55 protein-coding genes (1 of these 55 only partly in view) are annotated in these 55,215 nt (G+C 68.8%); 34 read left to right on the forward strand and 21 right to left on the reverse strand.

What is annotated here, in order from left to right; translation table 11 throughout:
* The 3 genes from ACXJLU_RS16145 to ACXJLU_RS16155 form a co-directional block, all read left to right on the forward strand.
* Positions 1–911: RHS repeat-associated core domain-containing protein (locus tag ACXJLU_RS16145; protein ID WP_457332612.1), on the forward strand; the 911-nt coding region annotated here is incomplete at its 5' end.
* Positions 908–1,495, forward strand: coding sequence for a hypothetical protein (locus ACXJLU_RS16150; protein ID WP_457332614.1), 588 nt, complete (start codon positions 908–910; stop codon positions 1,493–1,495). The genes ACXJLU_RS16145 and ACXJLU_RS16150, both read left to right, overlap by 4 nt.
* Positions 1,496–2,086: 591 nt before the next feature.
* A complete protein-coding gene (locus ACXJLU_RS16155; protein WP_457332616.1) occupies positions 2,087–2,503 on the forward strand; it encodes a hypothetical protein in 417 nt (138 codons plus the stop codon).
* Here the strand turns inward: ACXJLU_RS16155 and garD are convergent.
* The 7 genes from garD to ACXJLU_RS16190 form a co-directional block, all read right to left on the reverse strand.
* Positions 2,481–4,052: a galactarate dehydratase gene (gene garD / locus ACXJLU_RS16160; protein ID WP_457332618.1), complete on the reverse strand. Its 1,572-nt coding sequence runs from the start codon at positions 4,050–4,052 to the stop codon at positions 2,481–2,483. The two genes, ACXJLU_RS16155 and garD, sit on opposite strands and share 23 nt — an antisense overlap.
* A 22-nt stretch (positions 4,053–4,074) precedes the next feature.
* Entirely contained in the window at positions 4,075–5,046 is a 972-nt protein-coding gene (locus tag ACXJLU_RS16165) for a tripartite tricarboxylate transporter substrate binding protein (protein ID WP_457332620.1), read from the reverse strand.
* 47 nt (positions 5,047–5,093) lie between these two features.
* Entirely contained in the window at positions 5,094–6,377 is a 1,284-nt protein-coding gene (locus ACXJLU_RS16170) for a TRAP transporter large permease (RefSeq protein ID WP_073462111.1), read from the reverse strand.
* A complete protein-coding gene (locus ACXJLU_RS16175; RefSeq protein ID WP_073462112.1) occupies positions 6,368–6,856 on the reverse strand; it encodes a TRAP transporter small permease in 489 nt (162 codons plus the stop codon). The genes ACXJLU_RS16170 and ACXJLU_RS16175 overlap by 10 nt, the downstream gene beginning before the upstream one ends.
* A 69-nt stretch (positions 6,857–6,925) precedes the next feature.
* Positions 6,926–7,894, reverse strand: coding sequence for a TRAP transporter substrate-binding protein (locus ACXJLU_RS16180; RefSeq protein WP_457332622.1), 969 nt, complete (start codon positions 7,892–7,894; stop codon positions 6,926–6,928).
* Positions 7,895–7,931: 37 nt separating this feature from the next.
* Positions 7,932–8,816: an SMP-30/gluconolactonase/LRE family protein gene (locus ACXJLU_RS16185; RefSeq protein ID WP_457332624.1), complete on the reverse strand. Its 885-nt coding sequence runs from the start codon at positions 8,814–8,816 to the stop codon at positions 7,932–7,934.
* Positions 8,813–9,640, reverse strand: coding sequence for an NAD-dependent epimerase/dehydratase family protein (locus ACXJLU_RS16190; RefSeq protein ID WP_457332626.1), 828 nt, complete (start codon positions 9,638–9,640; stop codon positions 8,813–8,815). Before ACXJLU_RS16190 ends, ACXJLU_RS16185 begins: the two co-directional genes overlap by 4 nt.
* Positions 9,641–9,921: 281 nt before the next feature.
* On the opposite strand from ACXJLU_RS16190, the gene ACXJLU_RS16195 reads away from it, so the two are divergent.
* The 4 genes from ACXJLU_RS16195 (at position 9,922) to ACXJLU_RS16210 (ending at position 14,377) form a co-directional block, all read left to right on the forward strand.
* The gene (locus ACXJLU_RS16195; protein WP_457332628.1) at positions 9,922–10,683 is read left to right on the forward strand and encodes a FadR/GntR family transcriptional regulator; all 762 of its coding nucleotides are present in this window, start codon (positions 9,922–9,924) and stop codon (positions 10,681–10,683) included.
* 95 nt (positions 10,684–10,778) lie between these two features.
* A complete protein-coding gene (kdgD, locus tag ACXJLU_RS16200) occupies positions 10,779–11,690 on the forward strand; it encodes a 5-dehydro-4-deoxyglucarate dehydratase (RefSeq protein ID WP_457332630.1) in 912 nt (303 codons plus the stop codon).
* Positions 11,691–11,700: 10 nt separating this feature from the next.
* Positions 11,701–13,137: an aldehyde dehydrogenase family protein gene (locus ACXJLU_RS16205; protein ID WP_457332632.1), complete on the forward strand. Its 1,437-nt coding sequence runs from the start codon at positions 11,701–11,703 to the stop codon at positions 13,135–13,137.
* 121 nt (positions 13,138–13,258) lie between these two features.
* Positions 13,259–14,377, forward strand: coding sequence for an HD-GYP domain-containing protein (locus ACXJLU_RS16210; protein WP_457332634.1), 1,119 nt, complete (start codon positions 13,259–13,261; stop codon positions 14,375–14,377).
* Here the strand turns inward: ACXJLU_RS16210 and gpmA are convergent, their stop codons facing one another.
* Positions 14,378–15,124: a 2,3-diphosphoglycerate-dependent phosphoglycerate mutase gene (gene gpmA, locus ACXJLU_RS16215; RefSeq protein WP_457332636.1), complete on the reverse strand. Its 747-nt coding sequence runs from the start codon at positions 15,122–15,124 to the stop codon at positions 14,378–14,380.
* 98 nt (positions 15,125–15,222) lie between these two features.
* Here gpmA and ACXJLU_RS16220 point away from each other — a divergent pair, with 98 nt between their 5' ends.
* From ACXJLU_RS16220 to ACXJLU_RS16240, 5 genes are all read left to right on the forward strand, one after another.
* On the forward strand, positions 15,223–15,633 hold the full coding sequence (locus tag ACXJLU_RS16220) for a rhodanese-like domain-containing protein (protein ID WP_457332638.1): 411 nt from the start codon (positions 15,223–15,225) through the stop codon (positions 15,631–15,633).
* A gap of 57 nt (positions 15,634–15,690) precedes the next feature.
* Positions 15,691–15,954, forward strand: a complete 264-nt coding sequence (gene grxC / locus ACXJLU_RS16225) for a glutaredoxin 3 (RefSeq protein ID WP_073462119.1) — start codon at positions 15,691–15,693, stop codon at positions 15,952–15,954.
* Between the two features lie 110 nt (positions 15,955–16,064).
* Positions 16,065–16,529 (forward strand): protein-export chaperone SecB, encoded by a 465-nt coding sequence (gene secB, locus ACXJLU_RS16230; RefSeq protein WP_457332640.1) that lies wholly within the window; start codon positions 16,065–16,067, stop codon positions 16,527–16,529.
* Positions 16,530–16,545: 16 nt separating this feature from the next.
* Positions 16,546–17,532, forward strand: a complete 987-nt coding sequence (locus tag ACXJLU_RS16235) for an NAD(P)H-dependent glycerol-3-phosphate dehydrogenase (RefSeq protein ID WP_457332642.1) — start codon at positions 16,546–16,548, stop codon at positions 17,530–17,532.
* A gap of 4 nt (positions 17,533–17,536) precedes the next feature.
* Entirely contained in the window at positions 17,537–18,514 is a 978-nt protein-coding gene (locus ACXJLU_RS16240) for a Bug family tripartite tricarboxylate transporter substrate binding protein (RefSeq protein WP_457332644.1), read from the forward strand.
* Here ACXJLU_RS16240 and trmL read toward each other — a convergent pair whose 3' ends face one another.
* Together trmL and ACXJLU_RS16250 are read right to left on the reverse strand one after the other, a co-directional pair.
* Positions 18,515–18,985, reverse strand: coding sequence for a tRNA (uridine(34)/cytosine(34)/5-carboxymethylaminomethyluridine(34)-2'-O)-methyltransferase TrmL (gene trmL, locus ACXJLU_RS16245; RefSeq protein ID WP_457332646.1), 471 nt, complete (start codon positions 18,983–18,985; stop codon positions 18,515–18,517).
* Positions 18,986–19,005: 20 nt separating this feature from the next.
* Positions 19,006–19,698 (reverse strand): ComF family protein, encoded by a 693-nt coding sequence (locus tag ACXJLU_RS16250; protein WP_457332648.1) that lies wholly within the window; start codon positions 19,696–19,698, stop codon positions 19,006–19,008.
* A gap of 49 nt (positions 19,699–19,747) precedes the next feature.
* Between ACXJLU_RS16250 and ACXJLU_RS16255 the strand changes: the two genes are divergently transcribed.
* From ACXJLU_RS16255 to ACXJLU_RS16290, 8 genes are all read left to right on the forward strand, one after another.
* Positions 19,748–20,662, forward strand: coding sequence for a class I SAM-dependent methyltransferase (locus tag ACXJLU_RS16255; RefSeq protein ID WP_457332650.1), 915 nt, complete (start codon positions 19,748–19,750; stop codon positions 20,660–20,662).
* A gap of 143 nt (positions 20,663–20,805) precedes the next feature.
* The gene (locus ACXJLU_RS16260) at positions 20,806–21,369 is read left to right on the forward strand and encodes a DUF2244 domain-containing protein (RefSeq protein WP_083613774.1); all 564 of its coding nucleotides are present in this window, start codon (positions 20,806–20,808) and stop codon (positions 21,367–21,369) included.
* 39 nt (positions 21,370–21,408) lie between these two features.
* The gene (coxB, locus tag ACXJLU_RS16265; RefSeq protein ID WP_457332702.1) at positions 21,409–22,587 is read left to right on the forward strand and encodes a cytochrome c oxidase subunit II; all 1,179 of its coding nucleotides are present in this window, start codon (positions 21,409–21,411) and stop codon (positions 22,585–22,587) included.
* Positions 22,588–22,626: 39 nt separating this feature from the next.
* Positions 22,627–24,264, forward strand: coding sequence for a cytochrome c oxidase subunit I (gene ctaD / locus ACXJLU_RS16270; protein WP_457332652.1), 1,638 nt, complete (start codon positions 22,627–22,629; stop codon positions 24,262–24,264).
* Positions 24,264–24,374: a cytochrome oxidase small assembly protein gene (locus ACXJLU_RS16275; protein WP_235001999.1), complete on the forward strand. Its 111-nt coding sequence runs from the start codon at positions 24,264–24,266 to the stop codon at positions 24,372–24,374. Before ctaD ends, ACXJLU_RS16275 begins: the two co-directional genes overlap by 1 nt.
* Positions 24,375–24,385: 11 nt before the next feature.
* Positions 24,386–24,976 (forward strand): cytochrome c oxidase assembly protein, encoded by a 591-nt coding sequence (locus ACXJLU_RS16280; protein ID WP_457332654.1) that lies wholly within the window; start codon positions 24,386–24,388, stop codon positions 24,974–24,976.
* Positions 24,973–25,209: a DUF2970 domain-containing protein gene (locus ACXJLU_RS16285; RefSeq protein WP_073462128.1), complete on the forward strand. Its 237-nt coding sequence runs from the start codon at positions 24,973–24,975 to the stop codon at positions 25,207–25,209. The genes ACXJLU_RS16280 and ACXJLU_RS16285 overlap by 4 nt, the downstream gene beginning before the upstream one ends.
* Before the next feature lie 39 nt (positions 25,210–25,248).
* Positions 25,249–26,133, forward strand: a complete 885-nt coding sequence (locus ACXJLU_RS16290; protein WP_457332657.1) for a cytochrome c oxidase subunit 3 — start codon at positions 25,249–25,251, stop codon at positions 26,131–26,133.
* 49 nt (positions 26,134–26,182) lie between these two features.
* On the opposite strand, the gene ACXJLU_RS16295 is transcribed toward ACXJLU_RS16290, so the two are convergent.
* Positions 26,183–26,401, reverse strand: coding sequence for a twin transmembrane helix small protein (locus tag ACXJLU_RS16295; protein ID WP_457332659.1), 219 nt, complete (start codon positions 26,399–26,401; stop codon positions 26,183–26,185).
* 51 nt (positions 26,402–26,452) lie between these two features.
* On the opposite strand from ACXJLU_RS16295, the gene ACXJLU_RS16300 reads away from it, so the two are divergent.
* The 5 genes from ACXJLU_RS16300 to ACXJLU_RS16320 are packed head-to-tail and all read left to right on the forward strand — an operon-like array spanning position 26,453 to position 30,572.
* Entirely contained in the window at positions 26,453–27,184 is a 732-nt protein-coding gene (locus ACXJLU_RS16300) for an SURF1 family protein (RefSeq protein WP_457332661.1), read from the forward strand.
* Positions 27,138–27,854 (forward strand): SCO family protein, encoded by a 717-nt coding sequence (locus ACXJLU_RS16305; RefSeq protein WP_457332663.1) that lies wholly within the window; start codon positions 27,138–27,140, stop codon positions 27,852–27,854. Before ACXJLU_RS16300 ends, ACXJLU_RS16305 begins: the two co-directional genes overlap by 47 nt.
* A gap of 9 nt (positions 27,855–27,863) precedes the next feature.
* Positions 27,864–29,027 carry a COX15/CtaA family protein gene (locus ACXJLU_RS16310; RefSeq protein ID WP_457332665.1) on the forward strand — a complete coding sequence of 388 codons (1,164 nt, stop codon included), beginning with the start codon at positions 27,864–27,866 and terminating at the stop codon, positions 29,025–29,027.
* 19 nt (positions 29,028–29,046) lie between these two features.
* The gene (gene cyoE / locus ACXJLU_RS16315) at positions 29,047–29,973 is read left to right on the forward strand and encodes a heme o synthase (RefSeq protein WP_457332667.1); all 927 of its coding nucleotides are present in this window, start codon (positions 29,047–29,049) and stop codon (positions 29,971–29,973) included.
* Positions 29,970–30,572, forward strand: coding sequence for an SCO family protein (locus ACXJLU_RS16320; protein ID WP_457332669.1), 603 nt, complete (start codon positions 29,970–29,972; stop codon positions 30,570–30,572). The genes cyoE and ACXJLU_RS16320 overlap by 4 nt, the downstream gene beginning before the upstream one ends.
* A gap of 73 nt (positions 30,573–30,645) precedes the next feature.
* Here ACXJLU_RS16320 and rpoH read toward each other — a convergent pair whose 3' ends face one another.
* Positions 30,646–31,599 (reverse strand): RNA polymerase sigma factor RpoH, encoded by a 954-nt coding sequence (gene rpoH / locus ACXJLU_RS16325; RefSeq protein WP_457332671.1) that lies wholly within the window; start codon positions 31,597–31,599, stop codon positions 30,646–30,648.
* A gap of 322 nt (positions 31,600–31,921) precedes the next feature.
* On the opposite strand from rpoH, the gene ggt reads away from it, so the two are divergent.
* On the forward strand, positions 31,922–33,541 hold the full coding sequence (gene ggt / locus ACXJLU_RS16330) for a gamma-glutamyltransferase (RefSeq protein WP_457332704.1): 1,620 nt from the start codon (positions 31,922–31,924) through the stop codon (positions 33,539–33,541).
* Here ggt and ACXJLU_RS16335 read toward each other — a convergent pair.
* Both ACXJLU_RS16335 and ACXJLU_RS16340 read right to left on the reverse strand, forming a co-directional pair.
* Positions 33,538–36,735, reverse strand: a complete 3,198-nt coding sequence (locus ACXJLU_RS16335; RefSeq protein ID WP_457332673.1) for a CHASE domain-containing protein — start codon at positions 36,733–36,735, stop codon at positions 33,538–33,540. The two genes, ggt and ACXJLU_RS16335, sit on opposite strands and share 4 nt — an antisense overlap.
* 86 nt (positions 36,736–36,821) lie before the next feature.
* Positions 36,822–37,712 (reverse strand): aldo/keto reductase, encoded by an 891-nt coding sequence (locus ACXJLU_RS16340; protein WP_457332675.1) that lies wholly within the window; start codon positions 37,710–37,712, stop codon positions 36,822–36,824.
* Between the two features lie 258 nt (positions 37,713–37,970).
* Between ACXJLU_RS16340 and ACXJLU_RS16345 the strand changes: the two genes are divergently transcribed.
* Entirely contained in the window at positions 37,971–39,716 is a 1,746-nt protein-coding gene (locus ACXJLU_RS16345; RefSeq protein WP_457332706.1) for a sensor domain-containing diguanylate cyclase, read from the forward strand.
* Positions 39,717–39,734: 18 nt separating this feature from the next.
* On the opposite strand, the gene ychF is transcribed toward ACXJLU_RS16345, so the two are convergent.
* Positions 39,735–40,829 (reverse strand): redox-regulated ATPase YchF, encoded by a 1,095-nt coding sequence (gene ychF, locus ACXJLU_RS16350; RefSeq protein WP_073462141.1) that lies wholly within the window; start codon positions 40,827–40,829, stop codon positions 39,735–39,737.
* Positions 40,830–40,928: 99 nt separating this feature from the next.
* Between ychF and ACXJLU_RS16355 the strand changes: the two genes are divergently transcribed.
* A complete protein-coding gene (locus ACXJLU_RS16355) occupies positions 40,929–41,801 on the forward strand; it encodes a pirin family protein (RefSeq protein ID WP_457332677.1) in 873 nt (290 codons plus the stop codon).
* Here the strand turns inward: ACXJLU_RS16355 and ACXJLU_RS16360 are convergent.
* The 3 genes from ACXJLU_RS16360 to ACXJLU_RS16370 are packed head-to-tail and all read right to left on the reverse strand — an operon-like array spanning position 41,773 to position 46,044.
* Positions 41,773–42,696 (reverse strand): DMT family transporter, encoded by a 924-nt coding sequence (locus tag ACXJLU_RS16360; protein ID WP_457332679.1) that lies wholly within the window; start codon positions 42,694–42,696, stop codon positions 41,773–41,775. The two genes, ACXJLU_RS16355 and ACXJLU_RS16360, sit on opposite strands and share 29 nt — an antisense overlap.
* Before the next feature lies 1 nt (position 42,697).
* Positions 42,698–43,585, reverse strand: a complete 888-nt coding sequence (locus ACXJLU_RS16365; RefSeq protein ID WP_457332681.1) for an MOSC domain-containing protein — start codon at positions 43,583–43,585, stop codon at positions 42,698–42,700.
* Positions 43,582–46,044 (reverse strand): AsmA family protein, encoded by a 2,463-nt coding sequence (locus tag ACXJLU_RS16370; RefSeq protein WP_457332683.1) that lies wholly within the window; start codon positions 46,042–46,044, stop codon positions 43,582–43,584. The genes ACXJLU_RS16365 and ACXJLU_RS16370 overlap by 4 nt, the downstream gene beginning before the upstream one ends.
* Positions 46,045–46,133: 89 nt before the next feature.
* Between ACXJLU_RS16370 and ACXJLU_RS16375 the strand changes: the two genes are divergently transcribed.
* The 5 genes from ACXJLU_RS16375 to ACXJLU_RS16395 all read left to right on the forward strand — a co-directional run bounded on the left by ACXJLU_RS16375 (position 46,134) and on the right by ACXJLU_RS16395 (position 51,798).
* Positions 46,134–47,258, forward strand: coding sequence for an FAD-dependent monooxygenase (locus ACXJLU_RS16375; RefSeq protein WP_457332685.1), 1,125 nt, complete (start codon positions 46,134–46,136; stop codon positions 47,256–47,258).
* Between the two features lie 10 nt (positions 47,259–47,268).
* Positions 47,269–48,024: a DsbC family protein gene (locus ACXJLU_RS16380; protein ID WP_457332687.1), complete on the forward strand. Its 756-nt coding sequence runs from the start codon at positions 47,269–47,271 to the stop codon at positions 48,022–48,024.
* Positions 48,021–49,826, forward strand: a complete 1,806-nt coding sequence (locus tag ACXJLU_RS16385) for a M61 family metallopeptidase (RefSeq protein WP_457332689.1) — start codon at positions 48,021–48,023, stop codon at positions 49,824–49,826. The genes ACXJLU_RS16380 and ACXJLU_RS16385 overlap by 4 nt, the downstream gene beginning before the upstream one ends.
* Positions 49,811–50,938 (forward strand): DUF3108 domain-containing protein, encoded by a 1,128-nt coding sequence (locus ACXJLU_RS16390; RefSeq protein WP_457332691.1) that lies wholly within the window; start codon positions 49,811–49,813, stop codon positions 50,936–50,938. Before ACXJLU_RS16385 ends, ACXJLU_RS16390 begins: the two co-directional genes overlap by 16 nt.
* A 71-nt stretch (positions 50,939–51,009) precedes the next feature.
* Positions 51,010–51,798: an enoyl-CoA hydratase gene (locus ACXJLU_RS16395; protein WP_457332693.1), complete on the forward strand. Its 789-nt coding sequence runs from the start codon at positions 51,010–51,012 to the stop codon at positions 51,796–51,798.
* A gap of 323 nt (positions 51,799–52,121) precedes the next feature.
* Here the strand turns inward: ACXJLU_RS16395 and ACXJLU_RS16400 are convergent, their stop codons facing one another.
* Genes ACXJLU_RS16400 through lysS form a run of 3 tightly spaced genes read right to left on the reverse strand, consistent with a single transcriptional unit; the run spans position 52,122 to position 54,588 of the window.
* Positions 52,122–52,820 (reverse strand): class I SAM-dependent methyltransferase, encoded by a 699-nt coding sequence (locus tag ACXJLU_RS16400; RefSeq protein WP_457332695.1) that lies wholly within the window; start codon positions 52,818–52,820, stop codon positions 52,122–52,124.
* Between the two features lie 39 nt (positions 52,821–52,859).
* On the reverse strand, positions 52,860–53,075 hold the full coding sequence (locus ACXJLU_RS16405; protein WP_457332697.1) for a hypothetical protein: 216 nt from the start codon (positions 53,073–53,075) through the stop codon (positions 52,860–52,862).
* 7 nt (positions 53,076–53,082) lie between these two features.
* Positions 53,083–54,588, reverse strand: a complete 1,506-nt coding sequence (lysS, locus tag ACXJLU_RS16410; protein WP_073462154.1) for a lysine--tRNA ligase — start codon at positions 54,586–54,588, stop codon at positions 53,083–53,085.
* Positions 54,589–54,709: 121 nt separating this feature from the next.
* Between lysS and ACXJLU_RS16415 the strand changes: the two genes are divergently transcribed.
* Positions 54,710–55,215, forward strand: the beginning of a protein-coding gene (locus ACXJLU_RS16415) for a Gfo/Idh/MocA family protein (RefSeq protein WP_073462155.1). It continues 553 nt past the right edge of the window; only the first 506 of its 1,059 coding nucleotides appear in the window; the start codon lies at positions 54,710–54,712; its stop codon lies off the right edge, out of view.

The raw sequence follows: 55,215 nt of genomic DNA on the forward strand, positions 1-55,215 counted from the left end.
ACCAAGCCGGGCACCTGCTGGGCGAGTACGACCGCAACGGTGCGGCGCTGCGCGAATACGTGTGGCTGCGCGACACGCCGATGGCGATGTTCATGCCCGACCCGGCGAACCCGAGTGGCGAGCCGCTGGTGTACTTCATCCACAGCGACCACCTGAACACGCCGCGGGTGGTGGTGGACCGCAACAACCAGGTGCGCTGGCGCTGGCTGGCCGAGCCGTTCGGCACGAGCGCGCCGGAGACCAACCCGAGCGGGCTGGGGGTCTTTACGCAGAACCTGCGGTTCCCGGGGCAGTATGCGGATCAGGAGTCGGGGCTGTTCTACAACTACCACCGCTACTACGTGGCTGAGGGTGGGCAGTACATGCAAAGCGATCCGATCGGGTTGGCGGGTGGGAGTCTGACGACGTATGGGTATGTCGGGGGGAATCCGCTAAGTTTCGTGGACGCCCAAGGACTTCAACTCGCGCCAAGTCCTTTCGGCCCGGTGCCGATTCCTCTTCCTGGTCTGCCAACGCAAAGTGTTATAGATCCTGGAAGATATGATCCTGTTCAAGATAGATATATTCCTGGCACTGGATCACAGCCGAACACCCAAGAATGTTGCACAGCATACGAAGATGTCTATGAAGCAAACGATGGAAAGCATGGTGATATTCCACGTGGAGATATCTCCGCTGAACCTGCGAATCCAACCCTCGCGTTGACACATTCTGTCGGCGCAGGGCGGTCTCGAATTGGCTACGACGGCTTGGCTGGTCAGATCGTGGTCTTTCGCCTAACAAGAACAGACGAACAAAAGTGCATCAAGTATTGGCACGGATATGTCGTGTACCAACGTGACTTGACTCCGCAACAATGGAAGGCAGGGCGTGATGCAGGCTTTCCCAATTGGCCAAGGAAACCAAAATGACGAATATAGTTTTTTTATATCAAGTATCAATTGCTGACCTGAGGCTGCAGTTCAAGCTCAATGTACAGGAATCGATCAATAAGACGCTTCAGTTCGGGCGAGGAGATCCGAGTTACGTGTTTGCAGTTGTTGAGATTTGGCTGGTACAGGGTGAATCTGCCAATCTGGTTATTCCGGCGACAAATCCTGGAAACTTCATAGAAGATCTGAATGAAATTCAGAAGCGAATCGCTCGGCCACCAGCCCTCCCTGCTTTGATACCTGAAGTTGCTCCAGGCAGGTGGTCCGACTGGATGGCAGGATACTGGTGGAGATTGAAAGAGGATTGCAGCCTCCCAGATGATGAGGTCGAGTATGAGAGGGCAATTGTTTTGTCCCTCTTGGACAGCAGGGTTGGCCAAGTCGCCATCTATTCTTATGGGAGTGAATCAATTATTGAGATATCAACTCAATCTGATGAGGATTCTCACAGGGATGGCGCTTGGGCAGTGTTTGATCCGATCGCGCTTGGTGCGGACATTTCCCATGTTAAGAACAAAATAATTAGTGATGTTCAACTTGCTGCAAAGGTGCGGAAGGGCTAATCCAGCAACTCCCGCGACCGCTCGCCAGCAGCCGGTCGAGTTCTGCGTTCAGCCGATTGCCACCGCTGCCGGCGTGCCAGCCGGCCCGAACACCCCGAATGGCGAGCCCGCGTTGGCCTGCGGATACCCGCTGCGGGACCTGTGCTACGACGAGACGAGCCGCATCGTGCGGCTTCGCGCACCTGAGCGCGGACGGCATGGCGCAGCCTGCGCTGGACCAAGCGCTCAGCTGCGACCAGAACGATCGGATCACCAGCATCACGACGAACGCGGCGAGTGGGTCGATCAAGCACGCCTGGGTGGGTCATCTCAAGCAAAGCCAATGATTCGGCGGTTCGATGTAGCCCGCCAGCCGATTCCTACGCGCTCGGGATTCACGGCATGACAACGATCCCACCTCAGCAGTCTCGCATCTGAATTGGATTTCAAGCCGATCGATGCGACCGCCGACGGTTTCAAAGCTGAGAAGCAGAGCGCCTGTTCATCAAGCGCACGCCCTCGGGGTTTTCGATAGCCGCCGCTCGTCTGCATACTTTCTGCACCATCGATTCAGACACTCGATCTTCTCCACAACCACCAGGGAGCAGAACGATGTCATCGCATGAACCCCCCGAAGAGGAACTCCGCGGACCCTCCGGATTGACGGTGCTGGAACTGGGCGAACTGCTCCCGCTGCTGGAGCCGCTCCCGGTTCGGGATCCCGAGCCCGAACCGCCGCCGACCTTGTGGCTCGTGATTCCCAAGCTGCTGTTCAGCATCGTCTTCGGCGTTCTCGCCGCGATGCATGCCGGCATCTTCTTTTATCGCGATGAGGAACCCTTCAACCAGCTCTACTGCCTGGGCCTCGTCAACAGTTCCGGCATCTTCGCCATCGCGGCGGTGCTCTGCGCACTGGCCGGCGCCGGGCTGCTGTCGAAGCTCAAGCAGGCGTGGCGCGATCGTCGCGAAGGCCGCCTCGACAGCCACCACGACAGCGCCGCGCCGTTCAGGTCACCGGGGCCGGGTTGAACAGCACCAGCGCGTTGTGAAGCTTCCAGCGCTCGGCCCATGTTTTCGTGCGGCCGCTGGCCACGTCGAGCATCAGGCGGAACAGCTCCCAGCCCACGTCCTCGATCGTCGCGTCGCCGTCGGCGATGCGCCCGGCGTTGACGTCCATCAGGTCATGCCAGCGCCGCGCCAGGTCGCTGCGGGTCGCCACCTTGATCACCGGGCACTCCGCCAGCCCATACGGCGTGCCGCGGCCGGTCGTGAAGATGTGCAGGTTCATGCCGGCCGCCAGTTGCAGCGTGCCGCAGATGAAGTCGCTGGCCGGCGTGGCTGCGTAGGTCAGGCCCTTGGTCGCCAGCTTCTCGCCCGGTGACAGCACGCCGGTGATCGGCGCACTGCCGCTCTTGACGATCGAGCCCATCGCCTTCTCGACGATGTTCGACAGCCCGCCCTTCTTGTTGCCCGGCGTCGTGTTCGCGCTGCGATCGACCCGGCCCTTCTGCAGGTAGGCGTCGTACCAGGCCATCTCGCGCACCATCGCCTCGGCGATCTCGGGGGTCGAGGCGCGCGCAGTGAGCTGGGCAATGCCGTCGCGCACCTCGGTGGTCTCCGAAAACATCACGCTGGCGCCGGCGCGCACCAGCAGGTCGGTGGCGAAGCCCACCGCCGGGTTCGCGGTGACGCCGCTGAACGCATCGCTGCCGCCGCACTGCACGCCCACCACCAGCTCGCTGGCCGGGCAGGTCTCGCGGCGGCGGCGGTCCAGCCGCTCCAGGTGCGCGCGCGCGGTTGTCATGATCGAGTCGATCATCGACATGAAGCCGACGTGCGCATCGGCCTGCAGGCACACGACGTCCAGCGCCTCGGGTCCGGTCACGGCCCCGCGCTCGTCGCGGATCGAGATCGTGCCCGGCGGCAGCAGCCGCTCGGGCTGCAGCTTCTCGCAGCCCAGGCTCACCACCATCACCTCGCCACCGAAGTTCGGGTTCAGGCTGATGTTGCGCAGCGTGCGGATCGGGATGATCGCGTCGGGCGCGTCGATCGCCACGCCGCAGCCATAGGTGTGCTCCAGCCCGACCACGTCGTCGACGTTCGGGTAGCGCGGCAGCAGCTCGGCCTTGATGCGCTGCACCGCGAAATCGACGACGCCGGCCACGCACTGCACCGTCGTCGTGATCGCGAGGATGTTGCGCGTGCCGACCGAGCCGTCGGCATTGCGGAAGCCCTCGAAGGTGTAGCCGGCCAGCGGCGGCATCGGCGGCGCGGCCCGCGTGGCCATCGGCAGGCCGGTGAGTTCGCGGGCCTCGGGCATCTGCAGCAGCCGCTCGTGCACCCAGCTGCCGGCCGGGATGTCCTTGGCCGCCAGGCCGATGCTCACGTGGTAGCGCAGCACCGGCGAGCCGGCCGGCAGGTCGACCAGCGCCACCTTGTGGCCCTGCGGCACCGCATCGCGCAGCACCAGGCCGTCGGCCAGCACGGTGCCGGCCGGCAACCCGCCATCGTTGGCGACGATCGCGACGTTGTCGAGATCGTGCATCTTGATCGTCAGGGGTTTCTTCACCTCGGCCATGCTGCTCACCTGTTGCGCAACGTCAGGGCTTGACGTTCCCGTCCTTGACGATCTTCGCCCACTTCACCAGTTCGTTGTGGCCGAAGGTCGCGAACTGTTCCGGCGTGTTGGGGCTGTACTGCAGGCCCAGCCCTTCCATCTTCGCCTTCACGTCGGGCATCGAGATGATCTTCGCGACCTCGGCGTTCATGCGCTTGACGATCGCCGGCGGCGTGCCGGCCGGCGCATAGAAGGCCTGCCAGCTGGCCACGTCGAAGCCCGGCACGCCGGCCTCCTGCAGCGTCGGCACGTCGGGCATCGCGATGCTGCGCTTGGCGGACGTCACCGCCAGCGCGCGCACCTTGCCGCTCTGCACGAAGGGCAGCGCCACCGTCACCGTCTCGAAGCTCATCGGGATCTGGTTGCCGATCACGTCCTGGATGGCCGGCGCGCTGCCCTTGTACGGCACGTGCGTCAGCTCGGCGCCGGTCAGCAGCTTGAAGGTCTCGCCCGACATGTGCTGCGAGCTGCCCTGGCCGGACGACGCGAAGGCGATGTCGCCCGGCTTGGCCTTGGCCGCCGCGATCAGCTCCTTGACGGTCTTGTACGGCGCCTCGGTGCCGACCAGCAGCACGTTGGAGATGCTGCCCAGCAGGATCACCGGCGCGAAGTCCTTGGCCGCGTCGTACGGCATCTTCGGCTGCAGCACCGGGTTGATCGCGTGGCTGGCGATGGTGCCGAGCAGGAAGGTGTAGCCGTCGGGTGCCGACTTGGCGACCGAGTCGGCGCCGATCACGCCGCCGGCACCAGCCTTGTTCTCGACCAGCACCGTCTGCTTCAGCTCGACCTGCAGCTTGTCGGCCAGCAGGCGCGCGAGGATGTCGGAGGTGCCGCCGGCCGCGAACGGCACGACGATGCGCACCGGCTTCTCGGGCCAGGCCGGCGCGGCCTGCACGCCCAGGCTGGTGCCTGCGGCGGCGGCTGCGAGTGCAAGAAGGGTTCGGCGAATGATCATGGAATGTCTCCTGGAATGGTCTCGGAACGAAAGTCTCGTGTCGCCGATCAGCGCAGCACCACGCCCGGCAGCCACAGCGAGAACGCCGGCACGTAGGTGACCAGCATCAGCGCGGCGATCAGCGCGCCGTAGAACGGCCAGATCGTCTTCATCACGGTGCCGACCGACACGCCGCCGATCGCGCAGCCGACGAACTGGGTCGTGCCCACCGGCGGCGTGTTCAGCCCGAGCGCGCAGTTGATCAGGATCACCATGCCGAACTGGATCTCGCTCATGCCGTAGTGCTGGCAGATCGGCAGGAAGATCGGCGTGCACACCAGGATGGTGGCGGCCATGTCGAGGAAGGTGCCCAGCAGGAACAGGATGATGTTGACCAGCAGGAAGATCACCCACGGGCTGGACGTCACCGCCGACAGCGCCTGGCCGGTCAGCGCGGGCACCTCGTACAGGCTGATGATGTAGCCGAACGAGGCCGAGATGCCGATCAGCAGCAGCACGACGCCGGTCGTCTTCACCGCCTTCGCGGCCGCCTTCAGGAACTGCTCCCACTTCAGCGAGCGGTACACCACCACGCTGAGGATCAGCGAGTACAGCACCGCCACCGCCGCCGATTCGGTCGCGGTGAACACGCCCGACAGGATGCCGCCGAGGATCAGCACGACGACGAACAGCCCCGGCAGCGAGGCCGCGAAGGTGCGCGCCACGATGCTCCAGCCGGGGAAGGTGCCGGCCGGGTAGCCGCGCTTCACCGCCACCAGGTAGGCCGCGGCCAGGTTGCACAAGGTGAGCACCAGCGCCGGGATCAGGCCCGCGAGGATCAGCTTGGCGATCGACACCTTGCCGCCGGCGGCCAGCGTGTAGATGATCATGTTGTGGCTGGTCGGCATCAGCGCGCCGACCAGTGCCGCATGGGTCGTCACGTTGACCGCGTAGTCGGCGTGATAGCCCTGCTTCTTCATCATCGGGATCATCACCGCGCCCATCGCCGACACGTCGGCCACCGGCGAGCCGGAGACGCCGCCGAACAGCGTGCAGGCCACCACGTTCGACATGCCCAGCCCGCCGCGGATGTGGCCGACCGCCGCGTTCGCGAAGTTGACGATCTTGTCGGCGATGCCGCCGTACAGCATCAGCTCGCCGGCGAAGATGAAGAACGGGATCGCGAGGAACGAGAACACGTTCATGCCCGAGGTCATCTGCTGGAAGATGACCGCCATCGGCAGCCCTTCGTACAGGATGGTCGCGAGCGCCGACAGCCCGATCGAGAACGCCACCGGGACGCCGAGGATCAGCAGCCCGAAGAACGTGATGCAGAGAATGGTCAGTGCCATGCGGGTTCAACCTCGGTGCCACGCAGCAGTGCCACGATGTGTTCGATGGAGAAAAGAATGATCAGCACGCCGGCCGCGATGAAGGGCACGTAGCGCCAGGCTTCGGAGATGCCGAGCGTCGGGATCTTGTAGTCGCCCACCGAGTCGAACATCAGCGCGCAGTTCCAGGCCATCAGGGCCCCGAACAGCAGGGTCAGCAGGTGGATCAGGATCTCGGTCGGCAGCTTCGCCTTCTCGGGCAGCAGGAAGCCGAGCAGCTCCATGCCGATGTGGCCGGCGTCGCGCACGCCGACGGCGCAGCCGAGCATGGTCACGTAGAGCACCAGCACCAGCGCCAGGCTCTCGGCCCAGGTGGGCGTGCTGTTGAGCACATAGCGGCCGAACACCTGGTAGAGCACCGCCGCGAGCAGCAGCACCAGGCCGGCCACGCCGAGCCGCAGGCAGGCCTTGGCGACGGCTGCGCAGAATTTCGTGTACATCGGGGATTCCTTCACCGCGGCGGCACGGGCCGCCGCGGTGGGTTCAGTGGAGAACGATCGTCGGCGGAATTACTTCGTGTCCTGGATGCGCTTGACCAGGTCGCGCAGCTTCGGGTCGGCCAGGAACTTGTCGTACACCGGCTTCATCGCGGCCTGGAACGAGGTCTTGTCGACCTCGATGATTTGCGCGCCGGCGGCCTTCACGGTGGCCAGCGACTTCTCTTCGCGCTCGTCCCACAGCTTGCGCATGAACGGCACCGATTCCTTCGCGGCCTGGCGGATCGCCTTCTGGTCGTCCGGGCTCAGCGCGTCGAACACGCGCTTCGAGAACAGCAGCACCTCGGGCGCCATCGAATGCTCGGTCTTCGAGTAGTACTTGGCCACCTCGAACTGGCGCGAGCTCTCGTACGACGGGAAGTTGTTCTCGGCGCCGTCGACCAGGCCGGTCTTCAGCGCGGTGTAGACCTCGCCGAAGGGCATCGGCGTCGCGTTCGCGCCCATCGCCTCGAGCAACGCGACCCACAGGTCGGATTGCTGCACGCGGATCTTCAGGCCCTTGGCATCGGCCAGCGTCTTGATCGGCTTCTTCACCGTGTACATCGAGCGCGCGCCGCTGTCGTAGTAGGCCAGGCCGATGAAGCCCTGCGCTTCGCAGCTCTTCAGGATCTCCTCGCCGATCGGGCCGTCGAGCACCGCGCGCATGTGTTCCTTCGAGCGGAACAGGAAGGGCATCGTCGGCACCACGGTGGCCGGGCAGATGTTGTTCATCGGCGCGATGTTGACGCGCGTCATCGGGATCGCGCCGATCTTGGTCTGCTCGATGGTGTCCTTCTCGGCGCCGAGCGAGCCGTTGTTGAACACCTTGATGCTGTGCTTGCCGTTGGTCAGCTTCGACAGCGTCTCGCCCATGTGCTTGACGGCCAGCACGGTCGGGTAGTCGTCGGGGTGGATGTCGGTCGAGCGGAACTCGGTGGCCTGCGCCGTGCCGAGCGCGGCCAGCGCCATCACGGCGGCCAGGGTGCGGATCTTGTGGGTCATGGTCTTGTCTCCGGGGTGGATGGGTCTAGCGAAATCGTCAGGAAGCGAAGGCAGTCTCGGGCAGGCCGGCCACGCCGGGCTCGGCGACGAATACCGAACCGTCGAGGGCGTCGTCGGCTGCGGTCGGCAGCCGGATCGACGTGATGAACAGCTGGCGCAGCTGCGGGCCGCCGAAGGCGCACATCGACGGCTTGGGCACCGGCACGGTCAGCGAGCGGTCGAGCCGGCCGTCGGGCGTGAAGCGGTGCACCAGGCCGGCGTCGTTGGCGCAGATCCAGTAGCCGCCGTCGGCATCGACCGCGGCGCCGTCCGGGCGGCCCGGGTGGCGGTTCATGTCGACGAACTCGCGGCGGTCGGTGGGCGTGCCGTCGGCGTCCAGGTCGAAGGCCCAGATGCGGCGCACGCTCGGGTGCGAGTCCGACAGGTACATCACCTCGCCGCGCGGGCTGAACGCGAGGCCGTTTCCGGTGATCAGGCCCGATACCAGCGGTGCCGACAGGCCGTTGCCGTCGAGCCGGAACAGCGCGCCGAACGGCGACGCGAGCGACATGTCGCGCACCATCGTGCTGGACCAGAAGCGGCCCTGGCGGTCGCAGCGGCCGTCGTTGAAGCGCATGCCGTCGCGCGGGTGCGTGATGCTGCACAGGCGCGTCGAGGTGAGCCCTGCCGCAGACAGGCGCAGGTGGAACACGCCGCTCTCCATCGCCGCCACCAGCCCGCCCTGCGCATGCAGCGCGATGCAGGCCACGCGCTCGGCGCAGGCCCAGCTCTCGACGCGGCGCGTGGCGTGGTCGAAGCGGCGCACCTGGCGGCCTTCGATGTCGACCCAGTACAGCGCCTGCTCGGCCACCGACCACAGCGGGCTTTCGCCGACCTGGTCGCGCGAGGCGTCGAGCTTGTCCATGCGCATCGCCGTGGTCATTCGAACGGGCCGGTGCGCACGAAGGCGCCGCCCTGGTAGAGCACGGCCGGGTCGTTGTAGTCGAGCGGCGGCTGCCGCGCCTCGACCGCGGCGCGGAACGGCTCGGAGCTGTCCTGCGGCACGTAGCCGAGGTGTTTGGCTTTCGTGTTGTCCCACCACTGCGTGCGGTTGTTCGACATGCCGTAGACGACGCTGTAGCCGACCAGCGGCGCCGTCAGGCACGACATCACCAGCCGCTCCAGGTCGTCGAAGCTCATCCAGGTGGCCAGCATGCGGCGGTCCTTCGGCTCGGCGAACGACGAGCCGATGCGCAGGCAGGCGGTCTCGATGCCGTGGCGGTCGAAGTAGAAGCGCGCGAGGTTCTCGCCGAAGGCCTTGCTGAGGCCGTACAGGCCATCGGGGCGCGGCAGCGCGTTGGTGTCGAGCACCTCGTCCTGGCGGTAGAAGCCGGTCACGTGGTTCGAGCTCGCGAACAGCACGCGCTTCACGCCGTGCTTGCGCGCCGCTTCATAGAGGTTGTAGGTGCCGACGATGTTGGCCTGCAGGATCGGATCGAACGCCGCCTCGACCGACACGCCGCCCAGGTGCACGACGGCGTCGACGCCTTCCAGCAGTTGGTGGACGGCGGCGCCGTCCTGCAGCGGGACCTGGCTCAGCTCCTCGCCGGCGGCGGCGCTGCCGAGGTCGGCGAGGTCGGACAGGCGCAGCACGTCGCAATAGGCCTTCAGGCGTGGCCGCAGCACGCGGCCGAGGCCGCCGGCAGCGCCGGTCAGCAGCAGGCGCTTGAAGCGCAGGGAGGTGGTGGAGGTCGGCGGGGTCGTCATCGAAGGCATCTTTCACGGCCGACCGCGGGTCTTCGCTGTCGGCAACACGTACGTCATCAGTTGTCGTACAACATGCCCAATGATTCGTGACGGACAGGGGCTTGTCAAGCCGACGGGATGAGGGTAATCCCGAGGCTGGCGCGCCGCGCCCGGTAGCCAAACGGTGTCGTCGACGACGTACATTGTTGTACGACGACGAACTGCCTTTGTCGACCCGCGGAAGCCCGCGGAACGCCGAGGGGCGCGTGTCGTACAGTGAAAGCCCTTTCAACGACCCTGTCATGAGCCGTTCGATGCACGTTCCGTCTTCTCCCGCTGCGACCGACCTGCCGCGCCGCCGGCCGCGCAGCCTGGCCATCGGCCTGGTCGAGACGCTGAGCGCGCGCATCCGCGACAACGTGATGCGATCGGGCGACAAGCTGCCCACCGAGGCCGCGATCATGGACGAGTTCGGCGTCAGCCGCACCGTGGTGCGCGAGGCGCTGTCGAAGCTGCAGGCCGGCGGGCTGGTCGAGACGCGGCATGGGGTCGGCACCTTCGTCGTCGGCGCTGGCGGCACGCTGAATTTCCGCATCGATCCCGAGCAGATCGCCACCGCCCGCGAGGTGATCGCGGTGCTCGACCTGCGCATCGGGCTCGAGGTCGAGGCGGCGGGGCTCGCCGCGGTGCGCCGCACCGACGCCAACATCGAGGTGATGCGCGGCGCGCTGGGCGCGTTCTCGTCGGCCATCGAGCACGATGGCGATGCCATCGCGCCCGACTTCCAGCTCCACATGGAGATCGCGCGGGCCACGCAGAACGTGCACTTCGTCGAGCTGATGACCTACCTGGGCACGATGATCATTCCGCGCGCCCGGCTCAACACCGCGAAGGTCGCCGGCGAGGGCCGGCGCGAATACCTGCAGCGCGTGAACGTCGAACACGAAAGCATCGTCAACGCGATCGCCGGGCACGACCCGGAGGCGGCCCGCGCCGCGATGCGCACGCACCTGGCCAACAGCCGCGAGCGCCTGCGCCGGGCCGACGGCGGCCCCACGCCCTAGAAGCACGGCGGGTCGGCCCTCTTGAATCTGCGCGGCCCATGTTGTACGATGACTGACAACCTGATCCGATCGCCAGAACTTCATTGGAGACGCGCATGTCACCCCAGGAACTCAAAACCACCATTTCGTCCGGCCTGCTGTCCTTCCCGGTGACGGACTTCGATGCCGAGGGCAACTTCAAGCCGTCGACCTATGCGAAGCGGCTCGAGTGGCTGGCGCCCTATGGCGCGACCGCGCTGTTCGCGGCCGGCGGCACCGGCGAGTTCTTCTCGCTGGTCGGCGAGGAATACGGCCAGGTCATCAAGGTGGCGGTCGACACCTGCAAGCACAGCGTGCCGATCATCGCCGGCGTCGGCGGCCCGACCCGCCAGGCGATCGCGATGGCGCAAGAGGCCGAGCGCCTGGGCGCCAAGGGCCTGCTGCTGCTGCCGCACTACCTGACCGAAGCCGGGCAGGCCGGGCTGGTCGCGCACGTCGAGGCGGTGTGCAAGTCGGTGAAGATCGGCGTGATCGTCTACAACCGCGCGGTGTGCAAGCTCAGCGCGGCCAGCCTGCAGCAGTTGGCCGACCGCTGCCCGAACCTGGTGGGCTTCAAGGACGGCGTAGGCGAGATCGAGGCGATGGTGACGGTGCGCCAGAAGCTGGGCGATCGTTTCGCCTACCTCGGCGGCCTGCCGACCGCGGAGGTCTATGCCGCGGCCTACAAGGCGCTGGGCGTGCCGGTGTACTCGTCGGCGGTGTTCAATTTCGTGCCGAAGACCGCGATGGATTTCTACCGCGCCGTCGCGGCCGACGACCGGGCGACGCAGAGCCGCCTGATCGACGACTTCTTCCTGCCGTATCTCGACATCCGCAACCGCCAGCAGGGCTACGCGGTCAGCATCATCAAGGCCGGCGCGACGCTGGTCGGCCACCCGGCCGGGCCGGTGCGACCGCCGCTGACGGACCTGACCGGTGAAGAAGTCGAGATGCTGTCCGCGCTGATCAAGCGCCTCGGCCCGCAGTAAGGAGCACGCGATGAGCGAACACCTGAACTACATCAACGGCGCCTGGGTCGCCGGTTCGCGCTTCGTGCCGAACATCAACCCGTCGGACCTTGCCGACACCGTCGGCCTGTTCGCGAGCGCAACCGCCGCGCAGGTCGATGAAGCGGTGCAGGCCGCGCGCGCCGCGGCGCCCGCCTGGGCACTCTTCAACGTGCAGGCCCGCGCCGACGCGCTCGACCGCATCGGCAACGAGATCCTCGCGCGCCGCGAAGAACTCGGCACGCTGCTCGCACGCGAGGAAGGCAAGACCAAGCCGGAAGGCATCGGCGAAGCCGCGCGTGCCGGCAACATCTTCAAGTTCTTCGCCGGCGAATGCCTGCGCACGCCGGGCGAGCTGCTGCCGTCGGTGCGGCCGAACATCGGCATCGAGATCACGCGCGAGCCGGTCGGTGTGGTCGGCATCATCAGCCCGTGGAATTTCCCGATCGCGATCCCCGCGTGGAAGATCGCGCCGGCGCTCGCGTTCGGCAACTGCGTGGTGTTCAAGCCCGCCGACCTGGTGCCGGGCTCGGCCTGGGCGCTGGCCGAGATCATCACGCGCGCCGGGCTGCCGGCGGGCGTGTTCAACCTGGTGATGGGCGCCGGCCGCGAGGTCGGGCAGGCCATCGTCGACCACCCGGGCATCGATGCGATCAGCTTCACCGGTTCGCAGAACGTGGGCAAGCAGGTCGCGCAGGCCGCGGTTGCGCGCGGCGCGAAGGTGCAGCTCGAGATGGGCGGCAAGAACCCGCAGATCGTGCTCGACGACGCCGACCTGAAGCAGGCGGTGGAGCTGTGCGCGCAGAGCGCGTTCTTCTCGACCGGGCAGCGCTGCACGGCGTCGAGCCGGCTGATCGTGACCGCCGGCATCCACGACCGCTTCGTCGAGGCGCTGGCCGAACGTATGCGTGGCCTGAAGGTCGGCCATGCGCTGGGCGCCGGCATCGACATCGGCCCGGTGGTCTCGAAGGCGCAGCTCGAGCAGGACGAGCGCTACATCGAGCTCGGCCAGGCCGAGGGCGCGCGCCTGCTGGCGGGCGGCCAGCGGGTGAAGGCCGAGACCGACGGCTTCTTCCTCGCGCCGGCGCTGATCGTCGATTCGACGCAAGCCATGACGATCAACCGCGAGGAGATCTTCGGCCCGGTGGCGTCGGTGATCCGCGTGAAGGACTATGACGAGGCGCTCGCGGTGAGCAACGACACGCCGTTCGGCCTGTCGGCCGGCATCGCGACCAGCTCGCTGAAGTACGCGACGCATTTCAAGCGCCACGCGCAGGTCGGCATGGTGATGGTCAACCTGCCGACCGCCGGCGTCGACTACCACGTGCCGTTCGGCGGCCGCAAGGGATCGAGCTACGGCCCGCGCGAGCAGGGCAGCTACGCCCGCGAGTTCTACACCATCGTGAAGACGGCCTACACCGGCGTCTGACCGGGCGGGAGCATGCGCACCGGGAGGTGACGCATGTTCCCTTGCCGCCGCTGCTGGCGGTGTCGACATCCCCGCATGCCCCGGTGCCTCAGCACCGCGAGGGCTGCGTGGAGGTCGAGAGATGGAACTGCTCAGATTGGTGCAATCCCAGGTCCGCCTGGGGGCCCCGCTGCCCTGGGGCGTGCGGGACGAGGCCGGCGTGCTGCTGCTGGCCCGCGGCCATGTGGTGGTCGACGACGATCAGGTGCAGGCGCTGCTGCGGCGTGGCGCCTGTGTCGACCTGAGAGAGGTCAAGGCCGCGGCACGCGCGGCGCAACCCCGGGATGCACGGCCGCCCAACCTGTTCGACCAGTGGGAAAAGACGCTGTGGCGGCTCGACCTGCTGCTGAAAAGCCTGGCCGACCGGGGCTTTCCGGCGCGCATCGACGAGTTCGCGGCGAGTCTTGTCGCGTTGATCGAGCGCGACCCCGACATCGGCATCTTCCTGTCGGTGCGCAAGGACAGGCCGCGCATGATGCTGTACGGCCTCACGCACTCGCTGCACACCGCGCTGCTGTGCTGCCTGATGGCGCGCCGCCTCGGCTGGAGCGCCGCGCGCACGCAGAGCCTCGTGAAGGCGGCGCTGACGATGAACATCGCGATGCTCGACCTGCAGGGCCGCCTGGCTGCCCAGGGCGTGCCGGCGATGCCGCCGCAGCTGGAGCTGGTGACGCAGCACCCGCAGCAGGCGGTCGAGCTGCTGGAAGCGGCCGGCATTGACGATGCCGAGTGGCTGCAGGCGGTGGCCGAGCACCATGAATGCCCGGGTGGGCGCGGCTACCCGGGCGGGTTGCGCGACCCGTGCGAGATGGCGTGGGCCTTGCGGCTGGCCGATGTCTTCATGGCGCGCATCTCGCCACGTGGAAGCCGACCCGCCATCAGCGCGCAGGAGGCCGCACGCCATGTGTTCCGCGAAGACGGCGGCGGCCCGCTCGCGATGGCCATCATCAAGGAGCTGGGCATCTATCCGCCGGGCGAGTTCGTGCAGCTGAAGAGCGGCGAGCGCGCGGTGGTGGTGCGGCGCGGCGACAGCGCCAGCACGCCGATCGCCGCCAGCATCACCGACCGCAGCGGCATGCCGGTGGTGCACACGACGCGGCGCGACACCGCGTGCCAGGAATTCGCGATCGTCGCGGCGCTGCCCGACAAGTCGCTCGCGGCGCGGCTGCTGCCGGAGCGGCTGTACGGGCTGCCGGCCTGATCAGGCCTTCTTGCCCTGGTTGGCGACGGCAGCTGCAGCGGCCGCTGCGGCCGCGGCATCCCCCAGGTAGTAGCTCTTGATCGGCTTCAGGTTCTCGTCGAGTTCATAGACGAGCGGGATGCCGTTCGGGATGTTGACGCCGACGATGTCGGCGTCGGCGATGCCGTCGAGGTACTTCACCAGCGCGCGGATGCTGTTGCCGTGCGCAGCGATCACGATGCGCTTGCCCGCCTTGATGGCCGGCGCGATGCTGTCGTTCCAGAACGGCAGCACGCGCGTGACAGTGTCCTTCAGGCATTCGGTCAGCGGCACATCTTCGGGGCGCAGCTTCGCGTAGCGGATGTCCTGGCGCTGGCCGCGCGGGTCGCCGGCATCGAGCGCCGGCGGCGGCGTGTCGTAGCTGCGGCGCCAGATCAGCACCTGTTCGTCGCCGTACTGCTTGGCCATGTCGGCCTTGTTGAGCCCCTGCAGCGAACCGTAGTGGCGCTCGTTCAGGCGCCAGCTGTGCACCACCGGCAGCCAGGTGCGGTCCATCTGGTCGAGCGTGTGCCACAGCGTCCAGACCGCGCGCTTCAGCACCGAGGTATAGGCCACGTCGAAGTCGTAGCCCTCGGCCTTCAGCAGCCGGCCGGCCTGCTTGGCCTGCTCGACGCCGGTCGGCGTCAGATCGACGTCGGTCCAGCCGGTGAAGCGGTTTTCCAGGTTCCAGGTCGATTCGCCGTGGCGGATCAGCACGAGTTTGTACATGGCAGGCAGTGGTTGTGGGGCGGGCGGGGTGCGGCCCCGGGGAGGCGGACCGCCGAATTCTATAATTCGCGTTTGCTTCCAACCCTTGGGCCTCGCCTGTGAAATTCCTTCTCGACAATTGGTATCTGTTCGCGGTGGCCCTGGTGTCCGGCGGTTTGCTGCTGTGGCCCGCGGTTCGGCGCGGCACGCAGGGCGGGGCGCTGTCCACCGTCGACGCGGTGCACCTGATCAACCGTGAAAAGGGCGTGCTGATCGACGTCAGCGAGCCCGCGGAGTTCGCCGCCGGCCACCCCGCCGGCGCGAAGAACGTGCCGCTGGCACAGATCGAGACCTCGAACGCGCTGCCCAAGAACAAGGCCTTGCCCCTCGTGGTGGTGTGCGCGAGCGGCGCACGCGCCACCCGCGCGATCGGTATCCTTCGCAAGGCAGGCTACGAGAACGCCCGCGCACTGGCCGGTGGCCTGAAGGCGTGGCGCGAAGCGAGCCTGCCGGTCGAGAAATCGGCCTGAGGTCGACCTGAGGGATCCAGGGCCTGTGCCACGCGGGCCCGTCGTTGGAGCGAAGCGATGCAAGCCGTGAAGATGTACACCTCGATGGTGTGCCCCTACTGCCACCGCGCGAAGCAGCTGCTGAAGTCGCGCGGCGTCGACCAGATCGACGAAGTGCGCGTCGACCTGCAGCCCGGGCTGCGCGACGAGATGATCGAGCGCACCGGGCGCCGCACCGTGCCGCAGATCTTCATCGGCAGCACGCACGTCGGCGGCTGCGACGACCTGATCGCGCTCGACCAGCGCGGCGGCCTGACGCCGCTGCTGTCCGCCGCCGCCTGACACACCAGGCGTTTCAATTCGCCCTGGCGCCTCGGACATAATCCGCGCCGCAGCCCGCACATCCCGCTCGCGGGCTTTTTTCACTCGTCTTCGTCAATCGCGAGAGCACCATGTCCGACGACACCCAAACCCCCGTGTTCCAGATCCAGCGCCTGTACCTGAAGGACCTGTCGCTCGAGCAGCCGAACTCGCCGCAGATCCTGCTGGAACAGACGCAACCCCAGGTCGACATCAACCTGGGCCTGGCGGCCGAGCCGGTCGCCGACGGCGTCTACGAAGTGAGCGTCACCGCCACCGTCACCACCAAGGTCAACGACAAGACGCTGTTCCTGGTCGAGGCCAAGCAGGCCGGCATCTTCGAGATCCGCAACATCCCCGAAGACCAGCTGCAGCCGATCATCGGCATCGCCTGCCCGCAGATCATCTACCCGTACCTGCGCGCCGTCGTCTCCGACATCTGCACGCGTGCCGGCTTCCCGCCGGTGCTGCTGGCCGAGGTGAACTTCCAGGCCATGTTCGAAGCGCAGCAACAGCAGCAGGCCGCGAACGGCGCCGCGACGCCGTCACTCAACTGACGCACGGATCGCCGCGGTGAAGCTCGCCGTCCTCGGCGCAGGCGCGTGGGGCACGGCGGTTGCCGTGAGCACGTCGACGCGCCACGACACCCGCCTGTGGGTGCGCGATCCGCAACAGTGCGAGCGCCTGCAGACGCGCGGCGAGAACCTGCGCTACCTGCCGGGCATCGCGCTGCCGCCAGCGCTGGTGGTGTCGTCCGATTTCGACAGCTGCGTCGAGCACGCGCGCGGCGGCCTGATCATCATCGCGACGCCGATGGCGGGCCTCGCCGAGGTGTTGCGCCGCCTGCCGGCCGACGCGAGCGGCGTGCTGTGGCTGTGCAAGGGCTTCCAGGACGGCACCGGCTGGCTCGGCCACGAGGTCGCGCGCGCGGTGCGGCCGACTGACCGCCGCGTCGGCGTGCTGTCGGGCCCGAGCTTTGCGCTCGAGGCCGCGCTCGGCCGGCCGACGGCCCTGGTGGCCGCGAGCGCCGATGCCGAACTCTGCGAACAGGCCGTGGCGGCGCTGCACACCGAAAACCTGCGCATCTACACCTCCAGCGACCTGGTGGGCGTCGAGGTCGGTGGCGCGGTGAAGAACGTGATGGCGATCGCCACCGGCATCGCCGACGGCATGGAGCTCGGCCTCAATGCGCGGGCCGCGCTGATCACGCGCGGGCTGGCCGAAATCACGCGGCTGGGCGTCGCGCTCGGTGCGCGGCCCGACACCTTCATGGGCCTGTCCGGCCTCGGCGACCTGGTGCTCACCGCCACCGGCGACCTGTCGCGCAACCGCAAGGTCGGGCTGCTGCTGGCCGAAGGGCTGCCGCTGTCGAGGATCCTGGTCGAACTCGGCCACGTGGCCGAAGGCGTGGCCTGCGCCGCGACCGTGCTGCGGCGCGCGCGTGCGCGTTCGGTCGACATGCCGATCACCGAAGCGGTGGTCAACGTGCTCGAAGGGCGCGGAACCCCCGAGCAATCGATGCGCCTCCTGATGGGGCGCGACGCGCGTCCTGAAAGCTGAACCGATGAGCCTGCAACGTCGCGATGTCCTGGCGGCCGGCGTGGCCGCTGCCCTGTCAGGCGCACTGCCGGCGCGTGCCCAGGCCTGGCCCGCCCGCCCGATCCGGCTGGTCGTGCCGTTCCCGCCCGGCAGCTCGCCGGACATCATCGCGAGGCTGGTGGCCGAGCCGCTCGCGCAGGCCCTCGGCCAGCCGATCGTGGTCGACAACAAGCCGGGCGCCGGCGGCAACCTCGGCACCGGCATGGTCGCGAAGGCCGAGCCCGACGGCTACACCTTCCTGTTCACGATCCAGGGGCCGCTGGTGACCGCGCCGCTGCTGTCGAAATCGCTCGGCTACGACCCGCTGAAAGACCTGGTGCCGGTGACGCTGGTCGCGACCTCGCCGAACGTGCTGGTGGTCGACCCGAAGCTCGGCGTCGGCACGCTGGCCGATTTCGTGCGTGTCGCGAAGCAGAAGAAGGGCCAGCTGAACTACGGCAGCGTCGGCAACGGCAGCGCGGCGCACCTGGCGATGGAATCGTTCAAGGCGCGTGCCGGCCTCGACATCGTGCATGTGCCCTACCAGGGCTTCCCGCAGGTGGTCAACGCGATCCTGGGCGGCCAGGTGCAGGCCGGCTTCATGGTGCCCGGCATCGCGATCGGCCAGGTGAAGGCCGGCAAGCTGAAGGCACTGGGCGTCACGACGCTCGGCCGTTTCGGTGCGTTGCCCGATCTGCCGACCTTCGTCGAGCAGGGCTACGCCGGCTTCGAGGCGATCTCGTGGCAGGCGGTGCTCGCGCCGGCCCGCACGCCGCAGGCCGTGATCGACCGGGTGTCGGCGGAGCTGGTGCGCATCATCAAGACCGATGACGTGCGCGGCAAGATCCTCGGGCAGTACTTCAGCGCGGCGGGCACGGCGCCCGAGGCGTTGGCGAGCCTGATGAAGTCGGAGCGCGAGCGCTGGGGCAAGGTCATCAAGGCCGCCGGGGTTCAACCCGAGTAGTCAGGCGCCGTCGGCGTAGCCGTTCTGGCGCCAGGCCTCGAACACCGCGACCGCTACTGCATTGCTGAGGTTCAGGCTGCGTTGACCCGCGCGCAGCGGCAGTCGCACGCGTTGCTCCGTCGGGAAACCATCGCGCAGTTCGGTGGGAAGTCCCGCGGTTTCGGAGCCGAAGACCAGCCAGTCGCCGGCCTGCCATGCCACCTCGGCGAACGGCCGGCTGCCGCGCGTCGTGAACGCGAACAAGCGTGCCGGATCCGGCTGAGTGGCGTCGACGAAGGCCTGCCAGTCGGCATGCCGCCGCACCGGCGCGAACTCGTGGTAATCGAGCCCGGCGCGCCGCAGCAGCCGGTCCTCCATCGAGAAGCCGAGCGGTTCGATCAGGTGCAACGCGCAGCCGGTGTTGGCCGCGAGCCGGATCACGTTGCCGGTGTTCGGCGGGATCTCCGGATGGACGAGGACGATGTTGAACATGGGCGCGATTGTCGCGGGCCTCAGGGACTCGTCGAGGGGCGAGGCGTGCGCGCGACGACCCAGGCTTCCACGCGCGCCACGCCAGCCTGCTTCAGCACCCGCGCCAGCTCGGCCAGCGTCGCGCCGCTGGTCATCACGTCGTCGACCAGCGCGACCTGCCGGCCCGCCAGTTCGCCGCGCCGCAGCGGCTCCACTGCGAACGCACCGCGCACATTCGCCGCACGCCGGTCCGGCGGCAGGTCGAGCTGGTGCGCGGTCGCGCGCACCCGCAGCAGCAGCCCGGCATCGGCGCGCGCCGGGCCACCGGCGGCGAGCCGACGTGCCAGCTCCCAGGCCTGGTTGAAGCCGCGCTCGCGCAGGCGCTCGACCGCCAGCGGCACCGGCAGCAGCAGCTGCGGCCACGGCGCCGCATCGCGCTGCCGTGCCGCGTGGATGCGCGCGGCCAGTGCGTCGGCCAGGTCGAGCGCCCCGTTGAACTTGAAGCGCGTGACCAGCCCCGACCACGGGTGCGCATAGCCGGCGCCGGCAAAGGCGGCGTCGAACGGCGGTGGCGCCAGCACGCAGGCGCCACAGCTCGCGACGCCCGCCGGCACCTCCAGCGCACAGCGGCTGCAGCGCGGCACGGTGTCGGCGAAGCGCTGCACGCAGGCCCGGCACACCCGGGCCGCGGCGCCGGCATCCCAACCCTGGCACACCGCGCACAGCGAGGGCATGTGGCGGAGCAGGCGCGAGAAGATCACCGGCTCAATATACTGCCCGCCGATGAGCGATTCCCCTTCGGCCGGCACCTCGCGGCACTTCGACCGCGCGGTCGTCGTGCAGGCGCTGCGACGCCTGGCCGGCGCGCCGCAGGCGCCGTGGCTGCACGGCGAGATCGCGCGGCGCATGGCCGAGCGGCTGTCGATCGTGCGCAAGCAGCCCGAAGCGATCGCCGACTGGTGGAGCTTCGGCGGTGCCGGTGCCGAGCACCTGGCGCGCGCCTACCCGCAGGCGCGCCGCATCGCGATCGAGCCGACGCCGGCGCTGCGCGAGCGCAGCGCCGAGCTCGCGAAGGCGCCGTGGTGGTCGCCGAAGCGCTGGAGCGGCGCACCCGTCACGGTCGTGTCCGCCGACCAGGTCGAGCCTGGCAGCGTGCAGCTGGTCTGGGCCAACATGATGCTGCAGGCGGTGTTCGACCCACCGGTGGTGCTCGGCCAGTGGCAGCGCGCGCTGGCGGTCGACGGCTTCGCGATGTTCTCGTGCTTCGGCCCCGACACGCTGAAGGAGCTGCGCGCGCTGTACCGCCGGCTCGGCTGGCCGGTGCCGGCCGCCGATTTCGTCGACATGCACGACCTGGGCGACATGCTGGTGCAGGCCGGTTTCGCCGATCCGGTGATGGACCAGGAGCTGATCACGCTGACCTGGGCTGACCCGCAGGCGCTGCTCGCCGAGCTGCGCGGCCTGGGCGGCAATGCGGCGCCGGAGCGCTTCGCCGGGCTGCGCACGCCGCGCTGGCGCGCGCGCCTGCTGGCCGGGCTGCAGGGCCTGGCCGGGCCGGACGGGCGCATCTCGATGACGTTCGAAGTGGCCTACGGCCATGCGTTCAAGGCGCCGCCGCGCGTGCCGCTGGCCGCGCAGACGACGGTGTCGCTGGACGACATGCGTGCGTTGGTGCGCGCGCGACAGGGTTCGCGCTGAGGGGCTTGCAGCGGCCGCCTGCGCTAAACTCGCGGGCTTGAAAAATGCGGTTTCGTCCGGGGTGTGCGGCCAGGGTGCGACAGCGCGGGTCGGACGGGACCGTCGAAGAACAGATCTCTGGAGGCAACTGGAGAAGGCGCAGTATGTCCACAAGCTCGTCGGCGGCGTGGCAGCCCTCGGCACCCCGGGCAGAGTTTCGCTTCGGTCACGAATCCCGCGGGGAGGGTGGCCCGGCCGGCTGGTCGATCGACTGGCTGCTGAAGCGCAACTGCTCGATGGCGCCCAGGCAGTTGCTCGCGTTCTACCTGTCGTTGTGCGTCCTGTCGCTGGGCATTGCCGCGATGTTCTGGTTCCAGGGGGCGCGAATGATCATGACCTTCGCCTGGATCGAGCTGTCGGCCGTCGGCCTGGCGCTGTGGGTGTACGCACGCCACGCGACCGACAGCGAGAGCATCGTGCTGCGCAATGACCGGCTGACGGTGGAGGTCGCGAACGGGCAGCAGGTCGAGCGGGTGGAGTTCCAGCCCGCCTGGGTGCGGGTGGAACCGGCGCATGGCGACCAGTCGCTGATCGAGTTGTCGGGCCAGGGGCGTCGGATTGCGGTGGGGCGCTTCGTGCGGCCCGAGTTGCGCAGCCAGCTGGCGCAAGAGTTGCGCCATGCGCTGCGGCGCTGGCAACAAGGGGCGGCGCGGCTGTCTCCGGTGTGATTTTTCCGGTGTGATTTTGGGATAACTGAAACGACCATGATGATGAAGCAGACGAAAACACTTTGGCAGCGGGCGGGACAGATCAGCCTCGGCCTGGGCGCCGCGTTGGCCACATCGGCTGCCATGGCCGTCAACAGCCTGCCGGGAGGGCCGGCCGTCAACCAGCTGGACCTGCACCCGCCGGTCACCGCGATCGCCGCCGAGCAGCGCTGGCTGCACTACTTCGTGCTGATCATCTGCGTGGTGATCTTCCTCGGCGTGTTCGGCGTGATGTTCTATTCGATCATCATGCACCGCAAGAGCAAGGGCGCCAAGCCGGCCAACTTCCACGAGAGCACCACGGTCGAGATCATCTGGACCATCGTGCCGTTCATCATCGTGATCCTGATGGCGCTGCCCGCCACCAAGGTGGTGGTCGCGATGAAGGACACCAGCGCGGCCGACCTGACCATCAAGGCCACCGGCATCCAGTGGAAGTGGGGCTACGACTACCTGAAGGGCGAGGGCGAGGGCATCGGCTTCGTCTCGACGCTCGACGTGACGCAGCGCGAGATGTCCGACTCCGGCAAGCCGTCGGGCGACGACTACCTGCTGAAGGTCGACAACCCGCTGGTGGTGCCGGTCGACAAGAAGGTGCGCGTGATCACCACCGCCACCGACGTGATCCACGCCTTCATGGTGCCGTCGTTCGGCATCAAGCAGGACGCGATCCCCGGCTTCGTGCGCGACACCTGGTTCCGCGCTGAAAAGATCGGCGACTACTACGGCCAGTGCGCCGAGCTGTGCGGCAAGGAGCACGCCTACATGCCGATCCACGTGAAGGTGGTTTCGGCCGCCGACTACACCAAGTGGGTCGATGGCAAGAAGAAGGAAATGGCCGCGCTGGCCGACGATCCGGCCAAGGTCTGGGAGCAGCCCGCGCTGCTGGCCCGCGGTGAGAAGGTCTACGCCGCCAACTGCGCCGCCTGCCACCAACCCAACGGCAAGGGCGGTGGCCCGATCAAGCCTCTGGACGGTTCGCCGGTCGTGCAGGACGCCGACAAGACCAAGCAGATCCACGTGGTGCTGAACGGCCAGAACAACGGCGCGATGCCGTCGTGGAAGCAGTTGTCCGACACCGACCTCGCCGCGGTGATCACCTACACGAAGAACAACTGGTCGAACAAGACCGGCCAGACCGTGCAGCCGTCCGAAGTGCTCGCTGAGCGCAAGCAATAACACAAGCGACAAGCCAAGCCGCCCAAAGGAACCCAGACCATGAGCGCAGTTCTTGACCCGCACGGCCACGCAGCCGGCGATCACGCCCACGACGATCACGCCCACGACCACCACCCGCACGGCTGGCGCCGCTGGGTCTACGCGACCAACCACAAGGACATCGGCACGCTGTACCTGCTGTTCTCGTTCACGATGCTGATGGTCGGTGGCACGCTCGCGCTGCTGATTCGCGCCGAGCTGTTCCAGCCGGGGCTGCAGATCGTCAACCCGCAGCTGTTCAACCAGCTGACGACGATGCACGGGCTGATCATGGTGTTCGGCGCGATCATGCCGGCCTTCGTCGGCTTCGCGAACTGGATGGTGCCGCTGCAGATCGGCGCGGCCGACATGGCCTTCGCGCGCATGAACAACCTGAGCTTCTGGCTGCTGATCCCGGCCGCGCTGATGCTGGTGGGTTCGTTCTTCATGCCCGGCGGTGCGCCGGCCGCCGGCTGGACGCTCTACGCGCCGCTGACGCTGCAGATGGGCCCGTCGATGGACGCCAGCATCTTCGCGATGCACATCATGGGCGCGAGCTCCATCATGGGCTCGATCAACATCATCGTGACCATCCTCAACATGCGCGCCCCCGGCATGACGCTGATGAAGATGCCGATGTTCTGCTGGACCTGGCTGATCACCGCGTACCTGCTGATCGCGGTGATGCCGGTGCTGGCCGGCGCCATCACGATGACGCTGACCGATCGCCACTTCGGCACCAGCTTCTTCAACCCCGCCGGCGGCGGCGACCCGGTGATGTACCAGCACATCTTCTGGTTCTTCGGCCACCCCGAGGTGTACATCATGATCCTGCCGGCCTTCGGCATCGTGAGCCACATCGTGCCGGCCTTCGCCCGCAAGCGCCTGTTCGGCTACACCTCGATGGTGTACGCCACCGCGTCGATCGCGATCCTGTCGTTCATCGTGTGGGCGCACCACATGTTCACGACCGGCATGCCGGTCACCGGCCAGCTGTTCTTCATGTACGCGACGATGCTGATCGCGGTGCCGACCGGCGTGAAGATCTTCAACTGGATCGCCACGATGTGGCGCGGCTCGATGACCTTCGAGACGCCGATGCTGTTCGCGGTCGGCTTCATCTTCGTGTTCACGATGGGCGGCTTCACCGGCCTGATCCTGGCGATGGCGCCGGTCGACATCCAGCTGCAGGACACCTACTACGTGGTGGCGCACTTCCACTACGTGCTGGTGGCCGGCTCGCTGTACGCGATGTTCGCCGGCTTCTACTACTGGGTGCCGAAGTGGACCGGCGTGATGTACAACGAAACGCGCGGCAAGATCCACTTCTGGGGCTCGCTGATCTCGTTCAACGTCACGTTCTTCCCGATGCACTTCCTGGGTCTCGCCGGCATGCCGCGACGCTATGCCGACTACCCGATGCAGTTCGCCGACTTCAACATGCTCGCGTCGATCGGCGCGTTCTGGTTCGGGCTGATGCAGGTCTACTTCTTCCTCTTCATCGCGCTGCCGTGCATGCGCGGCAAGGGCGAGAAGGCGCCGCAGAAGCCGTGGGAAGCCGCCGAAGGCCTGGAGTGGGAAGTGCCGTCGCCGGCGCCGTTCCACACCTTCGAGACGCCGCCCAAGCTGAACGCGGCCGCCACCAAGGTGATCGCCTGATGACGCCGGAGCAGAAGAAGAACAACCGCCGCATGGGCTGGATCCTGGCCTCGGTGGCGATCGTCTTCTTCATCGGCTTCATGGCCAAGGCCGCGTTCTTCGGGCTCTGAAGGAACACCCCATGAGCCTGAAGACCGACAACCTCCGCATGGCCGGCAAGCTGGTCGTCGTGGCTGTCGCGATGGCCGGCTTCGGGCTCGCGATGGTGCCGATGTACCGCTCGATCTGCGAGGCGCTCGGCGTCAACGTGCTGTCGCTGTCGGAGCGCGCGGTGCCGGGCAATTCGGATGCGACGCACAAGAACACGCAGGTCGACGCGAGCCGCACCATCACCGTCGAGTTCGATGCGAACGCGCACGGGCCGTGGGAGTTCAAGTCGATGCAACGCTCGATCGACGTGCACCCGGGCGAACTCGCGACGGTGATGTACGAGTTCCGCAACGTCCAGAACCGCACGATGACCGCGCAGGCGATCCCGAGCTATGCGCCCAAGCAGGCCTCGCCGCACTTCAACAAGCTCGAGTGCTTCTGCTTCAGCGAGCACACGCTGCAGCCGGGCGAAGCCAAGCAGTGGCCGGTGGTGTTCGTGATCGACCCGAAGCTGCCGAAGGACGTGAAGACCATCACCTTGTCGTACACCTTCTTCGAGGTGGCGGGCGGCAAGGTGGCGGCTGCGCCGAAGGAGCCCTCGACCGTGAAGGGGGGCTCATGAGCGATGGCTTGAAAGACGCGGTCAAGCGCCGCGGCTCGTTCCTGATGACGATGAAGGCGGTCGCCTGGTCGTTCTTCGGGGTGCGCAAGTCGGGCGACTACGAGAAGGATGTGGAGCAGCTGAACCCGGTGCACCTGGTCATCGCGGGCATCCTCGGCGCCGCGCTGTTCGTGATCGTGCTCGTGGTGCTGGTGCAGTGGGTGTTGTCCAGCGGTGTCGCCGCCGCGGGCTGAAGAGCAAAAGAGATACAGATCGGACTAGCAGGAGAAAACATGTCGTCAGCGACGCATTCGGGCCAGGCGCCCCACTACTTCGTTCCGGCGCCCTCGCGGCATCCGGTCATGGCCGCCTTCGGCCTGCTGATGATGATCTTCGGCGGTGGCCAGTGGGTCAACGGCCATGGCTGGGCGGCCTGGCTGGTGCTGTTCGGGCTGCTGTGGTGGGCCTTCGTGCTGAAGCAGTGGTTCGGCGACGCGATCGGCGAGAGCGAGGGCGGTCTGTACAGCGACCGCATCGACGTCTCGTACCGCTGGAGCATGAGCTGGTTCATCTTCTCCGAGGTGATGTTCTTCGGCGCGTTCTTCGGCGCGCTGTTCTGGGCCCGGCTGCACGCGGTGCCCAACCTCGCCAGCTTCGACAACGCGATCCTGTGGCCCGACTTCAAGGCGATCTGGCCGAGTTCGGGCGTGGGCTTCACAGCCGCGCCGGCCGGCGCGGTCGAGCCGTTCCGCACGATGGGCCCGTGGCCGATCCCGACCATCAACACCGCGCTGCTGCTGAGCTCGGGCGTCACGCTGACGATCGCGCACCATGCGCTGATCGCCGGCCACCGCGCGAAGACCATCGGCTTCATGTGGGTCACGGTGCTGCTGGGCATCCTGTTCCTGACGCTGCAGGGCTACGAATACCACCACGCCTACACCGAGCTGAACCTGAAGCTGTCGTCGGGCGTCTACGGCTCGACCTTCTTCATGCTGACCGGCTTCCACGGCTTCCACGTGTTCGTCGGCATGCTGATGCTGCTGTTCATCACGCTGCGCCTGCAGCGCGGGCACTTCACGCCGCAGCGCCATTTCGGCTTCGAGGGGGCCGCGTGGTACTGGCACTTCGTCGACGTGGTGTGGCTGGGCCTGTACATCGTCGTGTACTGGCTCTGAGCGACGTCCGATGAAACAAGAGCGCCTCGTGGCGCTCTTTTTCGTTTGATCAGCCGGTGCGGATGCCGGTGGGCTGGATCCAGCCCATCCAGTAGCTGAACAGGATGATCGCGAACAGCAGCACCGACAGCCCGACCCGCACCGCGAGCGCACGCATCATGTTGCCGCTCTTCGGCTTGCCATCGCGGCCGTCGCGCATCATGAAAACGCCGGCGAACACCAGCGCACCGATGATCAGAACGAAGGCGACGCCGATCAGGTATTTCATGGGCCACGATTATTCCACCGCGAACCGCTGCGCCATCGGCAGGGGCAAGGCATGAGCAGCGCCCGCCGGCGGGCCGCGATCGTGCTGCTCGCGACGCTGGTCGGCATGGCCGTCACCGCGCGGCTCGGCGTGTGGCAACTCGACCGCGCGGCGCAGAAGCGGGCGCTGCAGTCGGCACGCGATGAGCGCGCGCACCTGCCACCGCTCGATGACGCGTCGCTCGCCACCACCGCGGCGCAGGCCGAACTGCAGCACTACCGCCCGGTGCGCCTGCGCGGCACGTGGCGCGCGCAGAACACCGTCTACCTCGACAACCGCCAGATGGACGGCCGCCCGGGCTTCTTCGTCGTCACGCCGCTGCTGCTGCCCGGCGGCGATGCGGTGCTGGTGCAACGCGGCTGGGCGCCGCGCGACATGGCCGATCGCACCCGCGTGCCCGCGGTGCCGACGCCGGCCGGCGAGGTCGAGCTGAGCGGCCTGATCGCCCCGCCGCCCGCCCGGCTGTTCGACTTTGCCGGCGGCGTGGCCGCTACCATCCGGCAGAATCTCGAACCCGCGGCGTTTGCGCAGGAGATCGGTGTCAGGCTGCGGCCCTTGTCGGTGCAGCAGCAGGACACCCCGGGCGCAGCCGGCGACGGCCTCGCGCGCCGCTGGCCGGCCCCCGCGGTCGACATCCACAAGCACTACGGTTACGCGTTCCAGTGGTTCGCGATGTGCGCACTGATGGCAGGTTTGTATGTCTGGTTCCAACTCGTCCGTCCCCGGCTCCGGCGCCGTGCCTGACTCGCCGCTGAATTTCAGCGTGCATTCGCTGCCGTCGCCCGACATCGCCGACGGGCAGCGCCGCACCGCGGCCGGCCGGCTGCGCATGCTGCTGGTGCTGGCGGTGTGTGCCGCCCCGGTGATCGCGTCGTACGTCACCTACTTCGTGATCCGCCCCGAGGGCCGCACCAACTACAGCGAGCTGATCACGCCCGGACGGCCGATGCCGGCCGAGCTCGGGCTGCGCACGCTGGGCGGCGAGCCGGTCGCGGCCGCCGCGTTGCGCGACCAGTGGCTGATCGTCGTCGTCGGCGACGCGGCCTGCGACAAGACCTGCGAGGACCACCTCTACCTGCAGCGCCAGATCCGCGAGTCGCTCGGCCGCGAGAAGGAACGCGTCGACAAGGTCTGGCTCGTCACCGACGCGGGCACCCCGCCGCCCAAGGTGATGCAGGCGATCTCGATCGGCACGCCGGCCGCGGTGCTGCGCGTCTCGCGCGAACGGCTGTCGGCGTGGCTCGCACCGGCCCAGGGGCAGGCGCTTGCGCAGCACATCTACCTCGTCGACCCGATGGGGCTGTGGATGATGCGGGTGCCGCCGAACCCCGATGCCGCGAAGCTGAAGCGCGACATCGAGAAGTTGCTGCGCGCGTCGGCGTCCTGGGACCAGCCCGGCCGCCCGGCACGCTGAGTTCGGTCGATGGGCGTCGTTGCTTCCTATGACCTGGGCCCGCTGGCCGCGATGGCGCTGGTGGCGCTGCTGCTCGCGACCGGCCCGTTGGTGTGGATCGCGCTGCGGCACCGCCGCGCGCACCCGGCGACGCGGCTGCGCGCGCTGACGGTGATGACGCTGTTCCTCACCTTCGACCTGGTGCTGTTCGGCGCCTACACGCGGCTCAGCGATTCCGGCCTCGGCTGCCCGGACTGGCCCGGCTGCTACGGCAACGCGAGCCCGCTGGGCGCGCAAGGCCACATCGAGGCGGCGCAGACGGCGATGCCGGGCGGCCCGGTGACGCACGGCAAGGCCTGGGTCGAGATGGTGCACCGCTACCTCGCGGGCGGGCTTGGCGTACTGGCCTTCGCGATCGCGGTGGCTGCCTGGTGGCAGCGCCTGCGCGGGTCGCGGGACTCGCATGGACTGTCGCCGTGGTGGCCGACGATCACGCTGGTCTGCTTCTGCCTGCAAGGCGCGTTCGGCGCGCTGACCGTCACGATGAAGCTGTTCCCCGCCATCGTCACGCTGCACCTGCTCGGCGGGCTCGGGCTGCTGATGTTGCTGGCGGTGCAGGCGCAGGCCGATGACCGGCCAGCGCTCGCGATGCCGGGATCACTGCGCCGCGCGGTGTGGGCGGTGCTCGCGATCGGCCTCGCGCAGGTGACGCTTGGCGGCTGGGTCAGCACGAACTACGCGGTGCTCGCCTGCACCGATTTCCCGACCTGCCAGGGCGAATGGTGGCCGGCGATGGACTTCGACCACGGCTTCGCGATCTGGCGCGAGCTCGGCGCCGGCAAGGACGGCGGCTACCTGCCGTTCGCCGCGCTGACGGCGATCCACGTGGTGCACCGCATCGGCGCCTTCGTGACGCTGTCGGCGCTGGTGCTGCTTGCCTGGCGCCTGCATGCGAGCGGCGAGCCGGCGCTGCGCCGCTGGGCACTGCGCTTCGCGGCGGTGGCGGGCTGGCAGCTCGCCAGCGGCCTCGGCAACGTGGTGCTCGGCTGGCCACTGGTGGCGGCGCTGGCCCACACCGGTGGCGCCGCGGCGCTGCTCACGCTGCTCGCGGCCCTGCTCGCTCGTGCGCATGTGGACGTTTTGTCCGTCGGGCAGCGTTCCCCCGCGTCGGCGGCGATGGGGCATGCCTCGTAAAATCGATGGTTCGCTGCCCATGTCCCACACCTTGACCCCCCCCGCCGTCACGACCGCCCCCCCCGTCGCGCACCCGCCACGCTGGCGGCAGTTCTACGCGCTGACCAAGCCGCGCGTGGTGCAGCTGATCGTGTTCTGCGCCGTCATCGGCATGCTGCTTGCCGTGCCGGGGCTGCCGGACTGGCGCCCGGCGCTCGCGGGCACGGTCGGCATCTGGCTGGTGGCTGCCGCCGCGGCGGCCTTCAACTGCCTGGTCGAGCAGCACATCGACGCCAGGATGGCCCGCACCGCGTGGCGGCCAACCGCCAAGGGCGAGCTGACCAACACGCAGACGCTGCTGTTCTCGGGTGCGCTGTGCGCGGCCGGCAGCGCGATCCTCTACCTGCTGGTGAACCCGCTGACGATGTGGCTGACCTTCGCCACCTTCGTCGGCTATGCGGTGATCTACACCGTGGTGCTGAAACCGCTGACGCCGCAGAACATCGTGATCGGCGGCGCCTCGGGCGCGATGCCGCCGGTGCTCGGCTGGGCCGCGATGCGCGGCGAGGTCGGCCCCGAGGCGCTGATGCTGTGCCTGATCATCTTCCTGTGGACGCCACCGCACTTCTGGGCGCTCGCGCTGTACCGCGTCGAGGACTACCGCAAGGCCGGCCTGCCGATGCTGCCGGTCACGCACGGCAACGAGTTCACCCGGCTGCAGGTGCTGCTGTACACCTTCGTGCTGTTCGCTGCGACGCTGCTGCCCTTCGTGTTCGGCATGAGCGGCTGGATCTACCTGGCCGCGGCCGTGGTGCTGGGTGCCATGTTCTGCGGCTACGCGTGGAAGCTGTGGCGGGCCTATTCGGATGCGCTGGCGCGCCGCACCTTCCTCTTTTCGATCTACCACCTGTCGCTGCTGTTCAGCGCGCTGCTGGTGGACCACTACCTGAGTCCCCTGCTCTCATGATGCAACGCCGACTGTTCGTGCTCGCCGGTGCCGGCCTGCTGGCCGCCTGCGACAAGCTGCCCCAGCTCGCGTCGTCGACGCCGGCCTTCAAGGCGGTCGACATCACCGGTGCCGACTACGGCAGCGGCCTGTCGCTGCCCGACCAGAACGGCAAGACCCGCACGCTGGCCGATTTCAAGGGCAAGCTGGCGGTCGTGTTCTTCGGCTACACGCAATGCCCCGACGTCTGCCCGACGACGATGGCCGAGCTGGCGCAGGTCAAGAAGGCGCTCGGCGCTGACGGCGACAAGGTGCAAGGCATCTTCATCACGATCGATCCGGAGCGCGACACGCCGGAGATCCTGAAGGCCTACATGGGCAGCTTCGACCCGAGCTTCGTCGCGCTGCGCGGCACGCTCGAGCAGACGGCGGCGGTGGCCAAGTCGTTCAAGGTGTTCTACGCCAAGGTCCCCGGCAAGACCGAGGGCAGCTACACGATGGACCACACCGCCGGCTCGTACGTGTTCGACACCACCGGCAAGCTGCGCTTGTTCACCCGCTACGGCAGCGGCACCGAGGCGCTGCAGGCCGACTTGAAGGCCTTGCTGGCGACGGCCTGAAAGAGCGCGCACAAAAGGGACGTGCACCAAAGAAAAAGGGCCCCGAGGGGCCCTTTCTGCCGTCCGCCAACCGTCAGGCGACGGCTTCGGACAGTGCCTTGCGCATCTTCTTCATCGCGGCGACTTCGATCTGGCGGATGCGCTCGGCGCTGACGCCGTACTCGCCGGCCAGGTCGTGCAGCGTCATGCCGCCCGAGCTGTCGTCGTTCACCTTCAGCCAGCGCTCCTCGACGATCCGGCGGCTGCGGGCATCGAGCGCATCGAGCGCGTGGGCGATGCCGTCGCCGGCCAGCCAGTCGCGGCGTTGCGCCTCAATCACGCGGGTCGGTTCGCTGCTGTCGTCCGCCAGGTAGGCGATCGGGGCGTAGCTTTCCTCGCCGTCGTCGCCTTGCGGCTCGAGCGCGATGTCGCCGCCGGACAGGCGCGTCTCCATCTCGAGCACTTCCTCGCGCTTGACGTTCAACTGCTGCGCGACGCGATCGATCTCGGATTGGGTCAGCGTGGCGCGGTGCGTCGTGCCGTCGGCCGCGTCTTCCTTCATGCTCTGCTTCATCGAGCGCAGGTTGAAGAACAGCTTGCGCTGGGCCTTGGTCGTCGCGACCTTGACCATGCGCCAGTTCTTCAGGATGTACTCGTGGATCTCGGCCTTGATCCAGTGCATCGCATAGCTGACGAGGCGCACGCCTTGCTCGGGGTCGAAGCGCTTGACGGCCTTCATCAGGCCGACGTTGCCTTCCTGGATCAGGTCGCCGTGCGGCAGCCCGTAGCCGAGGTACTGGCGCGAGATCGACACCACCAGGCGCAAGTGCGACAGCACCAGCTTTCCGGCGGCTTCGACATCGCCGTGCTCGCGCAGCCGGCGCGCGAACGAGACTTCTTCTTCGTGCGTCAGCAGCGGGATGCGGTTGGCCGCGGACATGTACGCGTCGAGGTTGCCCAGCGAGGGCACCACCGCGAACGGGTCGCGCAGGGTCAGGGCGTTGTCAGGGGACAGGGTGTTCGTGAGGGTCATGGAAGCATCAGACATGCTGAAATTCCTTTCGTTCCCTTGATATTAGCACTCGACTTCCGAGAGTGCTGATGGCGCCGGGGCGTCCATCCGTCAGAGGGCCAATGTGAGCGAATACTTGCAACAAAGCGGCGGCAAATCATGTGCCTATCCCCACTCGCTGCAAGGCTTTGCGACTATCCTGCCGGATTCCAACCACTGGTGCCACCCCGGTGCCTTCCAGGAGAACGTCACGATGAAGACCTGTCGTTTGCTGAAGAGTTTCGTGGTATCCGCCGCAACAGTGTGTTGCTGGACCGTGCATGCCGCGTCGATCGCGCCGGCGGCCGCCGAGAACGGCATGGTCGTCACCGCGCAGCACTACGCGACGCAGGTCGGCGTCGACGTGCTGAAGAAGGGCGGCAACGCGGTGGATGCCGCGGTCGCGGTGGGCTACGCGCTGGCGGTGGTGTACCCGGCCGCGGGCAACCTGGGCGGCGGCGGCTTCATGACGATCCAGCTGGCCGATGGCCGCAAGACCTTCCTCGACTTCCGCGAGAAGGCCCCGCTGGCCGCCACGCCGAACATGTACCTCGACACCAGCGGCAACGTGATCAAGGGCCTCAGCACCACCGGACACCTCGCGGTCGGCGTGCCCGGCACGGTGTCGGGCCTGGAGCTGGCGCGGGCGAAGTACGGCACGATGAAGCGGGCGCAACTGATCGCCCCGGCGATCCAGTTCGCCGACAAGGGCTTCGTGCTGGACCAGGGCGATGTCGACATGCTGCTGACCTCCACCGAGGATTTCCGCAAGGACGCCGCCTCGGGCGCCATCTTCCTGAACAAGGGCGAGCCCTTCGCGCCGGGCCAGAAGCTGGTGCAGAAGGATCTGGCGAAGACGCTGCGCCTGATCTCGCAGAAGGGCGAGGACGGCTTCTACAAGGGCAGCGTCGGCGCGGCCATCGTCGCCTCCAGCCTGGCCGGCAAGGGCATCCTCACGCAGGCCGACCTCGACCAGTACAAGACCCGCGAACTCGCGCCGGTCGAGTGCGACTATCGCGGCTACCGCATCGTCTCGGCCCCGCCGCCGAGCTCGGGCGGCGTCGTGATCTGCGAAATCCTGAACGTGCTCGAAGGCTATCCGCTGAAGGACCTCGGCTTCCGCTCGGCGCAGTCGGTGCACTACCAGATCGAGGCGATGCGGCATGCCTACGTCGACCGCAACAGCTACCTGGGCGACCCGGATTTCGTCAAGAACCCGCTCGACCGGCTGCTCGACAAGGGCTATGCCGAAAAGATCCGCGGCGTGATCGACCCGGCCAAGGCCGGCGTGTCGAAGGACATCAAGCCCGGCGTCGAGCCGCACGAAGGCAGCAACACCACGCACTACTCGATCGTCGACAAGGCCGGCAATGCGGTGGCCGTGACCTACACGCTGAACGACTGGTTCGGCGCCAAGGTCACCGCGGCGAAGACCGGCGTGATCCTGAACGACGAGATGGATGACTTCACCGCGAAGATCGGCGTGCCGAACATGTACGGCCTGGTGCAGGGCGAGGCGAACGCGATCGCCCCGGGCAAGCGCCCGCTGAGCTCGATGTCGCCGACCATCATGTCGCGCGACGGCAAGCCGGTGATGGTCACCGGCACGCCCGGCGGCAGCCGCATCATCACGGTGGTGGTGCACACGATCCTGAACGTCGTCGACTACGGGATGAACGTGCAGGAGGCGGTCGATGCGCCGCGCTTCCACCAGCAGTGGCTGCCGGAGACGACCAATGTCGAGGTCAACGCGCTGAGCCCCGACACGCGCAAGATCCTGACCGACATGGGCCACAAGCTGGGCAATCCGCAACCGGCCAACCACGTGGCGGCGATCCTGGTGGGCGCGCCGTCGCTGGGTGGCAAGCCGATCGGCAAGAACCGGTTCTACGGCGCGAACGATCCGCGCCGCAACACGGGCCTGGCCGGAGGCTACTAACCGAAGCGAGTCTCGACGTCGTCGAGCACCGCATCGACGACGCCGAGCAGCTGGCTCACGCTGACCGGCTTGGTCAGGTACTGCCGGGCGCCGGCCGCCATCGCGGTCTCGATCTGGCTGGCCAGCGCGTCGGCCGACACCACCACCACCGGGATGTTCGCGGTGCCCGGGTCGGCCTTCAGATGGCGCAGCAGCTCCATGCCGTCGATGTCGGGCAGGTGCATGTCGAGCAGGATCAGGTCGGGCCGGCGTGCGCGGATCGCCGCCAGCCCGTCCAGCCCGGTCACCGAGACATCGAACTGCACCTGCGGCCGGCGCGCCAGGATCCCGCGCATCACCTCCACGTTGGTCTCGTTGTCCTCCACATAGTGGACGACGCGCTGGTGGTAGCTGCCGGTGGCGGGCGCGATCTCGTCCAGTCCGGCCGGCGCGCTCTCGGCCGGGTTGGCCCGTGGCAGCGTCAGGATGAACGACGAGCCCTCGCCGGCGGTGCTGCGCGCGCGCACCGAACCGCCCATCAGCTCGGCCAGCCGCTGGCTGATCACCAGGCCGATGCCGGTGCCTTCGAGCGACGAGCGCTCGCGCCCGAGCCGGTTGAACGGCTGGAACAGCTGCGACAGCTGCTGCGGCGTCATGCCCAGCCCGGTGTCGGTGATCGTGATCTCGACGCAGTCGCGCTGCCCGCCCGCCGTGCTGCGGCGTGACGCGATGTGGATGCGCCCGCCCTCGGTGTTGTACTTCACCGCGTTGCTCAGCAGGTTGATCAGGATCTGCTTCACCCGCGTGGCGTCGCCGGTCACGCGCTCGGCGTTGTCGGCCAGCTCCTGCGTGATCGTGATGCCGCGGCGGCGCGCGTCCTGCTCGACCAGCGACAGCGCCGCGGCGGCCGCCTCGTGCAGGTCGAGCGCATCGGCCTGCAGGTTCAGCGTGCCGGATTCGATGCGCGACAGGTCGAGCACGTCGTTGATCATGTCGAGCAAATGCCAGCCGGCGCTCTGGATCTGCGTGACCCAGGGGCGCTGCGCGATCGGCAGCGGGTGGTTCTGGTCCAGCTCGAGCAGCTGCGCGAAGCCGAGCATCGCGTTCAGCGGCGTGCGCAGCTCGTGGCTCATGCGCGACAGGAAATCGCTCTTCGCGCGGTTCGCCGCTTCGGCCAGCTCGCGCGCCCGCTCGGCCTCGGCCAGGCGCAGGTGCTCGGTGATGTCCTCGACCACGCCGACGATGCGCCGCGGCTGGCCCTGCAGGTCGCGCAGCAGCGTGACGATGGTCTGCACCCACACCTGGCGCCCGTCGCGCGTGACGTAGCGGCCCTGGCGCCGGTACATCGGGATCTCGCCGCGCAGCAGCTGGCTCGTCATCTCGAGGTCCTGAGCGCGGTCGTCGGGGTGCGTCAGCGCGGCGACGTTCATGTCGACCAGCGCCTCGGCGCCGTAGCCGGTCAGGTCGCAGTACTGCGGGTTGACCTGCTTCACGTTGCCGTGCAGGTCGGTGTAGACGACGCCGATCGGCACGTGGTTCAGGATGTTGCGGAAGCGCTGCTCGCTCTCGCGCAGGTCGGCCTCGGTGCGCTGGCGCTCGGCGATCTCACGCTGCAGCGCCGCGGTGCGGTCGCTGACCGCCGCCTCGATGCGACGCGTGCGGCCGGTCACCGTCAGCATCAGCGCGCCGAGCATCGAGGTGGCGAGCAGGCCGACCAGCGAGAACAGCAGCGCGTTGCGCTCGCGCACATGCGGCACCGCGGCGCGCGTCGACGTCACGCGCAGGTCCCATTGCCGCCCGGCGAACGCGAACGAGCGCACGTGCGACAGGTCGGCCGACAGCGTCTCGCAGCCGTTGGTGCCGGCCAGGCGCCGCCGTTCGGCGATCGGGTCGGTGTCGACGATGCACACGTCGAGATAGTGCGGCAGCGAACTCTTGAACGACTGCAGCGCATCGTCCATGCGCAGCGTCACGAACACCACGCCGCGGGCCGCCGCGACCCGGTCGCTGACGGTGGTCGGCATGCCGGCGTAGACGGCCTGGTAGATCACGACGCCGGTCTGCGTGCCGGCACCGTCCTGCGTCAGCAGGAAGCCGGCGCTGGCGGCCGGCCGGTCGGTGCGCACCGCCGAATCGATGGCCATGCGCGCTGCGGCGATCGAGCGGGTGTTGACGCCGAGCGCCGCGGCGTTCGACGCCTGCGGCTCGATGTAGCGGATCGCCGCCACGGTGTCGTCGGGCGCCGGCCTGAAGCCGGAGTCGAAGCGGTCGAACACCCGGTAGCCCGGCAGGCCGGCCGAGCGCACGCGTGCCTCGAAGGCCGGCACCTGCGAGCGCGGCATCAGCTCGGTCCAGCCGAGCGCCTGCAGGTGGCCGCCGACCTCGAGCCAGGCGGCCGCGGCGCGGTGCATCTCTTCGCGCGTCACGTCGTCGGACGAGATCATCACGCCGCGCAGCGCTTCCAGCGCATGCAGCGGGTACTGCAGCTGCGCGGCGAGGTTGGACGAGGCGTGGATCGCATCGCGGTCGAAGGCCGCCTGCACGCGGGCGTCTTCCCATTGCGCGACCTGGCGCACGCCGAGCGCCATCAGCAGCGTGGCGATGCCGAGCGTCAGCCCGACGGTGCGGCGCCGCGCGGCCCATTCGTCGCGCGGCAGGCCGATCAGCGTCAGCGCGATCGGGGTGCCGATCAGCACGCCGAGCGCATCGCCGGCCCACCAGGTCCACCAGCTGAAGGCCAGCTCGCCGAGCGGCGCGTGGCCGGCCAGCCACAGCGCGAGCGTCGCGACGCTGCAGCTGACGAGGCTCGCGGCGATCGCGCCGAGGCCGAAGAAGACCGCGATGTCGCGCGGTTCGTTGAGCGTGACCGGCTGGCGCACGAAACGCCGCACCAGCAGCGTGGCCAGCGCCGCCTGCAGCGTGGCGCCGACCGAGATCGCGGCCGGCACCGCCAGGCCCGCGAGGCTCAGCCCGGCCTGGTCGATGGCGACGCCCGCATTGACGACGAAGGAGCCGATCAGCACCCCCGGCAGCACCCGCCATCCGTAGACCAGCAGGCAGGCCAGCGCGATGCCGGCGGACGGGTACAGCGGCGACGCGAGGCTGGGCGGGATCGCCAGTGCCAGCGCAGCCCAACCGACCACGGCATAGGCGACGGCGGTGCCCGCCAGCGCGAGCGGCCAGTGCGGCGTGGTGCGGGGCGTCGCTGGCGTCATCGAATCGATGGGGCGAGGTGGGGGCAGGGGGAGCCTATCACCTCGTTGCGGTGCTCAGCCGGCGTGAAGCGACGTCACGCCCATCGTCAGGCCACTTCGTGGCCGCTGCCGGCCTGCCAGATCTCGGTCCAGGACTCGGCGTCCAGTTTCAGCTGCAGTGCGGCCAGCGCTTCGCGGATCGCCTCCAGGCGCTGCGAGCCGGTCAGCGGGTGCGGGCGGGTCGGGTGGCGCAGCAGCCAGGCGTAGGCGACGGTCGCCGCGCTGACGCCGTGGCGCTGCCCGACCGCCTGCAGCGCGGCCTGCACGCGGCGCGAGCGTTCGTCGCCGCCGGTCAGCAGTGCGCCGCCGGCCAGCGGCGACCAGATCATCGGGCGCAAGCGCAGCCGCTGGCACTGGTCGAGCGTGCCGTCGTGCAGCGGCGACAGGTGCAGCGGGTGCAGCTCGATCTGGTTGGTGGCCAGCGCGATGCGGCTGTTCAGCAGGTCGAACTGCGCCGGCGTGAAGTTGGACACCCCGAAGGCCCGCACCTTGCCCGCCTGGCGCAGCGCGGTGAAGGCCTCGGCGACGTCGTCGGCATCCATCAGCGCGTCGGGTCGGTGGATCAGCAACAAGTCGAGGTGGTCGGTCTGCAGCGCGCGCAGCGAGGTCTCGACGCTGCGCGTGATGTGCGCTGCCGAGGTGTCGTAGTGCTTGACCCGGTGCTCGGGCCGGGCCTCGCCGACCAGCTTGATGCCGCACTTGCCGACCAGCTGCATGTGCTGGCGCAGCATCGGCTTCAGCGCGAGCGCCTCGCCGAACAGCGCCTCGACGCGGTAGCCGCCGTAGATGTCGGCATGGTCGAAGCTCGTCACGCCGAGCTCCATGCATTGCTCGATCCAGCGCACGCGCTGTTCGGCGTTCCAGCCCCAGTCGGCCATGCGCCATGCGCCGGCGACGATCGGGGAAAGGGCGAGGTTGGGGGGAATGACGGGGCTCATGATGGCGGCAGGCTGTCGGCGGTGAAAGGGGGCGGCGCGAGGGCGCGGGTCAGCAGTGTGCGCCCGCGCGTCACGGAAAGTCAGAGCGTAACAGTCCGTTTCGCTTGCGTTGCATGGGGCGAATCCCGACGATATCGACGCCAGAATGCGCGCCGCCCCGTCCAGACTCCACCGACTCCAGGGATCCGCCTCTTGCCATTCCGCTGCCCCCGATCCCCCTGCCTGCCATGGCCATCGCTGTGGGCGTTGCTGTTGGCCGTGCTGGTCGCAGCATTGCCCGCGTGCTGCGCCGCGGCAACGCTGCAGCTGACGGTGCACGGGCCGGCACGCAGCCTGGCCGAGGGGGCGGAGTTCCGCGTCGACCCGACCGGGCAGCAGACGCCCCAGGCGGTGCTGGCCGAGACCGGCGGCTGGGAGGCCCTGCCCGATGACGAGCTGTTCGGTGCGCGCTGGCCGGCCGTGACCTGGGTGCGCTTCAGCGTGCAGGTGGGGGCGGGCAGCGAGGCCGACTGGTTCCTCGAGCTGCCGCACGCGACGCTGATGCGCGCCGAGGTGTTTCGCGTCGGGCCCGACGCGCGCATCGGGTCATCGCAGGCGAGCGGCGTGCTGACGCCGATCTCGCGGTGGCCGGTGCGCGCGTCGCTGCCGGTGTTCCAGCTGCATGCCGATGCGCAGCGGGCGACGACCTACCTGCTGCGCCTGGAGCACCCCGCCACGCTCGGCGGCGCACCGCTGATCCGCAGCCCGCGCGACCTGCTGGAAAGCCAGGGCACGGCCCAGCTCTTCATCGGCGCGTACTTCGGACTCGCGCTGCTGGCGCTGCTGTACGTGGTGGTGCAGGCGGTGGTGCACCGCGACGGCGCGCTCGGCTGGTGCAGCGCCTACCTGGTCGCGATGATCCTGACGCTCGCGTGCCTGAGCGGCCAGGTGCACCAGACGCTGCTCGGCGAGGAGCCGGCGCTGAGCGTCGCGCTGTTGATGCTGAGCCCGGTGCTGCTCGGCGCGGTCGGGCTGGGCTTTCTGCGCTCGGCGGTGCCGCAGGCGGTGATCGGCCCGCTCGAGCGATTGCTGGTGTGGCTGTGCATCGTGCTGGCCGTGGTGCTGACCGTGGCCTTCCCGTTCCTCGACCTGGCCGAGCGCTGGTTCCTGACGCGGTCGTTCGGTGCGCTGTCGATGCTCGTGGGCGGCGGGCTGCTGGTGCGTTCGCTGCGCTGGCAGCTGCCGCATGTGCGCTGGCTGGCGGCCGGCCAGATCGTGCTCGGGGCGGGGGCTGCGCTGCCGCTGCTGAAGGGATTCGGCGTCGTGCCGAGCGGCCTGTTCTCGCAGTACGGGCTGCTGTTCGCGAGCGCGATCGACCTGCCGCTGCTGCTGTACGCGATGTCGCTGCTGCGGCGCGACCACGACGTGGTGTCGGCGCGCCTGCGCGAGGCCGCGCAGTACGACCCGTTGACCGGCCTGCTGCGCCCGAAGGACCTGCTGCCGCGGCTCGCGCAGATGAAGTTCCGCAGCCAGCGGCACGGCATCCGCAGCGCGGTCGTGATGTTCGAGGTCGTCAACCTGCGCGACATCCGGCTGCGCCAGGGCGCGTCGATCGCCGAGCAGGCGCTGCTGATGGCCGGCCGGCAGGTGCAGCAGGGCATGCGCGCGTCGGACCTGGTGGTGCGCTTCAACGAGCAGCGGGTGGTCGCGCTGCTGGACGGCGTGGCCAACCCGGGCGAGGTGCTGATGATCGTGCACCGCATCATCCACCAGGCCCAACACTACACCGGCGAATTGCCGGGCGCCGAGACGCTGCAGATGCATGCGGTGGTGGCGCACCTGCCGGAAGACCGGCGCGACACGCCGCAGGCGCTGGTCGACGCGCTGGTGTCGCACCTCGGGCGCATGCGCCCGGGCAGCGGGGCGCGGCTGCGCCAGCTGACGACGATCACCCCGCAGCGCCAGCGGCCGCGCTGGTGGCGGCGGTGGATGAAGACGGGGACCTGGGAGGCGGGGGCGGAGTAGGGCGGGCCGTGCGCCGACTCAGACGTTGAACAGGAAGTTCATCACGTCCCCATCCTTCACCACGTACTCCTTGCCTTCCGCCCGCATCTTGCCGGCGTCCTTCGCGCCCTGCTCGCCCTTGAACGCGATGAAGTCGTCGAAGCCGATGGTCTGCGCGCGGATGAAGCCGCGCTCGAAGTCGGTGTGGATCACGCCGGCGGCTTGGGGCGCGGTGTCGCCGATGTGGATGGTCCAGGCGCGCACTTCCTTCACGCCGGCGGTGAAGTAGGTCTGCAGCCCGAGCAGGCCGAAGGCCGCGCGGATCAGGCGGTTCAGGCCCGGCTCGCTCTGGCCCATCTCCTGCAGGAACATCAGCCGGTCGTCATCGGGCATGTCGGCCAGCTCGGCCTCGGTCTTCGCGCAGATCGCCACCACCGGCGCCTTCTGGCCCTCGGCGTAGGCGCGCAGCTTGTCGAGGTAGGGGTTGTTCTCGAAGCCGCCTTCGTCGACGTTGCCGACGAACATCGCCGGCTTCGCGGTGATCAAACACAGCGGCTTCAGGATCACCTGCTCTTCCTTGCTGAACGCGATGCCGCGCACCGGCTTCGCTTCGTTCAGCGCGGCCTGGCACTTCTGCAGCACGTCGACCAGCTTGGCCGCCTCCTTGTCGTTGCCCGACTTGGCCGCCTTGATCGAGCGCTGCAGCGTCTTCTCGACGGTGGCCAGGTCAGCCAGGCACAGCTCGGTCTGGATCACCTCGATGTCGGAGATCGGGTCGACCTTGCCGGCGACGTGGATCACGTTCTCGTCGTCGAAGCAGCGCACCACGTTGACGATCGCGTCGGTCTCGCGGATGTGGGCCAGGAACTGGTTGCCCAGGCCCTCGCCCTTCGAGGCGCCGGCCACCAGCCCGGCGATGTCGACGAACTCGACGATCGCCGGCACGATGCGCTCGGGCTTCACGATTGCCGACAGCGCCTGCAGGCGCGGGTCGGGCAGCTCGACGATGCCGACGTTCGGCTCGATCGTGCAGAACGGGTAGTTCTCGGCCGCGATGCCGGCTTTCGTCAGCGCGTTGAAAAGGGTGGACTTGCCGACGTTGGGCAGGCCCACGATGCCGCATTTGAGGCTCATGGAGGGGGCTTTCGCAGGTCGAGAGAGAGGGCGAATTTTAAGCGCTCGGCCTACACTGCCTGCTCGACCCCGTTCCAGACCCCTTCGAGGGACCTCTCCATGCTCGAACTCCTGCGCCTGAATCCGCACACCAAGGACCTCGGCGGCGGCTTCACCGTGCGCCGGCTGCTGCCGTCGGCGCAGCAGCAGTCGGTCGGTCCGTTCCTGTTCTTCGACCACTTCGGGCCGATCACCGCCCAGCCGAGCGACAACCACGACGTGCGCCCGCACCCGCACATCGGCCTGGCCACCGTGACCTACCTGTTCGAAGGCGCGATGCTGCACCGCGACAGCACCGGCATCGTGCAGCGCATCGAACCCGGCGCGATCAACTGGATGACCGCCGGCCGCGGCATCACCCACTCCGAGCGCGCGCCCGACGACCTGCGCCACGTGACGCGCCGCAGCCACGGGCTGCAGCTGTGGGCCGCGCTGCCGGCAGAGCACGAGGAAGACGCGCCGAGCTTCTCGCACACCGCGGCCGCCGCGATCCCGTCGGTGTCGGTGGGCGACACCGCGGTGCGGGTGCTGATCGGCAGCGCGTTCGGCGCGGCCTCGCCGACCCCGACGCTGTCGCCGACGCTCTATGTCGACCTGGCGCTGCCGCCCGGCGGCCGGTTGCAGATTCCCGCGGCGGCGCCGCAGCGGGCGCTGTACGGCGTGGACAACGGCTTCACGCTCGACGGCCAGGCGGTGCCGGCGGGCGAGATGGTCGTGCTGCCCGAGGGCGCGCAGCCGGTGCTCGAGGCGCCGCAGGGCGCGCGCGTGATGCTGATCGGCGGCGAGCCGCTCGGCCACCGCTTCATGTGGTGGAACTTCGTCTCCAGCCGCAAGGACCGCATTGCCGAGGCCGCCGACGATTGGGCCGCCCAGCGCTTCGCCGGCGTGCCCGGCGAGACCGAGTTCATTCCGCTGCCGGAGCGCCGGCCCTGACCGTGGCGGGGGCTGGCGTGCCGCGACGCAGCATCAGCACGTTGCCCGCCACCGCCAGCGCCGCGCCGACGGCCGTCAGCACATCCGGCTGGTAGTGCTCGAAGGCCATCGAGACGAGCAGCGCCAGCAGCGGCGTCATCACGCCGATGCTGCCGGCCGGGCCCGGCCCGAGGCGCTGCATCAGTGTCAGGTAGCACGCAAAGGTCAGCACCGAGCCGGCCAGCGACAGGTACAGCAGCGCGATCCACCATGACGCGACGGCCGGCAGCGCCATCGGCTGCCCGCCGGCCAGCACCGCGATGAAGCAGCACAGCGCGCCGTACAGCATGCCGAAGCCGAGGGCCGGCCAGAACGGCAATCCGCGCGCGCCGTTGCGGCTCGCCGCGAGGCTGCCGACCCCCGACAGCAACACCGCGCCGACCGTGAACAGCGCGCCGAGCGTGGTGCCCGCGGCATCGCGCGCATGGCCGAACTCCGGCCAGAAGACGAGCGCGACGCCGGCCAGCCCGAGCAGGCCGCCGGCGATGAAGCGCGGCGTGATCGCGACACCGAACAGCCAGCGTGCGCCGAGCCCGGCGATCAGCGGCGAGGCCGAGTAGCCGACCGCGACCAGCCCCGACGGCAACAGCCGTTCGGCGTGGTAGACGCACAGGTACGACACGCCGTAGAGGAACACGCCCTGCAGCGCGAACCACGCATGCTGGCGCGGCGCGAAGCGCAGCGAGATGCCGCGCGCCGCGGCGAACGCGAGGATCACCGCGCCGGCCAGCGCGAAGCGCAGCGCGACGCCGAACTCCGGCGTCGTGACGCCGACCTGGTACGTGATCGCATGCCAGGTCGTGCCCCAGGTCAGCACGCAGACCGCGAACAGCTGCCAGTTGCGAAGGCGGACCACTTCAGAACCGAATGCTCGCGCTGCCGACCAGCCCGCTGCGCAGCCCGCATTCGACGCCCTCGACGATCACCGCGTTCATGCCGAAGGTGATCTTGCCGTCGAGTCGTTCATCGGCCCGGTAGGTCGACAGCGTGTCGCCCGGCTCCGGTCCCGGCGCGCCGGTCTCGGGGTCGACGTTCGGGATCGGGCAGCGCGGGCAGGGCTTGACCAGGCGCAGCCGCACCGGCCCCTCGGGCGTGTCGAAGCGGATCTCGTCGAGGAAGTCCTCGCCGTGCGCGTCGAGCCCGTCGAGCACCAGGTTCGGCCGGAAGCGCGCCATCGTCATCGCCGCGACGCCCTTGCGCGCGAGGCGCTCGTTCAGTTCGTCGAGCGAGGCCTGCGAGACCACCAGCAGCGGGAAGCCGTCGCTGAACGCGTTCTCGGCGTCGATGTCGCCGCTCCACTGCTTGTTCGACAGCCGCTTGTGCTCCGGGTCGAAGCGCGCGAGGCGCAGCGGGAAGCTCACGCCGCTGTCGGGCGCGGCGAGGAAATCGCTGAACCACTGCGCCGCGAGGTCGCCCATGTCGTAGGCCGCGACGGTGTCGTTCCACACGGTGACCTGGCGCGGTGCCTCGACCGCATCCAGCGCCAGGTGCAGCGCCAGCATGCCGGGCGCGCGCAGCACGAGTTCGGTGTGCTTCAGCGTCGTGCGGATCAGCGCCATGCGCGGCAGCTCGCGCTGGCTGACGAAGCGGCCGGCGGCGTCGACCACCATCCAGGCGCGGTCGAATTCGAGCCCGGTCTCGATCAGCAGCGATTCGTCGAGCGCGACGCCGGCACAGCTCTTCACCGGGTACACGTGCACGCTGCGCAGCGTGACCTGAACTTCCCCCTCGGCCAGCTCGCTCACTTGAACAGCCCCTTCAGCTTGTCTTTCAGTTGGTCCTTGGTCGACGGCTGCGGCCCCGAGGCCGCGCCGCTCGCCGCCGATGGCAGGCCGAGCTTGCCGCGCAGGCTCTCCTTGAGCTTCTCCTCGGCCTTGCCGGTGACTTCGTTCTTCAGCAGCTGGGTCGCGATCTGCGACCACTGGATCTTCCAGTCGATCGCGTCGAACGGCCCGGTCAGCAGCACCGGCACCGTGACGCCCTTCAGCGCCGCGAGGTCGGCGCCGTCCTGGCCCTTGGTGGTGTTGGCGACCGTCGCACGCGCGGTGTAGTCGATGCGGCCGCGGCCGATGTCGAGCATGCCCGAGCCGTTCAACCGCAGGAACGGGCTCTTGGCGTCGAGGTCGGCGTTGCGCGCGATGCCGTCGGTGATCACGAAGCTGGCCGTCAGCTCCGAGAAATCGGTCTTCTCGGCCTGCGTCGCCTTCTGCGAGCTGTCCTGCTTCATGGCCAGCGCTGCCTTGGCCTGGCGCAGGCTCTTCGCGAGGTTGATGCCCTTGATCGCGCCGTCGCGCAGCTGCAGCGCGGCGGTGCCCTTCAGCCGCGCCTTCATCTCGTTGACGCTGCGCCCGGCCGTCTCGATGTCGGCGACGACGCGGCCGGTGCCTTCGAGGATGTCCTTCTTGGCCACGTCCTTCAGCAGCGTGTTGACGTTGACGCCGGTGGCCGTCGCCTTCACCGCGATGCGGCTCGCGCGCGCATCGGCGAACGCGGTCGCGTCGAGCACGCCGCCCCAGGTCTTGCCGTACAGCTTGCTGATGCGCAGCATGCCGCCCTGCAGCGAGGCCTCGAGCGCGGCATCGCTGACGCGGTAGGTCTGGTACGCGAAGCTGCCGATGTGCAGGCTGAACTCGCCCTGCAGCGCGCGCAGCGGCGACAGGTCGACCGGCGTGTCGGCGCCGGGCTTCTCGGTGGCCGCAGGCGCCGGGGTGGGTGCGGTGCTGGACGGCGGCAGCAGCCGGTTCAGGTCCAGCGCCTCGAAGTTGGCCGAGGCCTTCACCGTGATCGGCGTGCCGGCGAGCGTGATGGCGCCCTCGCTGCGGAACGGGTTGGCATTGATCTGCCCGGCCAGCGACCAGTGCGCCGCCTGCGACGACGCGTCGGCCTTGCCGCGCATGTCGAGCACCAGCGGTTGCAGCGAGGGTTCCTGGATCTTCAGCTGGGCCGCCAGCGCGTCGAGCGCGAACGCGCTCTTGGCCGGTTGCAGCTGCAGGTCGGCGCGCACCGTGCCCGCCAGCTCGCGCTGGCCGGTGTTGCCAGGTCCGGTTCCCTTCATGCTGCCTTTGAACGTGGCCTCGAAGCCGGGCACCTTGACCATGTCGAAGCTGCCGCCCGGCGCCGCCGACTTGAAGCTGGCATCGATCGCGGTCGGCCCTTCGAGCGACAGCTTGCCGCTCAGCGCGCTGCCGGTCAGCGCCTCGCCCTTCACGTTCAGCTCGGGCCAGTCGAGCGAGGCCGACAGCGGCTGGCCGCCTTGCGTGCCGGCCAGCTTGACCTGCAAGGCGCTGAGCGACAGGTTGCGCGCTGCCGGGTCGAACGCGAAGTGCTTGATCTGCACCCGGCTGCCGGCCAGCTTCAGCGAGCCGAGCGTTGCGCCGAGCCCCAGGTCGAGGTCTTGTGCATCGAGCGTGCCGCGCTGGCCGTCGTAGCCGAGCGCACCCTGGATCTTCACGTCCATCGCCTGCACGCCGAACGCATCGCCCTGCCAGCCGAGCTGCATGTCGCGCAGCTTCACGCCCTGCTGCGCGAGCAGCAGCGTCAGCTTGGTCTCGCCGCTCAAGCGGCCCTTGACGGCCGGCGCCTTCATCGCGAGCTCGGCCTGCAGCTTGACCGGCGACTCCACCTGGTCGGCCAGCCGGCCGGTGTGCAGCGAGTTCAGCGTGATCTCGCCGGAGAGCTGGTCGCGCTCGTCGCGCAGGCTCAGCCGCAGGTCATCGAGCTGCACGCTGCTGACGTCGAAGCGCAGCGGCGCGCCCGAGGCGGCCTGGCTGGCCGGCGACGCGGGGGCGCCGGGCGGCGGCGCGTCGCCGGCGATCAGGTCGTCGATGTTGGTCTTGCCCTGCGCGTCACGGCGGTACACCAGCCGCAGCCCGCGGGCGCTGACGTGGTCGACCACCAGCTGCCGGCGCAGCAGCGGCAGCACCGCGACCGACAGCGAGGCCTCGTCGAGCGCGGCGAATTCGTCGGCGCGGCCTTTCTCGCTGAGCTTGACGGCCGACAGCTGCACCGCCAGGCGCGGGAACACCGACAGCTTGATCGGCCCGTCGATCGCGAGCGTGCGGGCGCGGTGGGTTTTCATCCAGTCGATCGCGAGGCCCTTGTAGGCGTTCGGGTCGAAGGTCGAGGCCAGCCAGGCGAGCACGGCACCGAGCAGCAGCACCAGCACCGCCAGTGCCAGCAGGAGTTTGCGGATCCAGGGTTTCATCGAATGGTTGACCGCATGGGCACAGCGTGGGGGCACCGATTCTGCCCTCAAGGGCGCCAGGGTGGTGCCGATCCCTACAATGAAACCTCATGAAACGCTTCGATCTGTGTGTCCGAGGGGCCGGCATCGTCGGCCAGGCGCTCGCGTTGTCGCTCGCCCGCCAGGGCTTGCGCGTGGCCCTGGTGCCGGATGCCGCGGCGCACGCCGGCGAGGATGTGCGCGCCTATGCGCTGAACCCCGGCTCGGTCGCGCTGCTGAAGTCGCTGAAGGTCTGGGAGGCGCTGCCGCCCGGCGCGGCGACCGCGGTGCACGAGATGCGCGTCGAAGGCGATGCGGCCGGGTCCGCGCTCGAGTTCTCGGCCTGGCAGCAGCACGTGGCCGAGCTGGCCTTCATCACCGACGTGGCCGCACTGGAGCAGGCGCTCGCCACCGCGGTGCGCTATTCGCCCCACATCGAGCTGCTGGCGCCCGGTGTCGATGCCGATACCGAGGTGCAGGCGCCGCTGACGGCCTTGTGCGAAGGCAAGGCCTCGGCCTCGCGGGCCGCGCTGGGCGTGCGCTTCGAGCGCCACGACTACGGCCAGGTCGCGATCGCGGCGCGCCTGGTCGCCGACCAGCCGCACCGCCACACCGCGCGCCAGTGGTTCCGCGCCCCCGACATCCTCGCGCTGCTGCCGTTCGACCTGCCGCAGCCGGGCTGCTCGCATGCGCTGGTCTGGTCGCTGCCGCAGGCGCGCGCGCAGGCGCTGCTGGCGCTCGATGCCGCGGCCTTCGAGCAGGAACTCAATGACGCCACTGGCGGCGCCTGCGGCCGCCTGACACTGGCCTCGGCGCGCGCCGGCTGGCCGCTGGTGCAGGCCAGTGCCAGCGCCTGGTGCGGCCCCGGCTGGGTGCTGCTGGGCGATGCGGCGCACGTCGTGCACCCGCTGGCCGGGCAGGGCCTGAACCTCGGGCTGGCCGACGTGGCCTCGCTGTCGCAGGTGTTGGCAGAGCGGGAGCCGTGGCGCGAGCTGTCCGACGCCAAGCTGCTGCGCCGTTACGAACGCTCACGCCTTGCCCCCACCCGGGCGATGGGAGAATTGACCGGCGGTCTGTGGCGGTTGTTTTCCACGGATCAGGCGGCGGTGCGGGAACTTCGCAACCGCGGCATGACTCTCGTCAACCACCTCTCCCCGCTGAAGCGCTGGCTCACCGCCCGGGCGCTCGACACTTGAAGGCACTGCCATGCTGAGCTCGATCCGATCCCGCCTCGCCACTCCGCTGGCCATCGTGGCGCTGCTGCTGTCCCCGCTGGTCCACGCCGATGAGGCGCAGATCCGCAAGAACCTCGCCGAGCGCCTGACCAACCTGCCGAAGATCGACGAGGTCGGCAAGACGCCGATCCCGGGCATCTACGAAGTGCGCATGGGCACCGAGATCCTCTACACCGACGAGCAGGGCAACTACCTGATCGAGGGCGCGCTGATCGACACCAAGGCGCGCACCAACCTGACCGAGGCGCGCATCAACAAGCTGACCGCGATCGACTTCGCGACATTGCCGCTGAAGGACGCGATGGTCTGGAAGAACGGCACCGGCGCGCGCCGCATCGCCGTCTTCGCCGACCCGAACTGCGGCTACTGCCGCCGCTTCGAGGCCGACCTGCAGAAGATCAAGGACGTCACCGTCTACACCTTCCTGTACCCGATCCTCGGCGGTGATTCGCCGCAGAAGTCGCGCGACATCTGGTGCTCGAAGGAGCCGAGCAAGACCTGGCTCGGCTGGATGCTGCGCAGCGAGCAGCCGCCGCGTTCGATGGGCAACTGCGAGACGCCGTTCGATCGCAACCTCGCGATGGGCAAGAAATACCGCATCAACGGCACGCCGGCGCTGGTGTTCGCTGACGGCACGCGCTTCCCCGGCGCGATGCCGCTCGACCAGATCGAGAAGCAACTGATCGCGAGCACCAACCCCACCGCCACCACAACCATCGCCAAGTGACCTCGTCGATTTCCCACCGCATCGAGATCGCCGATGCCCACGCGCACCAGTTCCGCGTCACGCTCACCGTACCGCAGCCGGCGTCGCAGCAGCGGCTGAGCCTGCCGGCGTGGATTCCCGGCAGCTACCTGGTGCGCGAGTTCGCGCGCCACCTCTCGCAGCTGCAGGCGCGCCAGGGCTCGCGCGAGATCGCGCTGCAGCAGCTGGACAAGGCCACCTGGCTGGCCGCCTGCGACGGCCGCGGCGCGCTGACCGTCAGCTACCTCGTCTACGCATTCGACACCTCGGTGCGCACCGCCTTCCTCGATGCGCGGCGCGGTTTCTTCAACGGCACCAGCGTGTTCCTGCGGGTCGAAGGGCGCGAGGCCGAGCCGCAGGCCGTCGAGATGCGCGGGCTGCCGAAGGGCTGGCGTGTCGGCACCGCGCTGCCGGCGGTCAAGACCGATGCACGCGGCCAGGGGCTGTACCGGGCGGCCGACTACGACGAGCTGGTCGACCACCCGGTCGAGCTGGGCGATTTCTGGCGCGGCGAGTTCAAGGCGGCCGGCGTGCCGCACGAGTTCATCGTGGCCGGCGCGCTGCCCGACTTCGACGGCGAACGCCTGCTCGCCGATGCGCGCCGCATCTGCGAGGCCGAGATCGCGTTCTGGCACGGCCGCAAGAAGCCGCACTTCAAGCGCTACGTGTTCATGCTGAACGCGGTGGACGACGGCTACGGTGGCCTGGAGCACCGCGCCAGCACCGCGCTGATCGCCGCGCGGCGCGACCTGCCGCAGCGCACGCCGGCCGACGCGAAGGCGCCGGCCCCGGTGAAAACCGACGCGCGTGCCGAGCTGAGCGAGGGCTACGTCACGCTGCTCGGCCTGATCAGCCACGAGTATTTCCACACCTGGAACGTCAAGCGCCTGCGGCCGGCCGAGTTCGCCCGCTACGACTACACGCAGGAGAACTACACCGAGCTGCTGTGGTTCTTCGAGGGCTTCACCTCGTACTACGACGACCTGCTGCTGCTGCGTGCCGGCCTGATCGACGAGGCGCGCTACCTGAAGTTGCTGGCCAAGACGGTGACCGGCGTGCTGGCCGCGCCGGGCCGCCAGGTGCAGAGCGTCGCGCAATCGAGCTTCGATGCCTGGGTCAAGTACTACCGCGGCGACGAGAACACGCCGAACGCGACGATCAGCTACTACACCAAGGGCTCACTGGTCGCGCTGGCGCTCGACCTGACGCTGCGCACGCGCGGCCAGGGCACGCTCGACGACGTGATGCGCGGCCTGTGGGCCCGCAGCGACGGCGGGCCGATCTCGCAGGACGACATCGCGGCCGTGCTGCACGAGGTGGGCGGCCGCTCGATGGCGAAGGAACTGCAGGCCTGGGTGCACGGCACCGGCGACCTGCCGCTGAAGGAGTTGCTCCAGCGCGCCGGCGTCAGCTGGACGCAGCAGGCGCCGACGCTGGCGCAGCGGCTGGGCCTGCGGGTGTCGGAGAGCGCGCTGACCGGCATCAAGGTGAGCCACGTGCTGCGTGGCGGTGCGGCCGAAGCGGCCGGGCTGGCGGCCGGTGACGAGCTGCTGGGCGTCGACGACTGGCGCCTGCGCCGGCTCGACGAGCTGCTGCGCCTGCTGCCGGAAGACGGTAGCGCGACGCTGCTGGTGTCGCGCGACCAGCGCCTGCTGCACCTGCCGCTCGTGGCGGCCGCGGCCGCCGACAGCGGTGCGGTCGCGCTGTCCCCCGCACCGGCGCTCGCCGACAACCCCGCCGCCACCGCCGCGCAGTTCCTGCGGCAGGCATGGATGCGCGGCTGACCGGACGCTTGCGCGCGACGCCCCGACGCCGCGCGGCGCTGCTGGCGCTGGTGCTCGGCGTGCTGGGGGTRCACGGCTGCGTGACGCGCCACCTGGCCGATCGCATGGGCGAGTTCTCGGTGGCGCCGATGCCGCAGCGCCTGCAGGTCGCGTATGTGCGCGAGCTGCAGCCGACGGTGCCGTTGGCGATCGCGGCCGTGTCCAAACCACCGCCGCCGCCGAAGCGGGTGGCGCGCGCGGCCGTCGCGTCGCCTGAGGCCGTGCTGCCCGCCGAAGCGGCTGCGTCGGCGGTGCCGGCCGAGCCCGCGGCGTCCGAACCGGTTCCCGACGTCGTCGTCGCCGCAGCTGAACCCGCCGCTTCGGCACCCGATGCCGCGGCCTCCGCGCCGCCGCCCGAGCCATCGCCGGTCGCCGTCGACAGCGCGGCGTCCGCCCCGGCCGCGTTCGAATGGCCCGGCTCGACCCGCCTCAGCTACGTGCTGACCGGCAACTTCCGCGGCCACGTCGACGGCGAGGCGCAGGTCGAATGGATCCGCGACGGCAACCGCTACCAGGTGAACGTCGACGTGATCATCGGGCTGTCGTTCGCGCCGACCGCGTCGCGCCGGCTGAGCAGCGAAGGCCAGCTGACCGCCGACGGCCTGTACCCGACGCGCTACGACCAGCTGACGCACGTGATGCTGCGCGACGACCAGCGCGTCGCGATGCAGCTGCTGCCCGATGCGGTGGTGCTTGCCAACGGGCAGCGCCGCATCCGCTGGCCGGGCGTGCAGGACACCGCGAGCCAGTTCGTGCAGCTGACCTGGCTGTTCACGACGCAGCCGCAGAAGCTGCGCACCGGCGAGAGCGTCGAGATCCCGCTGGCGCTGCCGTACCGCGTCGAGCCGTGGACCTACGACGTGCTGGAGGAGGAGACGCTGTACACCCCCTTCGGCGAGGTGCAGGCCTTCCGCGTGAAGCCGCGCCGGCAGCCGCGCGGCGGCGACCTGATCCCCGAGATGTGGATCGCGCCGAGCATGCGCTACCTGCCGCTGCGCATCCGCATCCACCAGGACGCCGACACCTGGGTCGACCTGATGATCAAGCGCAAGCCGGAGCTGGCCGCGTCGTGAGCGCGCTCTGGCGGCGAGACGTGCCTACACTCGATCCATCATCCCCGGAACACCACAGAGAAGGAGACAAGATGAGCTACGAATGCATTCTCACCGACGTCCAGGGCAGCGGCCCGCTGCGCATCGGCGTCGTCACGCTGAGCCGGCCGAAGCAGCTGAACGCGTTGAACGACACGCTGATGAACGAGCTGGGCACGGCGCTGAAGGCCTTCGACGCCGACGAGTCGATCGGCTGCATGGTGGTCACCGGCAGCGAGAAGGCTTTCGCGGCCGGCGCCGACATCGGCGCGATGGCGGGCTGGAACTTCATGGATGTCTACAAGAGCGACTACATCACGCGCAACTGGGAGACCATCCGCAGCGTGCGCAAGCCGGTGATCGCGGCGGTCAGCGGCTTCGCGCTGGGCGGCGGCTGCGAACTCGCGATGATGTGCGATTTCATCATCGCGGCCGACACCGCGAAGTTCGGCCAGCCCGAGATCAAGCTCGGCATCATTCCCGGCGCCGGCGGCACGCAGCGGCTGCCGCGGGCGATCGGCAAGGCGAAGGCGATGGACATGGTGCTGACCGGCCGCATGATGGACGCCGCCGAGGCCGAGCGCGCGGGCCTGGTGTCGCGCGTGGTGCCGGCGGCCGAGCTGCTGAGCGTGACGCTGGCGGCGGCGCAGGCGATCTGCGAGTTCGGCGGGCCGAGCGTGATGATGGCCAAGGAGGCGGTGAACCGCGCTTACGAAGGCCCGTTGTCCGAGGGCATCCAGTTCGAGCGCCGCATGTTCCATGCGCTGTTCGCGACCGAGGACCAGAAGGAAGGCATGGACGCGTTCGTCAACAAGCGCAAGGCGGTGTTCAAGCATCGGTAGTTCTGGCGCGGAAGGCGCGTGCGGGGAGGCTGTGGCTCGCCGGCCGGTGCGGTCATCGCCCCTCTCGGGGCGAAGACTTCCCTCCGCTGACTGGTTTCATGGCCCGTCGCCGAAACTCCCGCCACTCACTTCGTTCGTTGTGGTCAAACAGTCGGCGACAGTCAGTTCACGATCGCGCTGCGCGCGGGGCCAAGAAACCAGCCAGCTCCCGCCCCGTCCCTATTGGCGCTCCACAGCCTCCCCGCACGCGCCTTCCGCCACCACCGCTCTTGGGGGAGGTGACAAGCGAACAAGTGGGTGTTGATCCCGGATGCCAATCCGGGTCAGTGGTTGCTGTACACGAGCAGCCGGCCTTTGTACGCCGCATGGGTCGCATCCGCCACCTGYTGCAGCCGTTCTTCCTGCAGCGCGAACCCCATCGCTGCCATCTGCTTGCTGAACTTGGCGCGGTTGCCGCGGTTCGGATCGACGATCCAGACCTCGGCGCGCGCGCCGACGTGGCGGCCGATGAAGCCGGCGAGCAGGCCGCCGTCATCGCGCTCGTACAGGATGTCGCTGCCGATCACCAGGTCGAAGCGGCCGCTGATCGTCTGCTCGGCCTGCGGCACTGGCGGCAGCAGGTCGTCGGCGGATTCGGACCACTGCCCGTGCCGGTAGGCCATCGGCAGCAGGCCGTTGAGCCGCAGGTTCTCGGCGAGGAAGCCGGCGGTGAGCGGATGGCAGTCGCTCGCGGTCACGTCGCTGCCGCGGCGATGGCTGACCAGACTCGCGAGCGCGAGGCCGCAGCCGATCTCGAGGATGCGTTCGTGCGGCACCATCGTGCGCGCCGCCATGCGCGCCGCGAGCTGCAGGCCCGAGGGCCACAGCAACCCGAACAGCGGCCAGGCCGCCGACGAGATGCCCTGCCGCAGCGCGAGGTCGTGGGGATCGGAGAACTGCTGGCGGTCCAGCAACGAGCGAATCTGCAGGTCGGCAACGCCGTCGATGGCGATGTGCTCGTGTTTGACCAGATATCCAGGCATCGCGCAGTGTAGATGCCGGCGAACAACCCCGTGCAGGTCTCAGCGTGGCAGGAAAGCCTGGCGAAGAATCGCGCCTGTCCTGTCGTCGATCTCGATCAGCACGTTCATGCCAAGCGATTCATGGTTGGACATGACCTGCCAGCGAGGTTTCTCGAACCACGGTCGGTACTTGCGAACGCTGACCGGATCGAGAAACGCCCAGCCTCGCTCGGTTGCAAGCTGGCGAGCGACGCTCAACGCTTCGTCGCTCGTCACGGGGCGGTCAACCCTCTTTCCGCAGCGACGGGAACAGGATCACGTCGCGGATGCTCGGGCTGTCGGTGATCAGCATCATCAGCCGGTCGATGCCGATGCCGCAGCCGCCGGTCGGGGGCATGCCGTACTCCAGCGCGCGGATGAAATCGGCATCGTAGAACATCGCCTCCTCGTCGCCGGCCTCCTTGTTGGCCGCCTGCGCGTGGAAGCGCGCCGCCTGGTCCTCGGCATCGTTCAGCTCCGAGAAGCCGTTCGCGTACTCGCGGCCGGTCATGAAGAGCTCGAAGCGCTCGGCCACGCCGGGGTTGGCGTCCGAGGCGCGGGCCAGCGGCGACACCTCGACCGGGTAGTCGATGATGAAGGTCGGGTGCCACAGCTTCTCTTCGACCGCGGCCTCGAACAGGCCGAACTGCAGCTCGGGCAACTTCCAGTGCGCCGGCGCTTCGTCGCCCAGCGCCTTCAGCTTCGCGCGCAGCACCTCGGCGTCGCCGGCTTCGGCCTCGCTCAGGCCGGCATGAACCACCAGCGAATCGCGCACCGTCAGCCGCGTGAACGGCTTGTCGAGGTCGACCGGCTTGCCGGCGTAGCTCAAGCTGGCCGAGCCGGTCGCCTGGCGCGCGGCGTGGCGCAGCACCTGCTCGGTGAAGTCCATCACGTCATGGTGGTTCCACCAGGCCGCATAGAACTCCATCATCGTGAACTCGGGGTTGTGGCGCACCGAGATGCCTTCGTTGCGGAAGTTGCGGTTCACCTCGAACACCCGCTCGAAGCCGCCGACCACCAGCCGCTTCAGGTACAGCTCGGGCGCGATGCGCAGGAACATCTCCTGGTCGAGCGCGTTGTGGTGCGTGACGAAGGGCTTGGCGTTCGCGCCGCCCGGGATCGGGTGCAGCATCGGCGTCTCGACCTCCATGAAGCCGTGCTCGAGCATGAAGTGCCGGATCGAGCCGAGCGCCTTGCTGCGCGCGACGAAGCGCTTGCGCGCCTCTTCGTCGGTGATCAGGTCGACATACCGCTGGCGGTACTTCTGCTCCTGGTCGGCCATGCCGTGGAACTTGTCCGGCAGCGGGCGCAGGCTCTTGGTCAGCAGGCGCAGCGTGGTCACGCGCACCGACAGCTCGCCGGTCTTGGTGCGGAACAGCGTGCCCTCGGCGCCGAGGATGTCGCCCAGGTCCCAGTGCTTGAACGCGGCGTAGACCTCGTCGCCCAGCGCGTCCTTCGTGACGAACAGCTGCAGCCGGCCGGTCGAATCCTGCAGCGTCGCGAAGCTGGCCTTGCCCATCATCCGCTTGAGCATCATCCGCCCGCCCAGGCTGACGACGATGCCCTGCGGCTCCAGCTCCTCGTTCGGCAGCTCGCCGTACTTGCGGACCAGGTCGAGCGCATGGTGCTTCGGCTTGAAGTCGTTCGGGAACGCGACGCCCTGCTGGCGGATCGCGGACAGCTTCTCGCGGCGTTCGGCGATCAGCTTGTTTTCGTCGTCGGGCGGCTGGGGCGGGGTGGTCTGGGTCATTGTGGGGGCTCTGGAAATGCGCCGCAATTTTAGGCGGACGGCCCGGGATTCCCCCGCCGGGGCGCCCCTGGCCGAATAAAATCGCCCGTTTGCCCCGCCGGGCACCTGCCTTCGAGACCCCATGCCGACACCCTCCATCATCCGTGACCGCAAGCTGCGCCTGGCGCTGGTGGGCTGCGGGCGCATCGCCCAGAACCACTTCGCCGCGCTGAAGCAGCATGCCGACCGCGCCGAATGGGTGGCGGTCTGCGACAACCAGCCCGAGCTGCTGGCCAAGGCGGTCGCGCTGACCGGCGCCCAGGGCTTTGCATCGCTCGACGCGCTGCTGGCGGGCAGCGATGCCGACCTGGTGGTGCTGGCCACGCCCAGCGGCCTGCACCCGCGCCAGGCGATCAAGGTCGCGCAGGCCGGCCGCCACGTGCTCAGCGAGAAGCCGATGGCCACCAAGTGGGACGAGGGCGTCGCGATGGTGCGGGCCTGCCGGGATGCCGGCGTCAAGCTGTTCGTCGTCAAGCAGAACCGGCTCAATGCGACGCTGCAGCTGGTCAAGCGCGCGGTCGACCAGGGCCGCTTCGGCAAGCTGGCGATGGTGGCCGTCAACGTGTTCTGGACCCGGCCGCAGGCCTA

Source organism: Rhizobacter sp. P5_C2, assembly GCF_054049715.1.

Excerpts from the sequence above, each read along its gene's own strand:
- ACXJLU_RS16275 (WP_235001999.1), top strand. The coding sequence starts at position 24,264 with ATGACGCCGGAGCAGAAGAAGAACAACCGCCGCATGGGCTGGATCCTG.
- ACXJLU_RS16240 (WP_457332644.1), top strand. The coding sequence starts at position 17,537 with ATGAGCCTGCAACGTCGCGATGTCCTGGCGGCCGGCGTGGCCGCTGCC.
- cyoE (WP_457332667.1), top strand. The coding sequence starts at position 29,047 with ATGTCCCACACCTTGACCCCCCCCGCCGTCACGACCGCCCCCCCCGTC.
- ACXJLU_RS16165 (WP_457332620.1), bottom strand. The coding sequence starts at position 5,046 with ATGATCATTCGCCGAACCCTTCTTGCACTCGCAGCCGCCGCCGCAGGC.
- ACXJLU_RS16340 (WP_457332675.1), bottom strand. The coding sequence starts at position 37,712 with ATGAGCCCCGTCATTCCCCCCAACCTCGCCCTTTCCCCGATCGTCGCC.
- ACXJLU_RS16355 (WP_457332677.1), top strand. The coding sequence starts at position 40,929 with ATGCTCGAACTCCTGCGCCTGAATCCGCACACCAAGGACCTCGGCGGC.
- ACXJLU_RS16300 (WP_457332661.1), top strand. The coding sequence starts at position 26,453 with ATGAGCAGCGCCCGCCGGCGGGCCGCGATCGTGCTGCTCGCGACGCTG.
- ACXJLU_RS16285 (WP_073462128.1), top strand. The coding sequence starts at position 24,973 with ATGAGCGATGGCTTGAAAGACGCGGTCAAGCGCCGCGGCTCGTTCCTG.
- ACXJLU_RS16370 (WP_457332683.1), bottom strand. The coding sequence starts at position 46,044 with ATGAAACCCTGGATCCGCAAACTCCTGCTGGCACTGGCGGTGCTGGTG.
- rpoH (WP_457332671.1), bottom strand. The coding sequence starts at position 31,599 with ATGTCTGATGCTTCCATGACCCTCACGAACACCCTGTCCCCTGACAAC.
- ACXJLU_RS16260 (WP_083613774.1), top strand. The coding sequence starts at position 20,806 with ATGTCCACAAGCTCGTCGGCGGCGTGGCAGCCCTCGGCACCCCGGGCA.
- ACXJLU_RS16280 (WP_457332654.1), top strand. The coding sequence starts at position 24,386 with ATGAGCCTGAAGACCGACAACCTCCGCATGGCCGGCAAGCTGGTCGTC.
- gpmA (WP_457332636.1), bottom strand. The coding sequence starts at position 15,124 with ATGTACAAACTCGTGCTGATCCGCCACGGCGAATCGACCTGGAACCTG.
- trmL (WP_457332646.1), bottom strand. The coding sequence starts at position 18,985 with ATGTTCAACATCGTCCTCGTCCATCCGGAGATCCCGCCGAACACCGGC.
- ACXJLU_RS16310 (WP_457332665.1), top strand. The coding sequence starts at position 27,864 with ATGGGCGTCGTTGCTTCCTATGACCTGGGCCCGCTGGCCGCGATGGCG.
- coxB (WP_457332702.1), top strand. The coding sequence starts at position 21,409 with ATGATGAAGCAGACGAAAACACTTTGGCAGCGGGCGGGACAGATCAGC.
- ACXJLU_RS16195 (WP_457332628.1), top strand. The coding sequence starts at position 9,922 with ATGAGCCGTTCGATGCACGTTCCGTCTTCTCCCGCTGCGACCGACCTG.
- garD (WP_457332618.1), bottom strand. The coding sequence starts at position 4,052 with ATGGCCGAGGTGAAGAAACCCCTGACGATCAAGATGCACGATCTCGAC.
- ctaD (WP_457332652.1), top strand. The coding sequence starts at position 22,627 with ATGAGCGCAGTTCTTGACCCGCACGGCCACGCAGCCGGCGATCACGCC.
- ACXJLU_RS16395 (WP_457332693.1), top strand. The coding sequence starts at position 51,010 with ATGAGCTACGAATGCATTCTCACCGACGTCCAGGGCAGCGGCCCGCTG.
- ACXJLU_RS16205 (WP_457332632.1), top strand. The coding sequence starts at position 11,701 with ATGAGCGAACACCTGAACTACATCAACGGCGCCTGGGTCGCCGGTTCG.
- lysS (WP_073462154.1), bottom strand. The coding sequence starts at position 54,588 with ATGACCCAGACCACCCCGCCCCAGCCGCCCGACGACGAAAACAAGCTG.
- ACXJLU_RS16290 (WP_457332657.1), top strand. The coding sequence starts at position 25,249 with ATGTCGTCAGCGACGCATTCGGGCCAGGCGCCCCACTACTTCGTTCCG.
- ychF (WP_073462141.1), bottom strand. The coding sequence starts at position 40,829 with ATGAGCCTCAAATGCGGCATCGTGGGCCTGCCCAACGTCGGCAAGTCC.
- ACXJLU_RS16210 (WP_457332634.1), top strand. The coding sequence starts at position 13,259 with ATGGAACTGCTCAGATTGGTGCAATCCCAGGTCCGCCTGGGGGCCCCG.
- ACXJLU_RS16295 (WP_457332659.1), bottom strand. The coding sequence starts at position 26,401 with ATGAAATACCTGATCGGCGTCGCCTTCGTTCTGATCATCGGTGCGCTG.
- ACXJLU_RS16155 (WP_457332616.1), top strand. The coding sequence starts at position 2,087 with ATGTCATCGCATGAACCCCCCGAAGAGGAACTCCGCGGACCCTCCGGA.
- ggt (WP_457332704.1), top strand. The coding sequence starts at position 31,922 with ATGGTCGTCACCGCGCAGCACTACGCGACGCAGGTCGGCGTCGACGTG.
- ACXJLU_RS16250 (WP_457332648.1), bottom strand. The coding sequence starts at position 19,698 with ATGCCCTCGCTGTGCGCGGTGTGCCAGGGTTGGGATGCCGGCGCCGCG.
- ACXJLU_RS16150 (WP_457332614.1), top strand. The coding sequence starts at position 908 with ATGACGAATATAGTTTTTTTATATCAAGTATCAATTGCTGACCTGAGG.
- ACXJLU_RS16305 (WP_457332663.1), top strand. The coding sequence starts at position 27,138 with ATGTCTGGTTCCAACTCGTCCGTCCCCGGCTCCGGCGCCGTGCCTGAC.
- ACXJLU_RS16190 (WP_457332626.1), bottom strand. The coding sequence starts at position 9,640 with ATGACGACCCCGCCGACCTCCACCACCTCCCTGCGCTTCAAGCGCCTG.
- ACXJLU_RS16375 (WP_457332685.1), top strand. The coding sequence starts at position 46,134 with ATGAAACGCTTCGATCTGTGTGTCCGAGGGGCCGGCATCGTCGGCCAG.
- ACXJLU_RS16380 (WP_457332687.1), top strand. The coding sequence starts at position 47,269 with ATGCTGAGCTCGATCCGATCCCGCCTCGCCACTCCGCTGGCCATCGTG.
- ACXJLU_RS16320 (WP_457332669.1), top strand. The coding sequence starts at position 29,970 with ATGATGCAACGCCGACTGTTCGTGCTCGCCGGTGCCGGCCTGCTGGCC.
- ACXJLU_RS16335 (WP_457332673.1), bottom strand. The coding sequence starts at position 36,735 with ATGACGCCAGCGACGCCCCGCACCACGCCGCACTGGCCGCTCGCGCTG.
- ACXJLU_RS16175 (WP_073462112.1), bottom strand. The coding sequence starts at position 6,856 with ATGTACACGAAATTCTGCGCAGCCGTCGCCAAGGCCTGCCTGCGGCTC.
- kdgD (WP_457332630.1), top strand. The coding sequence starts at position 10,779 with ATGTCACCCCAGGAACTCAAAACCACCATTTCGTCCGGCCTGCTGTCC.
- secB (WP_457332640.1), top strand. The coding sequence starts at position 16,065 with ATGTCCGACGACACCCAAACCCCCGTGTTCCAGATCCAGCGCCTGTAC.
- ACXJLU_RS16170 (WP_073462111.1), bottom strand. The coding sequence starts at position 6,377 with ATGGCACTGACCATTCTCTGCATCACGTTCTTCGGGCTGCTGATCCTC.
- grxC (WP_073462119.1), top strand. The coding sequence starts at position 15,691 with ATGCAAGCCGTGAAGATGTACACCTCGATGGTGTGCCCCTACTGCCAC.
- ACXJLU_RS16180 (WP_457332622.1), bottom strand. The coding sequence starts at position 7,894 with ATGACCCACAAGATCCGCACCCTGGCCGCCGTGATGGCGCTGGCCGCG.
- ACXJLU_RS16255 (WP_457332650.1), top strand. The coding sequence starts at position 19,748 with ATGAGCGATTCCCCTTCGGCCGGCACCTCGCGGCACTTCGACCGCGCG.
- ACXJLU_RS16185 (WP_457332624.1), bottom strand. The coding sequence starts at position 8,816 with ATGACCACGGCGATGCGCATGGACAAGCTCGACGCCTCGCGCGACCAG.